This window comes from Citrobacter sp. wls706 (genome assembly GCF_005281305.1).
In the GTDB taxonomy this organism is placed as follows: domain Bacteria; phylum Pseudomonadota; class Gammaproteobacteria; order Enterobacterales; family Enterobacteriaceae; genus Citrobacter; species Citrobacter werkmanii.
The window spans coordinates 115343-172127 of sequence record NZ_SZXG01000034.1; the positions used below are offsets into that span (position 1 = coordinate 115343).

Annotated in this window: 58 protein-coding genes, 4 tRNA genes and 1 riboswitch (2 of these 63 cut by a window edge); of the genes, 22 read left to right on the forward strand and 40 right to left on the reverse strand. The window is 54.0% G+C overall.

Annotation, left to right across the window (positions count from 1 at the left end; all coding sequences use genetic code 11):
- The 5 genes in view from cecR to FDW92_RS15935 are tightly spaced (at most 10 nt apart) and all read left to right on the forward strand, a layout consistent with a single transcriptional unit that may run on beyond the window.
- A protein-coding gene (gene cecR / locus FDW92_RS15915; RefSeq protein ID WP_042309607.1) for a transcriptional regulator CecR crosses the window boundary here: on the forward strand, window positions 1-451 show its 3' portion. The gene continues 227 nt to the left of window position 1, outside the view; only the last 451 of its 678 coding nucleotides appear in the window; the start codon falls outside the window, past its left edge; its stop codon occupies window positions 449-451.
- Complete coding sequence (hlyD, locus tag FDW92_RS15920; protein WP_042309608.1) at window positions 448-1443, forward strand: secretion protein HlyD; 996 nt, start codon at window positions 448-450, stop codon at window positions 1441-1443. The genes cecR and hlyD overlap by 4 nt, the downstream gene beginning before the upstream one ends.
- Entirely contained in the window at window positions 1436-3172 is a 1737-nt protein-coding gene (locus tag FDW92_RS15925) for an ATP-binding cassette domain-containing protein (protein ID WP_042309609.1), read from the forward strand. Before hlyD ends, FDW92_RS15925 begins: the two co-directional genes overlap by 8 nt.
- Window positions 3165-4298, forward strand: coding sequence for an ABC transporter permease (locus FDW92_RS15930; protein WP_042309610.1), 1134 nt, complete (start codon window positions 3165-3167; stop codon window positions 4296-4298). The genes FDW92_RS15925 and FDW92_RS15930 overlap by 8 nt, the downstream gene beginning before the upstream one ends.
- A gap of 10 nt (window positions 4299-4308) precedes the next feature.
- On the forward strand, window positions 4309-5415 hold the full coding sequence (locus tag FDW92_RS15935) for an ABC transporter permease (RefSeq protein WP_042309612.1): 1107 nt from the start codon (window positions 4309-4311) through the stop codon (window positions 5413-5415).
- Here the strand turns inward: FDW92_RS15935 and FDW92_RS15940 are convergent.
- A complete protein-coding gene (locus FDW92_RS15940) occupies window positions 5377-5787 on the reverse strand; it encodes a YbhQ family protein (RefSeq protein WP_042309614.1) in 411 nt (136 codons plus the stop codon). The genes FDW92_RS15935 and FDW92_RS15940 overlap by 39 nt on opposite strands.
- A gap of 132 nt (window positions 5788-5919) precedes the next feature.
- Between FDW92_RS15940 and FDW92_RS15945 the strand changes: the two genes are divergently transcribed.
- From FDW92_RS15945 to FDW92_RS15955, 3 genes are read left to right on the forward strand one after another with little or no spacing between them, the layout of a single operon-like run.
- Window positions 5920-6681: an endonuclease/exonuclease/phosphatase family protein gene (locus FDW92_RS15945; protein ID WP_042309615.1), complete on the forward strand. Its 762-nt coding sequence runs from the start codon at window positions 5920-5922 to the stop codon at window positions 6679-6681.
- On the forward strand, window positions 6678-7919 hold the full coding sequence (gene clsB, locus FDW92_RS15950) for a cardiolipin synthase ClsB (RefSeq protein ID WP_042309617.1): 1242 nt from the start codon (window positions 6678-6680) through the stop codon (window positions 7917-7919). The genes FDW92_RS15945 and clsB overlap by 4 nt, the downstream gene beginning before the upstream one ends.
- Window positions 7919-8881, forward strand: a complete 963-nt coding sequence (locus tag FDW92_RS15955; protein ID WP_042309619.1) for a YbhN family protein — start codon at window positions 7919-7921, stop codon at window positions 8879-8881. Before clsB ends, FDW92_RS15955 begins: the two co-directional genes overlap by 1 nt.
- Window positions 8882-8932: 51 nt before the next feature.
- Here the strand turns inward: FDW92_RS15955 and FDW92_RS15960 are convergent, their stop codons facing one another.
- The 6 genes from FDW92_RS15960 to moaA all read right to left on the reverse strand — a co-directional run bounded on the left by FDW92_RS15960 (window position 8933) and on the right by moaA (window position 12379).
- Window positions 8933-9637 carry a Bax inhibitor-1/YccA family protein gene (locus FDW92_RS15960; RefSeq protein WP_038639068.1) on the reverse strand — a complete coding sequence of 235 codons (705 nt, stop codon included), beginning with the start codon at window positions 9635-9637 and terminating at the stop codon, window positions 8933-8935.
- Window positions 9638-9678: 41 nt separating this feature from the next.
- Entirely contained in the window at window positions 9679-10131 is a 453-nt protein-coding gene (moaE, locus tag FDW92_RS15965; RefSeq protein ID WP_038639065.1) for a molybdopterin synthase catalytic subunit MoaE, read from the reverse strand.
- A 1-nt stretch (window position 10132) separates the two neighbouring features.
- The gene (moaD, locus tag FDW92_RS15970) at window positions 10133-10378 is read right to left on the reverse strand and encodes a molybdopterin synthase sulfur carrier subunit (protein WP_042309621.1); all 246 of its coding nucleotides are present in this window, start codon (window positions 10376-10378) and stop codon (window positions 10133-10135) included.
- On the reverse strand, window positions 10371-10856 hold the full coding sequence (gene moaC, locus FDW92_RS15975; protein WP_006685391.1) for a cyclic pyranopterin monophosphate synthase MoaC: 486 nt from the start codon (window positions 10854-10856) through the stop codon (window positions 10371-10373). The genes moaD and moaC overlap by 8 nt, the downstream gene beginning before the upstream one ends.
- A gap of 2 nt (window positions 10857-10858) precedes the next feature.
- Window positions 10859-11371: a molybdenum cofactor biosynthesis protein B gene (gene moaB / locus FDW92_RS15980; protein ID WP_042309623.1), complete on the reverse strand. Its 513-nt coding sequence runs from the start codon at window positions 11369-11371 to the stop codon at window positions 10859-10861.
- Between the two features lie 18 nt (window positions 11372-11389).
- The gene (gene moaA / locus FDW92_RS15985; protein ID WP_047025511.1) at window positions 11390-12379 is read right to left on the reverse strand and encodes a GTP 3',8-cyclase MoaA; all 990 of its coding nucleotides are present in this window, start codon (window positions 12377-12379) and stop codon (window positions 11390-11392) included.
- Window positions 12367-12512, reverse strand: a riboswitch (molybdenum cofactor riboswitch). (Overlaps the previous gene by 13 nt.)
- Before the next feature lie 289 nt (window positions 12513-12801).
- Here moaA and yvcK point away from each other — a divergent pair.
- Window positions 12802-13710 carry a uridine diphosphate-N-acetylglucosamine-binding protein YvcK gene (gene yvcK, locus FDW92_RS15990; protein WP_042309625.1) on the forward strand — a complete coding sequence of 303 codons (909 nt, stop codon included), beginning with the start codon at window positions 12802-12804 and terminating at the stop codon, window positions 13708-13710.
- A gap of 91 nt (window positions 13711-13801) precedes the next feature.
- Here the strand turns inward: yvcK and uvrB are convergent, their stop codons facing one another.
- From uvrB to bioB, 5 genes are all read right to left on the reverse strand, one after another.
- On the reverse strand, window positions 13802-15823 hold the full coding sequence (uvrB, locus tag FDW92_RS15995) for an excinuclease ABC subunit UvrB (protein WP_042309626.1): 2022 nt from the start codon (window positions 15821-15823) through the stop codon (window positions 13802-13804).
- 617 nt (window positions 15824-16440) lie between these two features.
- The gene (gene bioD / locus FDW92_RS16005; RefSeq protein ID WP_042309629.1) at window positions 16441-17139 is read right to left on the reverse strand and encodes a dethiobiotin synthase; all 699 of its coding nucleotides are present in this window, start codon (window positions 17137-17139) and stop codon (window positions 16441-16443) included.
- Entirely contained in the window at window positions 17132-17887 is a 756-nt protein-coding gene (gene bioC, locus FDW92_RS16010) for a malonyl-ACP O-methyltransferase BioC (protein WP_042309631.1), read from the reverse strand. Before bioC ends, bioD begins: the two co-directional genes overlap by 8 nt.
- Window positions 17871-19028, reverse strand: a complete 1158-nt coding sequence (bioF, locus tag FDW92_RS16015) for an 8-amino-7-oxononanoate synthase (protein ID WP_042309632.1) — start codon at window positions 19026-19028, stop codon at window positions 17871-17873. The genes bioC and bioF overlap by 17 nt, the downstream gene beginning before the upstream one ends.
- The gene (gene bioB / locus FDW92_RS16020) at window positions 19025-20065 is read right to left on the reverse strand and encodes a biotin synthase BioB (protein ID WP_042309634.1); all 1041 of its coding nucleotides are present in this window, start codon (window positions 20063-20065) and stop codon (window positions 19025-19027) included. Before bioB ends, bioF begins: the two co-directional genes overlap by 4 nt.
- Window positions 20066-20141: 76 nt before the next feature.
- Here bioB and bioA point away from each other — a divergent pair, with 76 nt between their 5' ends.
- Entirely contained in the window at window positions 20142-21431 is a 1290-nt protein-coding gene (gene bioA / locus FDW92_RS16025; RefSeq protein WP_137400661.1) for an adenosylmethionine--8-amino-7-oxononanoate transaminase, read from the forward strand.
- Window positions 21432-21488: 57 nt separating this feature from the next.
- Window positions 21489-21965, forward strand: a complete 477-nt coding sequence (locus FDW92_RS16030) for a kinase inhibitor (RefSeq protein WP_038639028.1) — start codon at window positions 21489-21491, stop codon at window positions 21963-21965.
- Window positions 21966-22044: 79 nt separating this feature from the next.
- Here FDW92_RS16030 and hutH read toward each other — a convergent pair whose 3' ends face one another.
- The 5 genes from hutH to hutI form a co-directional block, all read right to left on the reverse strand.
- Window positions 22045-23565, reverse strand: a complete 1521-nt coding sequence (gene hutH, locus FDW92_RS16035; protein ID WP_042309639.1) for a histidine ammonia-lyase — start codon at window positions 23563-23565, stop codon at window positions 22045-22047.
- 1 nt (window position 23566) lies between these two features.
- The gene (gene hutU / locus FDW92_RS16040) at window positions 23567-25252 is read right to left on the reverse strand and encodes a urocanate hydratase (protein WP_042309642.1); all 1686 of its coding nucleotides are present in this window, start codon (window positions 25250-25252) and stop codon (window positions 23567-23569) included.
- Between the two features lie 137 nt (window positions 25253-25389).
- Window positions 25390-26109 carry a histidine utilization repressor gene (locus FDW92_RS16045; RefSeq protein ID WP_042309644.1) on the reverse strand — a complete coding sequence of 240 codons (720 nt, stop codon included), beginning with the start codon at window positions 26107-26109 and terminating at the stop codon, window positions 25390-25392.
- Between the two features lie 86 nt (window positions 26110-26195).
- Entirely contained in the window at window positions 26196-27137 is a 942-nt protein-coding gene (gene hutG / locus FDW92_RS16050) for a formimidoylglutamase (RefSeq protein WP_042309646.1), read from the reverse strand.
- Window positions 27134-28357, reverse strand: a complete 1224-nt coding sequence (gene hutI, locus FDW92_RS16055) for an imidazolonepropionase (protein WP_042309649.1) — start codon at window positions 28355-28357, stop codon at window positions 27134-27136. Before hutI ends, hutG begins: the two co-directional genes overlap by 4 nt.
- A gap of 224 nt (window positions 28358-28581) precedes the next feature.
- Here hutI and FDW92_RS16060 point away from each other — a divergent pair, with 224 nt between their 5' ends.
- Window positions 28582-29865: a putative acyl-CoA thioester hydrolase gene (locus FDW92_RS16060; protein WP_042310154.1), complete on the forward strand. Its 1284-nt coding sequence runs from the start codon at window positions 28582-28584 to the stop codon at window positions 29863-29865.
- An 82-nt stretch (window positions 29866-29947) separates the two neighbouring features.
- Here FDW92_RS16060 and pgl read toward each other — a convergent pair whose 3' ends face one another.
- On the reverse strand, window positions 29948-30943 hold the full coding sequence (gene pgl, locus FDW92_RS16065; protein ID WP_042309651.1) for a 6-phosphogluconolactonase: 996 nt from the start codon (window positions 30941-30943) through the stop codon (window positions 29948-29950).
- Window positions 30944-31108: 165 nt separating this feature from the next.
- Between pgl and FDW92_RS16070 the strand changes: the two genes are divergently transcribed.
- The gene (locus tag FDW92_RS16070) at window positions 31109-31927 is read left to right on the forward strand and encodes a pyridoxal phosphatase (protein WP_042309653.1); all 819 of its coding nucleotides are present in this window, start codon (window positions 31109-31111) and stop codon (window positions 31925-31927) included.
- On the opposite strand, the gene modC is transcribed toward FDW92_RS16070, so the two are convergent.
- The 4 genes from modC to FDW92_RS16090 all read right to left on the reverse strand — a co-directional run bounded on the left by modC (window position 31928) and on the right by FDW92_RS16090 (window position 34799).
- The gene (modC, locus tag FDW92_RS16075; RefSeq protein ID WP_038638999.1) at window positions 31928-32986 is read right to left on the reverse strand and encodes a molybdenum ABC transporter ATP-binding protein ModC; all 1059 of its coding nucleotides are present in this window, start codon (window positions 32984-32986) and stop codon (window positions 31928-31930) included.
- Window positions 32987-32988: 2 nt separating this feature from the next.
- Window positions 32989-33678, reverse strand: coding sequence for a molybdate ABC transporter permease subunit (modB, locus tag FDW92_RS16080; protein ID WP_042309655.1), 690 nt, complete (start codon window positions 33676-33678; stop codon window positions 32989-32991).
- The gene (modA, locus tag FDW92_RS16085; RefSeq protein ID WP_042309657.1) at window positions 33678-34451 is read right to left on the reverse strand and encodes a molybdate ABC transporter substrate-binding protein; all 774 of its coding nucleotides are present in this window, start codon (window positions 34449-34451) and stop codon (window positions 33678-33680) included. Before modA ends, modB begins: the two co-directional genes overlap by 1 nt.
- 198 nt (window positions 34452-34649) lie before the next feature.
- Complete coding sequence (locus FDW92_RS16090; RefSeq protein ID WP_003023026.1) at window positions 34650-34799, reverse strand: AcrZ family multidrug efflux pump-associated protein; 150 nt, start codon at window positions 34797-34799, stop codon at window positions 34650-34652.
- A gap of 130 nt (window positions 34800-34929) precedes the next feature.
- On the opposite strand from FDW92_RS16090, the gene modE reads away from it, so the two are divergent.
- The 7 genes from modE (at window position 34930) to gpmA (ending at window position 42720) form a co-directional block, all read left to right on the forward strand.
- On the forward strand, window positions 34930-35718 hold the full coding sequence (gene modE, locus FDW92_RS16095) for a molybdenum-dependent transcriptional regulator (protein WP_042309659.1): 789 nt from the start codon (window positions 34930-34932) through the stop codon (window positions 35716-35718).
- Between the two features lie 67 nt (window positions 35719-35785).
- On the forward strand, window positions 35786-37258 hold the full coding sequence (gene modF / locus FDW92_RS16100) for a molybdate ABC transporter ATP-binding protein ModF (RefSeq protein ID WP_042309661.1): 1473 nt from the start codon (window positions 35786-35788) through the stop codon (window positions 37256-37258).
- A 217-nt stretch (window positions 37259-37475) separates the two neighbouring features.
- The gene (gene galE / locus FDW92_RS16105; protein ID WP_038638984.1) at window positions 37476-38492 is read left to right on the forward strand and encodes a UDP-glucose 4-epimerase GalE; all 1017 of its coding nucleotides are present in this window, start codon (window positions 37476-37478) and stop codon (window positions 38490-38492) included.
- Between the two features lie 9 nt (window positions 38493-38501).
- Window positions 38502-39548, forward strand: a complete 1047-nt coding sequence (galT, locus tag FDW92_RS16110) for a galactose-1-phosphate uridylyltransferase (RefSeq protein ID WP_042309663.1) — start codon at window positions 38502-38504, stop codon at window positions 39546-39548.
- 3 nt (window positions 39549-39551) lie between these two features.
- Window positions 39552-40700 carry a galactokinase gene (gene galK, locus FDW92_RS16115; protein WP_042309665.1) on the forward strand — a complete coding sequence of 383 codons (1149 nt, stop codon included), beginning with the start codon at window positions 39552-39554 and terminating at the stop codon, window positions 40698-40700.
- Window positions 40694-41734 (forward strand): galactose-1-epimerase, encoded by a 1041-nt coding sequence (galM, locus tag FDW92_RS16120; RefSeq protein ID WP_042309668.1) that lies wholly within the window; start codon window positions 40694-40696, stop codon window positions 41732-41734. The genes galK and galM overlap by 7 nt, the downstream gene beginning before the upstream one ends.
- A 233-nt stretch (window positions 41735-41967) precedes the next feature.
- Window positions 41968-42720 (forward strand): 2,3-diphosphoglycerate-dependent phosphoglycerate mutase, encoded by a 753-nt coding sequence (gene gpmA / locus FDW92_RS16125; protein ID WP_042309669.1) that lies wholly within the window; start codon window positions 41968-41970, stop codon window positions 42718-42720.
- Between the two features lie 109 nt (window positions 42721-42829).
- Here gpmA and aroG read toward each other — a convergent pair whose 3' ends face one another.
- A complete protein-coding gene (gene aroG, locus FDW92_RS16130) occupies window positions 42830-43882 on the reverse strand; it encodes a 3-deoxy-7-phosphoheptulonate synthase AroG (RefSeq protein ID WP_038638968.1) in 1053 nt (350 codons plus the stop codon).
- A 316-nt stretch (window positions 43883-44198) separates the two neighbouring features.
- Between aroG and FDW92_RS16135 the strand changes: the two genes are divergently transcribed.
- Both FDW92_RS16135 and zitB read left to right on the forward strand, forming a co-directional pair.
- Window positions 44199-44573: a YbgS-like family protein gene (locus FDW92_RS16135; protein WP_042309671.1), complete on the forward strand. Its 375-nt coding sequence runs from the start codon at window positions 44199-44201 to the stop codon at window positions 44571-44573.
- Between the two features lie 113 nt (window positions 44574-44686).
- Window positions 44687-45628, forward strand: coding sequence for a CDF family zinc transporter ZitB (zitB, locus tag FDW92_RS16140; protein ID WP_042309673.1), 942 nt, complete (start codon window positions 44687-44689; stop codon window positions 45626-45628).
- Here zitB and pnuC read toward each other — a convergent pair.
- The 17 genes from pnuC to cydA all read right to left on the reverse strand — a co-directional run.
- Window positions 45625-46344: a nicotinamide riboside transporter PnuC gene (gene pnuC / locus FDW92_RS16145; RefSeq protein ID WP_042309675.1), complete on the reverse strand. Its 720-nt coding sequence runs from the start codon at window positions 46342-46344 to the stop codon at window positions 45625-45627. The genes zitB and pnuC overlap by 4 nt on opposite strands.
- A gap of 26 nt (window positions 46345-46370) precedes the next feature.
- A complete protein-coding gene (gene nadA, locus FDW92_RS16150; protein WP_042309677.1) occupies window positions 46371-47414 on the reverse strand; it encodes a quinolinate synthase NadA in 1044 nt (347 codons plus the stop codon).
- A 266-nt stretch (window positions 47415-47680) separates the two neighbouring features.
- Window positions 47681-47756, reverse strand: a tRNA-Lys gene (locus tag FDW92_RS16155).
- A 30-nt stretch (window positions 47757-47786) separates the two neighbouring features.
- Window positions 47787-47862 (reverse strand) — tRNA-Lys (locus FDW92_RS16160).
- A 44-nt stretch (window positions 47863-47906) separates the two neighbouring features.
- A tRNA-Lys gene (locus FDW92_RS16165) sits at window positions 47907-47982 on the reverse strand.
- Between the two features lie 44 nt (window positions 47983-48026).
- Window positions 48027-48102: transfer RNA gene (locus FDW92_RS16170), tRNA-Lys, on the reverse strand.
- A 165-nt stretch (window positions 48103-48267) separates the two neighbouring features.
- Window positions 48268-49056, reverse strand: a complete 789-nt coding sequence (cpoB, locus tag FDW92_RS16175; protein WP_042309678.1) for a cell division protein CpoB — start codon at window positions 49054-49056, stop codon at window positions 48268-48270.
- A gap of 9 nt (window positions 49057-49065) precedes the next feature.
- A complete protein-coding gene (gene pal, locus FDW92_RS16180) occupies window positions 49066-49584 on the reverse strand; it encodes a peptidoglycan-associated lipoprotein Pal (protein WP_006685431.1) in 519 nt (172 codons plus the stop codon).
- Window positions 49585-49618: 34 nt separating this feature from the next.
- A complete protein-coding gene (gene tolB / locus FDW92_RS16185; RefSeq protein ID WP_038638949.1) occupies window positions 49619-50911 on the reverse strand; it encodes a Tol-Pal system beta propeller repeat protein TolB in 1293 nt (430 codons plus the stop codon).
- A gap of 128 nt (window positions 50912-51039) precedes the next feature.
- Entirely contained in the window at window positions 51040-52296 is a 1257-nt protein-coding gene (gene tolA / locus FDW92_RS16190) for a cell envelope integrity protein TolA (RefSeq protein ID WP_042309680.1), read from the reverse strand.
- A 64-nt stretch (window positions 52297-52360) separates the two neighbouring features.
- Window positions 52361-52789 carry a colicin uptake protein TolR gene (tolR, locus tag FDW92_RS16195; protein WP_042309682.1) on the reverse strand — a complete coding sequence of 143 codons (429 nt, stop codon included), beginning with the start codon at window positions 52787-52789 and terminating at the stop codon, window positions 52361-52363.
- A gap of 3 nt (window positions 52790-52792) precedes the next feature.
- Window positions 52793-53485: a Tol-Pal system protein TolQ gene (gene tolQ, locus FDW92_RS16200; RefSeq protein ID WP_003022976.1), complete on the reverse strand. Its 693-nt coding sequence runs from the start codon at window positions 53483-53485 to the stop codon at window positions 52793-52795.
- The gene (gene ybgC, locus FDW92_RS16205) at window positions 53482-53886 is read right to left on the reverse strand and encodes a tol-pal system-associated acyl-CoA thioesterase (RefSeq protein ID WP_003831439.1); all 405 of its coding nucleotides are present in this window, start codon (window positions 53884-53886) and stop codon (window positions 53482-53484) included. Before ybgC ends, tolQ begins: the two co-directional genes overlap by 4 nt.
- A gap of 275 nt (window positions 53887-54161) precedes the next feature.
- Window positions 54162-54452: a cyd operon protein YbgE gene (gene ybgE / locus FDW92_RS16210; RefSeq protein WP_167371268.1), complete on the reverse strand. Its 291-nt coding sequence runs from the start codon at window positions 54450-54452 to the stop codon at window positions 54162-54164.
- A 2-nt stretch (window positions 54453-54454) separates the two neighbouring features.
- Entirely contained in the window at window positions 54455-54568 is a 114-nt protein-coding gene (cydX, locus tag FDW92_RS16215) for a cytochrome bd-I oxidase subunit CydX (protein WP_061381940.1), read from the reverse strand.
- A gap of 14 nt (window positions 54569-54582) precedes the next feature.
- Entirely contained in the window at window positions 54583-55722 is a 1140-nt protein-coding gene (gene cydB / locus FDW92_RS16220) for a cytochrome d ubiquinol oxidase subunit II (RefSeq protein ID WP_042309685.1), read from the reverse strand.
- Window positions 55723-55737: 15 nt separating this feature from the next.
- Window positions 55738-56785: the 3' portion of a cytochrome ubiquinol oxidase subunit I gene (gene cydA / locus FDW92_RS16225; RefSeq protein WP_038638936.1), read on the reverse strand. Its footprint extends 521 nt past the window's final position; 1048 of the gene's 1569 nt are visible here — the last part of the coding sequence; the start codon falls outside the window, past its right edge; it ends in the stop codon at window positions 55738-55740.

Here is a 56785-nt window from a genome sequence, read left to right on the forward strand (position 1 = left end):
GCATGCAGAAGAAGCCGAACGTCTGTTTGCTCAGCCGGAGCCGGATCGTGGCGCGATGCGCGAACTTATCCTGCGCGCCTGTAAAAATATGATCATGCTGTTAACCCAGGACGACACCGTTAACCTGAGCAAATTTATCTCGCGCGAACAGCTTTCACCCACCGCGGCTTATCAACTGGTGCACGACCAGGTTATCAATCCGCTGCATACCCACCTGACGCGCCTGATTGCTGCCTATACTGGTCGCGATGCCAACGATACCCAAATGATTCTGCACACCCACGCCATACTCGGCGAAGTGCTGGCCTTTCGTCTGGGGAAAGAAACTATTCTGTTGCGGACGGGCTGGTCACAATTTGATGAGGATAAAACTGCGCTGATTGAGCAAACCGTTACCTGTCACATCGATCTTATTCTGCAAGGTTTAACGCAAAGGAGTCTGGAGTCATGAAAAAACCTGTCGTTCTCGGGCTGGTTATCGCGGCCCTCGTTGCCGTGATTGCCGGTGGAACGTGGTGGTATCAAAGTCGGCAAGATAACGGTCTGACGCTCTACGGCAACGTCGATATCCGTAGCGTCAATCTGAGTTTTCGCGTCGGCGGCAGGCTGGCCTCGCTGGCGGTTGACGAAGGCGACGCCATTACCGCTGGTCAGGTGCTGGGCGAACTGGACCACGCGCCGTATGAAAACGCATTAATGCAGGCAAAAGCGAATGTTGCCGCTGCCCAGGCGCAATACGATCTGATGCTGGCTGGTTATCGTGAAGAAGAGATTGCGCAAACCGCAGCGGCGGTCAAACAGGCGCAGGCCGCCTATGATTATGCGCAAAACTTTTACAATCGCCAGGTAGGACTGTGGAAAAGCCGCACCATCTCAGCTAACGATCTGGAAAACGCCCGTTCATCACGTGACCAGGCGCTGGCCTCACTGAAATCAGCCCAGGATAAACTCGCCCAGTATCGCAGCGGTAATCGTGTGCAGGATATTGAGCAGGCGAAAGCCACGCTCGAACAAGCACAAGCTGAGCTGGCGCAGGCTGAGCTGAATTTGCATGACACCACGTTAACCTCTCCGTCTGACGGCACGATTCTCACCCGGGCGGTTGAACCGGGTAGCATGCTGAACGAAGGAGGCACGGTACTGACGCTATCACTCACGCGTCCGGTCTGGGTTCGCGCCTACGTTGACGAACGAAATCTGAGCCAGGCGCAGCCAGGACGCGAAATTCTGCTCTACACCGATGGCCGCCCGGATAAGCCTTATCACGGTAAAATTGGCTTCGTGTCGCCCACAGCCGAGTTTACCCCGAAAACGGTCGAGACCCCTGACCTGCGTACCGACCTGGTTTATCGTCTGCGCATTGTGGTGACCGACGCAGACGATGCGCTGCGCCAGGGAATGCCGGTAACAATAAAGTTTGGCGATGAGGCGCGGCATGACTGACGCCGTCATTACGCTGAATGGGCTGACGAAAAACTTTGCCGGAATGGAAAAACCGGCCGTCGCCCCGCTCGACTGTACCGTTCATGCCGGCTACGTGACCGGGCTTGTCGGGCCGGACGGCGCGGGCAAAACCACGCTGATGCGCATGCTGGCGGGTTTGTTAAAACCCGACGCCGGAAGTGCTGCGGTAATTGGTTTTGATCCCATCAAAGACGACAGCGCCCTGCATGCCGTGCTGGGTTATATGCCACAGAAATTTGGCCTGTACGAAGATTTAACGGTTATGGAGAACCTCAATCTCTATGCCGATTTGCGCAGCGTCACCGGTGAAACGCGAGAAAAAACCTTTGCCCGGCTACTGGAATTCACCTCGCTGGGGCCATTTACCGGACGACTGGCTGGCAAGCTTTCCGGTGGCATGAAACAGAAGCTCGGGCTTGCCTGTACGCTGGTCGGCGAACCCAAAGTGTTGCTGCTGGATGAGCCAGGTGTCGGCGTCGACCCTATTTCCCGTCGCGAGTTGTGGCAAATGGTCCATGAACTGGCGGGCGACGGGATGCTGATCCTCTGGAGTACCTCCTATCTGGATGAAGCTGAGCAATGTCGTGATGTGTTGCTGATGAATGAAGGCGAATTGCTGTATCAGGGCGATCCGACCCAGCTTACGCAGACGATGGCCGGACGCAGCTTTTTAATGAGCAGCCCGCAGGAAAATAACCGCCGACTGCTGCAACGCGTGTTAAAACTGCCGCAGGTCAGCGATGGGATGATTCAGGGGAAATCCGTCCGTTTGATCCTGAAAAAAGAGGCCACGGCCCAGCAGATTCAGGACGCGAACGGTATGCCGGAGATAACCATCAACGAAACCGTTCCCCGTTTCGAGGATGCTTTTATCGATTTACTCGGCGGGGCCGGAACATCAGAGTCGCCGCTGGGTGCTATCCTGCATACCGTGGAAGGCACGCCTGGCGAAACGGTGATCGAAGCCAAAGCGTTGACCAAAAAGTTCGGCGATTTTGCCGCTACCGACCATGTAGACTTTGCCGTGCAGCGCGGCGAGATTTTTGGCCTGTTAGGCCCCAACGGCGCCGGAAAATCCACCACCTTTAAAATGATGTGCGGTCTGCTGGTTCCCACCTCCGGCAAAGCGCTGGTGCTGGATATGGACCTCAAAGTCAGCTCCGGCAAAGCGCGTCAGCATCTGGGCTATATGGCGCAGAAATTCTCCCTGTACGGCAACCTGACGGTTGAACAGAATCTGCGTTTTTTCTCCGGCGTCTACGGCCTGCGCGGTCGAGCGCAGAAAGAGAAGATCGATCGCATGAGTGAGGCATTTGGCCTGAAAAGCATCGCCTCCCACGCTACCGACGAGCTACCGCTGGGCTTTAAACAACGTCTGGCGCTGGCCTGCTCGCTGATGCATGAGCCAGATATCCTGTTTCTCGATGAACCCACTTCCGGGGTTGATCCCCTTACCCGTCGAGAATTCTGGTTGCATATCAACAGTATGGTGGAAAAAGGCGTCACGGTGATGGTGACTACCCACTTTATGGATGAGGCGGAATATTGCGATCGCATCGGGCTGGTGTATCGCGGCAAACTGATCGCCAGCGGCACGCCGGACGACCTGAAAGCAAAGGCTGCCGATAGCGACACACCGGACCCAACCATGGAGCAGGCGTTTATTACGCTCATCAATGACTGGGATAAGGAGCATACGCATGAGTAACTCCGCGCTCTCATGGCGACGCGTACGCGCGCTGTGCGTAAAAGAGACGCGCCAGATCGTCCGCGATCCCAGCAGTTGGCTGATTGCGGTGGTGATCCCGTTGTTGCTGCTGTTTATCTTCGGCTACGGGATCAACCTCGACTCCAGCAAGCTGCGAGTGGGAATTTTGCTCGAACAGCAGAGCGAAGAGGCGCTGGATTTTACGCACACCATGACCGGTTCGCCGTACATTGACGCCACCATCAGCGATAACCGTCAGGAATTGATTGAGAAAATGCAGGCCGGGCGCATTCGCGGGCTGGTGGTGATCCCGGTAGATTTTGCCCAACAAATGGCGCGACCCGGCGACACAGCCCCTATTCAGGTGATTACTGACGGCAGCGAACCGAATACCGCCAACTTTGTGCAGGGTTATGTCGAAGGTATCTGGCAGATTTGGCAGCAACAGCGGGCAGAGGATCGCGGGGAATCGTTCAAGCCGTTAATCGATGTGCAGACCCGCTACTGGTTTAACCCGGCGGCTATCAGCCAGCACTTTATTATTCCCGGGGCGGTAACCATCATCATGACGGTGATTGGCGCGATCCTCACCTCGTTAGTGGTGGCGCGTGAATGGGAGCGCGGCACCATGGAAGCTCTGTTGTCTACCGAAGTTACCCGCGTTGAGCTGCTGCTGTGCAAACTGATCCCCTATTACTTTTTAGGCATGCTGGCGATGCTGCTGTGTATGCTGGTGTCGGTGTTTATTCTTGGCGTGCCCTATCGCGGCTCGTTGTTAATCCTGTTTTTTATTACCAGCCTGTTCCTGCTCAGTACGCTCGGTATGGGCCTGCTTATCTCCACCATCACCCGTAATCAGTTTAACGCCGCGCAGGTTGCGCTGAACGCCGCTTTCCTGCCCTCGATTATGTTGTCGGGGTTTATCTTCCAGATAGACAGCATGCCGGCGATTATCCGCGCGGTGACTTACATTATTCCGGCGCGCTATTTCGTCAGCACCCTGCAAAGCCTTTTTTTGGCGGGCAACATTCCAGTGGTGCTGGTTATCAACGTGCTGTTTTTAATCGCTTCGGCGGTAATGTTTATTGGCCTGACGTGGCTGAAAACCAAACGTCGGCTGGATTAAGGGGACGGGCATGTTTCATCGTTTATGGACATTGATTCGCAAAGAGCTGCAATCGCTATTACGCGAACCACAGACGCGAGCCATTCTGATTCTACCGGTGCTGATTCAGGTCATTCTGTTCCCGTTCGCCGCGACGCTGGAAGTGACCAACGCTACTATCGCTATCTATAACGAAGACAATGGCAAACACTCGGTGGAGCTTACCCAGCGCTTCGCCCGCGCCAGCGCCTTTACGCATGTCCTGTTACTGAAAAGCCCACAGGAGATCCAGCCCACCATCGACACGCAAAAAGCGCTGCTGCTGGTGCGCTTCCCGGCCAACTTTTCGCGGAATCTGGATACCTTCCAGCAAGCGCCCATGCAAATTATCCTCGATGGACGTAACTCAAACAGCGCGCAAATTGCCGCCAATTACCTGCAGCAGATCGTGAAGGAGTACCAGCAGCAGCTGATGGACGGCAAGCCAAAACCGAACAACAGCGAACTGGTGGTACGTAACTGGTATAACCCGAATCTGGACTACAAATGGTTCGTGGTTCCGTCGCTGATCGCCATGATCACCACCATCGGCGTGATGATCGTCACCTCGCTGTCGGTGGCCCGCGAGCGCGAACAGGGCACGCTCGATCAACTGCTGGTCTCCCCGCTAACCACCTGGCAGATATTCATCGGCAAGGCAGTGCCCGCGCTGATTGTGGCCACTTTTCAGGCCACCATTGTGCTGGCGATCGGCATCTGGGCTTATCACATTCCGTTTGCCGGTTCACTGGGGCTGTTCTATTTCACGATGGTGATTTATGGGCTGTCGCTGGTCGGTTTTGGTCTGCTGATTTCATCGCTGTGCGCCACCCAGCAGCAGGCGTTTATCGGCGTATTTGTCTTTATGATGCCGGCGATATTGCTCTCAGGCTACGTCTCGCCGGTCGAAAATATGCCGGTATGGTTACAGAATCTGACGTGGATAAACCCGATCCGCCATTTTACGGACATCACGAAACAGATTTACCTGAAGGATGCGAGTCTGAAGATTGTCTGGGGAAGTTTGTGGCCGCTGTTGGTGATAGCGGCCACAACCGGCTCAGCGGCGTATGCGATGTTTCGCCGCAAGGTGATGTAGCTTTTTGTCTTTCGCCAACAGCGACACCACGGCGGGTCCGGCAAGGATCACCAGCCCCGCCAGGGCCAGCAAGACGTTGTTTTGCAGCACGCGCGACAGCAGCCACAGTACGATCATCGCGGCACCGAAATACCACGTCGTAGTGAGTTCTTCCAGCACATCCGCCACGTCGCGCCAGCGCTGTTCATGGTGACGTTGCAAGGCCAGCATTAATAAAACCGTTACGCCGTAAACGACGCATAATCCCAGGCCGACGTGCACCAGCGTGCCGCTCATCCAGCCCATTACCAGCAATGCCACTACCAGTAAATGCAACACAATCTGCCAGCAACTTAGACCCGTTGCGACACGAACACGTTGTTGCCACCTCATGGCTTTTCTCCTGAAGGATTTTCGACTAATTGTTCAGAGTACCGGACTTTACGGAAAATTCCGCAACACCGCATCTTTTTGTGACGACGACTACACTATTTTAATCAGGAAAGTGACGCCAACGGGAGAATCATGGCCAGACAAACAGAACGGTTTTCATTCAATGTGCTCACCATTAATACTCATAAAGGGTTTACCGCCTTCAATCGGCGTTTTATTTTGCCTGAGTTGCGGGAAGCCGTCAGAACGGTCGGGGCGGATATTGTGTGCCTGCAAGAGGTAATGGGCGCACACGAGGTGCATCCTCTGCATGTGGAAAACTGGCCGGACACCACGCACTACGAATTTCTGGCGGATACCATGTGGAGCGACTTCGCTTATGGACGTAACGCCGTGTATCCGCAAGGGCATCACGGTAACGCCGTGCTGTCGCGCTATCCTATTGAACATTATGAAAATCGCGATGTGTCGGTCGGCGCGAGTGAAAAACGCGGGGTCCTGTACTGCCGCATCGTGCCGCCGATGCTCTCCCACCCGGTTCACGTGATGTGTGTCCATCTCGGTTTGCGTGAAGCTCACCGTCAGGCCCAGCTCGCTATGCTGGCAGATTGGGTGAATGCCTTACCTGAGGGTGAGCCCGTTGTGGTCGCCGGAGATTTCAACGACTGGCGACAAAAAGCCAATCATCCGTTGAAAGCCAATGCCGACCTTGACGAGATTTTTACCCGCGCCCACGGTCGCCCGGCGCGGACGTTTCCGGTGCAGTTTCCCCTGCTACGTCTCGACAGGATCTATGTGAAAAATGCGAATGCCAGCACCCCAACGGCGCTGGCGCTGCGTCACTGGCGACATTTGTCCGATCATGCCCCTCTGAGTGCGGAGATTCATTTATGAAATTTGGCTGGCGTGAAGGCAATCAAATTCAACTACTGGAAAACGGCGATCAGTTCTACCCCGCCGTGTTTGACGCCATTGAACAGGCGCAACAAAAGATTATCCTCGAAACCTTCATCTGGTTTGAGGATGCGGTCGGAAAACAGCTGCATGCCGCGCTGCTGAGTGCAGCACGTCGCGGCGTCAAAGCCGAAGTACTGCTGGATGGCTATGGCTCGCCGGACCTCAGCGACAGCTTCGTTAATGAGCTAACCGCAGCTGGCATTGTTTTCCGCTACTACGATCCGCGCCCGCGTCTGTTCGGCATGCGCACTAATCTCTTTCGCCGTATGCATCGTAAAATTGTGGTCATTGATGACCGCGTTGCTTTCGTCGGCGGCATCAATTATTCCGCTGAACATATGTCTGATTACGGCCCTGAGGCCAAGCAGGATTACGCCGTACGCGTTGAAGGTCCCATCGTGGCCGACATCCTGACATTCGTACTGGAAAACCTGCCGGGCCAGAGCGCCGTACGCCGCTGGTGGCGACGTCATCATCGGGCAATCGAAAATCATCGGCCTGGCGAAGCGCAGGTGCTGTTTGTCTGGCGCGACAACGAAGAACATCGCGATGATATTGAACGCCATTATTTGAAAATGCTTACCCAGGCCAGACGGGAAGTGATCATTGCCAATGCCTACTTCTTTCCCGGTTATCGCTTTCTGCATGCCCTGCGTAAAGCGGCCCGACGCGGCGTTCGGGTAAAACTCATCGTGCAGGGTGAACCGGATATGCCGATTGTGAAAGTGGGCGCCCGCCTGCTGTACAACTATCTGGTAAAAGGCGGCGTCCATGTCTATGAATATCGCCGTAAACCTCTGCATGGCAAAGTCGCGCTAATGGACGATCATTGGGCGACGGTAGGCTCCAGCAATCTTGACCCGCTCAGCCTGTCGCTGAATCTGGAAGCGAATCTCATTATTCATGACCGTGCGTTTAACCAGACTCTGCGCGATAACCTGAACCCTATTATTGCGCAGGACTGCAAGCGGGTTGATGAATCCATGCTGCCCAAACGCACCTGGTGGAACCTGACTAAAAGCGTGCTGGCGTTCCACTTTTTACGCCATTTCCCGGCGCTGGTCGGCTGGCTACCCGCACATACACCACATCTGACCGAGGTAGAACCGCCCGCACAGCCTGCCATGGAAACGCAGGATCGCATTCAAACTGAGGATGTCGGAGGAAAATCCTGATGGCCAAAGCACATCCGCGCTGGCGGTTAGCGAAAAAAATACTCACGTGGCTATTTTTCATTGCCGTCATCGTGTTGCTGGTCATTTATGCCAGCAAGGTCAACTGGGAAGAGGTCTGGACGGTAATCCGGGATTACAATCGGACTGCCCTGCTCAGCGCCGTGGGGCTGGTGATCGTCAGTTATTTACTCTACGGCTGCTATGACCTGCTCGGCCGACATTACTGTGGGCACAAGCTGGCAAAACGCCAGGTCATGCTGGTGTCGTTTATCTGTTACGCCTTCAACCTGACGTTAAGCACCTGGGTGGGCGGTATTGGGATGCGTTACCGGCTCTACTCGCGCCTCGGGTTGCCGGGGAGCACTATTACGCGGATTTTTTCGCTGAGTATTACCACCAACTGGTTGGGCTATATTCTGCTGGGCGGTTTTATTTTTACCTTTGGCGTGGTCGAGCTGCCCGCGCATTGGTATATCGATGAAGGTACGCTGCGCATTTTAGGCATTGCGCTGCTACTGATTATTGTCGTTTATCTTTGGTTTTGCGCCTTCGCTAAACATCGCCACATCACCATCAGGGGCCAAAAGCTGGTGCTGCCCTCCTGGAAATTCGCCATCGCGCAAATGGCGATATCCAGTACCAACTGGATGGTGATGGGAGCCATTATCTGGCTGTTGCTGGGTCAGGATATCAACTATTTCTTCGTGCTGGGCGTGCTGCTGGTGAGCAGTATTGCCGGGGTTATCGTACATATTCCGGCGGGGATCGGTGTGCTGGAGGCGGTCTTTATGGCGTTGCTGGCGGGAGAAGATACTTCTCAAGGCAAGATTATCGCCGCCCTGCTTGCGTATCGCGTCCTCTATTATTTTATTCCGCTGCTGCTGGCGCTTATTTGCTACCTGTTGCTGGAAAGTCGGGCGAAGAAGCTGCGGGCGAAAAACGAGAGGGCAATGGCGAAATGATGGTGTATATAGTGCCGGATGCGGCGTAATGCCTTATCCGGCAACAGATAATTAACGACGATTGCCGAAGATGCGCAGCAGCATCAGGAACAGGTTGATAAAGTCCAGATACAGCGTTAGTGCGCCAAGAATCGCGTATTTGCGCAGATTAGAACTGTCACGCAGATCGATCTGCTCACCGATGTTTTTCAGCTTCTGCGTGTCATAGGCGGTCAGACCGACAAACACAATCACCCCAATGTAGGTTACCGCCCACATCAACGCTTCGCTCTTCAGCCAGAAGTTAACCAGTGAAGCCAGCACAATACCGATTAGCGCCATAAACAGCATATTGCCGAAACCGCTGAGATCGCGCTTAGTGGTATAACCGTACAGGCTCATGATGCCAAACATCCCGCCGGTGACCACAAAGGTACTGGCGATAGACGAGTAGGTATAGACGATGAAGATGCTCGACAGCGTTAACCCGGTTAACGCCGAATAGAGCATAAACAGCGTGGTTGCCACACCGGCGCTCAGCTTTTGCACCATGCCGGACAAAACGAACACCAGCGCAAGCTGGGCGATAATCAGGCCAAAGAAGGTGATTTTACTGGAGAAGACAAACATCATCACCGCGGGCGTATTTGCCGCATACCAGGCGATAAACGCCGTCAGCAACAATCCGCAGGTCATCCAGCCATAAACCTGCGCCATATACGTTTGCAGGCCGGAACGCGCCTGCACAATAGAATCGGATCGTGGGAATCGGTCCATGACAATCTCCTGAATCAGTATGAGCCTACAACAATTGTACTCTACCAGCGTTTTGCTGCTAGCTTATCGCTGTCACGGGCATCCACCCAACGTTCACCTTCCGGCGTGGCCTCGCGCTTCCAGAACGGTGCGCGAGTTTTCAGATAATCCATAATGAACTGCCCGGCATCAAACGCGCTACTACGATGCGCGCTGGTCACGCCAACAAAAACAATTTCATCACCGGGCCACAGCGCGCCAATGCGATGGATCACCGTCACGCGACCTAATGGCCAGCGCGTACGCGCCTCGTCGACAATCTCCGCCAGCGCTTTTTCGGTCATGCCGGGATAGTGTTCCAGCGTTAACGCCTGCACACTGTCGCCGAGATTGTGGTTACGCACTTTACCGGTGAAGGTCACCACCGCGCCGTCTTCATCGCGCTCGGCAAGCCAGGGATACTCTTCCCCAACGCTGAACGGCGCATGCCCGACAACAATTCGCGTCTCAGCCATCTTAACCTCCGGTTACCGGTGGGAAGAAAGCCACTTCATCACCCGCGTTAAGAGGGTGGTCAAAACTGACCAGCGTCTGGTTCACCGCCGCCAGCAGCTTGCCGTCTTCCAGCGCCAGCGCCCAACGATCGCCTTTCGTCGCCAGATGCTGGCGCAGCGCTTCGACCGTTGCAAATTCAGCGGTGACCTCTAACGCATCCGTGTTGACCAGCTCACGGACCTGGGCAAAGAAAAGAACCTTAATCATGCGCATCCACCTTAAAATCGCCCGACTTACCACCACTTTTTGCCAGCAGGCGCACCGGACCAATCACCATGTCCTTTTGTACCGCTTTGCACATGTCGTAGATGGTCAACGCCGCCACGGAGGCCGCCGTTAGCGCTTCCATTTCCACACCGGTTTTCCCGGTCAGCCGACACAGCGTCTCAATGCGTACACGGTCGTGTTCCGGTTCGGCGTGCAGGTTGACTTCGACCTTGCTCAGCATCAGCGGGTGACACAGCGGGATAAGATCCCAGGTCCGTTTGGCGGCCTGAATACCGGCAATGCGCGCCGTGGCGAAAACGTCGCCTTTATGGTGGCTACCATCAATAATCATCGCCAGCGTTTCGCTACGCATTGTCACGAATGCTTCAGCACGCGCCTCGCGTACCGTTTCTGCTTTGCCAGAGACATCCACCATATGGGCTTCGCCAGCGGCGTTAATATGAGTCAGTTGCGACATACTTATTTCTTCAAATGTGGGTGGAAATTACACGGACGCGTACGGGCATCAAGCTGCGGCGCAATGATATTTTCCCAGGCGGTACGACACGCTTTGGTCGAACCCGGCATGGCGAAAATCAGCGTTTTATTCGCGACCCCAGCAATTGCCCGGGATTGCAGCGTCGCGGTGCCGATCTCTTCAAACGAGAGCATACGGAATACTTCGCCAAAACCCTCAACTTCTCTGTCGAACAGCGGTTGCAGCGCTTCCGGCGCCTGGTCGCCTTCGGTCAGTCCGGTGCCGCCGGTAATGAGCACGACCTGCACATCGTCACTGGCAATCCAGGCGGAAACCTGGGCGCGGATGGCATAGCGGTTCTCTTTGACAATCGCCTTGTCAACAATCTGATGGCCCGCTTCCAGCGCCGAGTCACGCAGGTAGTGACCAGAGGTGTCATCCTCTTCGCCGCGACGGTTGGAAACAGTAAGAATAGCAATGCGTGTCGGGATAAATTCAGCGCTTACCTGACTCATGAAAACTCCTTTTAGCGATCAGCCGCCAATGTAAGATAAGTTTTGCGTAATACCGGTATTGTTCTGATGCAGGAAATGGGTCTGCTTTTTCTCCAGCAGCGCGGTTGAAATGCGTTCTTCCAGCGCGGATTGCTGAGCGTCATCTTCCAGCAAGTCACGCAGGCTTACGCCGCCTTCACCAAATAAACACAGATGAAGCTTGCCGACAGAGGAAACGCGCAGACGATTACAGGTGGCGCAAAAGTCTTTCTCATAAGGCATGATCAGACCAATTTCGCCAGCATAATCTGGATGACAGAAAACTTGAGCCGGACCGTCGCTGCGCTGGCGAAGCTGGTGGATCCAGCCGCGACGCAGAAGCTCATCGCGCAGTACTTGCCCTGAGATATGATGCTTACGGAAGAGAGAACTGCCCTCGCCCGTTTCCATCAGTTCAATAAAACGCAGTTGAATAGGACGGGGTTGGATCCACGCCAGGAAGGTGTCCAGTTGATGATGGTTTACATCGCGCATCAGCACAGTGTTGACCTTCACTTTTTCGAAACCGGCATCAAAGGCGGCGTCAATGCCCGCCATCACCTGCTGAAATTTGTCCTGCCCGGTAATGGCGTGAAACTGACGGGCATCGAGACTGTCGACGCTGACGTTGAGTGCCGTCAACCCGGCATCGCGCCAGGCCGCAGCATCGCGCGCCAGACGATAACCATTGGTCGTTACCGCAATCTGACGGATGGCGTCGTTTTCACGCACAGCGGCAATAATGTCAGTAAAATCGCGACGTAATGAGGGTTCGCCCCCTGTCAGGCGCACTTTTTCCGTCCCCAGGCTGGCGAACGCTCGGGTGACGCGGCGAATTTCATCAACGGTCAAAAAGCCGTTATTGGTGACTCCACCGGGCTTATAGCCATCCGGCAGGCAGTAGGTGCAACGAAAGTTACACACATCGGTAATCGACAAACGTAAGTAGTAAAACTTACGCGCGAAAGCATCGGTAAGTTGAGAGCCCATGTACACCTTTCCAAATACGGGAGACGCAGTCATTTCTTCCTGCGCCCTGGTGACAATCTCGTTCGAGCATTGCCACGGCCAAAGCACCGTATCATTTGACCCAGGTGCAGAGGCTAGAGTGTTTATACTCATCATACTTTGAGTACGTAGTGGTTATGCCGATACTAGCGTGTAAATGGCGATAATGCCAAGCACACTTACGCTGTATAAATGTGTATATAGCGTCATGATCGTGCAATTTCGCTACAGAATAAGCAAAAACCACAGTTTTGCATTGATATACATCATCTTGCTGTCAGGTGCATGTCATCAGAAAGGGGTAGATCGCCGAAAATTAATTTCGGCAAATGCCAACTGGATAATTGCTGAAAACACGCTATTTACGGTACTGTAGCGCCGATCAATTGATATCAGGAAACTCTATGCGCACTCGCACGCTGGCAGATTTAGATCGCGTTGTCGCTCTCGGCGGAGGGCATGGATTAGGACGCGTTCTCTCCTCACTTTCCCCTTTAGGTTCACGACTGACGGGTATCGTAACCACCACCGATAATGGCGGCTCCACGGGGCGTATTCGTCGTTCTGAAGGCGGCATCGCCTGGGGTGACATGCGTAACTGCCTGAACCAGTTAATTACCCAACCCAGCGTTGCATCCGCTATGTTTGAATACCGTTTTGGCGGTAATGGCGAGCTTTCCGGACATAACCTCGGAAATTTAATGTTAAAGGCGCTCGATCACCTCAGCGTGCGGCCTCTGGAGGCCATTAATTTAATTCGCAACCTGCTGAAGGTGGATGCGCATTTAATTCCGATGTCAGAGCTGCCGGTGGACCTGATGGCTATTGATGATCAGGGGCATGAAGTCTATGGCGAAGTGAATATCGATCAGCTCACTATCCCTCCTCAGGAACTGATGCTGTCGCCAAAAGTCCCCACCACGCGAGAAGCGGTTGAGGCAATCGCCGAAGCGGATTTGATTCTGATAGGACCAGGCAGTTTTTATACCAGCCTGATGCCGATCCTGCTGCTCGACGAACTGGCGCAGGCATTACGGCGTACCCCCGCCAGGATGGTCTACATTGGCAACCTGGGTCGCGAATTAAGCCTGCCAGCAGCCAGCCTGACGCTTAACGATAAGCTGGCAATCATCGAACAGTACGTTGGCAAGAAAGTGATAGACGCGGTGGTTGTCGGCCCGAAAGTAGATGTTTCCGCCGTTACCGACCGCATTGTGATTCAGGAAGTGCTGGAAGCCAGCGATATTCCGTACCGTCATGACCGTCAGCTGCTGCACCGCGCGCTGGAGAAAGCGGTACAGGCATTAGGCTGAACGGACCTGCCTGATGCGCTGCGCTTATCAGGCCGACAAACGCAAACACCCCGTAGGCCGGATAAGGGGATACCCCGCATCCGGCACAAGTTTACGATGCCGCAATAAATAACTCGCGCAGTTGATGCAGTTGATCGCGGATCGTCGCTGCCTCTTCAAATTCGAGATTCTGCGCATGCTGCATCATTTGCCCTTCCAGCTCGTGAATCTTTTGCTGCAAGGCTTTTGGCGTCATATCCAGTTCGACAACGTCAGACTTCGTACCCGCACGTGACTTCCCTTTGCCCTTCGCCTTGGTCTTCGCAATATTCTGACCCAGCGCCAGAATATCGACCACTTTCTTGTTCAGCCCCTGCGGCGTAATACCGTGCTCTTCGTTGTAACGCTGCTGCTTCTCGCGGCGACGTTCAGTTTCACCAATCGCCCTGGCCATCGAGGCGGTAATTTTATCGCCGTAGAGAATCGCCTTGCCGTTGATGTTACGCGCCGCGCGACCAATGGTCTGGATAAGTGAGCGTTCAGAGCGCAGGAACCCTTCTTTGTCTGCGTCCAGAATCGCCACCAGCGAGACCTCAGGCATGTCCAGGCCCTCGCGTAACAGGTTGATACCCACCAGCACGTCAAACTCGCCCAGGCGCAGGTCACGAATGATTTCCATACGTTCCACGGTATCGATGTCGGAGTGCAGATAGCGCACCCGCTCGCCGTGCTCTTCGAGGTATTCGGTGAGGTCTTCCGCCATGCGTTTGGTGAGCGTGGTGACCAGCACACGTTCGTTAATCGCCGCACGCGTGCGGATCTCCGACAGCAGATCGTCAACCTGCGTCGCCACCGGACGCACTTCTATCACCGGATCCAGCAGGCCGGTCGGTCGTACCACCTGATCAACCACGTCATCACCGGATTTCTCCAGCTCATAGTTCCCCGGCGTTGCCGAGACGTAGATGGTCTGCGGGGCCAGCGCCTCAAACTCTTCAAATTTAAGCGGACGGTTATCCAGCGCCGAGGGCAGACGGAATCCGTATTCGACCAGGGTCTCTTTACGCGCCCGGTCGCCACGGTACATGCCACCAATTTGCGGAATAGTGACGTGGGATTCATCTACCACCAGCAGACCATCGGCCGGCAGGTAATCAAACAGCGTCGGCGGCGGCTCGCCTGGACCGCGTCCGGACAGATAGCGGGAATAGTTTTCAATCCCCGAGCAATAACCCAGCTCGTTCATCATTTCCAGATCGAACTGTGTACGCTGGCTTAAGCGCTGCTCTTCCAGCAACTTGTTATTCGCCAGCAAATTTTTACGGCGGTCTGCCAGCTCGACTTTAATTTCTTCCATCGCCTGCACGATACGTTCGCGCGGCGTGACGTAGTGCGTTTTCGGATAGATGGTGTAGCGGGAAATGGTCGATTCAACCTGCCCGGTAAGCGGGTCAAACAGCGACAAACGCTCGACTTCCTCATCGAACAGTTCCACGCGCAGCGCAATGTCGTCGGATTCAGCCGGGAAAATGTCGATAACTTCACCGCGCACGCGGAAGGTCCCGCGCTGGAATGCCTGATCGTTACGGGTATATTGCAGCTCCGCCAGACGACGCAGGATCGCGCGCTGGTCGATAATCATCCCCACCGTAAGGTGCAGCATCATTTTCAGGTACAGGTCCGGGTCGCCCAAACCATAAATGGCGGAAACCGACGCCACCACAACGACGTCACGACGTTCCAGCAGCGCTTTGGTCGCCGACAGACGCATCTGCTCAATGTGTTCGTTGACCGATGCATCCTTCTCAATGAAGGTATCAGAACTCGGTACGTAAGCTTCCGGCTGATAATAGTCGTAGTAGGAGACAAAATATTCCACCGCGTTTTCCGGAAAGAACTCTTTCATCTCACCGTACAGCTGCGCAGCAAGCGTCTTGTTAGGCGCCAGCACCATGGTAGGACGCTGTAGGTCCGCAATTACATTCGCGATGGTGAATGTTTTCCCCGAGCCCGTCACCCCCAGCAGCGTCTGATGCGCCAGACCGTCCTCTAGACCTTCTTCCAGGCGACGTATCGCCTCAGGCTGATCGCCAGAGGGTTTAAAAGCGGAATTTAGTTTGAACGGTTTACTCATGAGCAGCTACCTGAAGCAATGGGCGGGCAGGTGTGTAATTTTACTCGCAGTAGTATATTTTGCCAGTAAAATATACTGGATGAAAAAACAGTAACGCGCCAGAATATTTCTGTTACACCCGTCAAATGGCCGTGGCTGCAGGCCAAAATTTGCCCCCAGACAAAATAAAACACCAGCAAAAATGTGTTATCCCCAAACCAATGCCTTTTTTAACATTTGTCAAGCCAGCCGATGAAAGTTTTATGGCAACACATGACACTTCTGCGACAGCCATTGATTTTATCTAACCACCTGTAATTTAATGATTATTATCTCAAGCCGTCTTTCGCATCAATTTAGTCGCAGGCCGCGTCTTCTCTCGCTTACATTGTGTTTTCTAACCCTAATACACAAGGTTATCCACAGGAATAGTGGATAACTGCCTCCAGCCCGTGTGGACTGTAGCCTGGCAAAAACGCACTGACTCTCTTTTCCGAGGGGATAAAAAAAAATTATCGCTATTTTTTGATATTTATCAGCTAACGAGGCGGTCAGTGAGAGCCGAGATCTTGCTCGCATTTTCACCATATTCTTGTCCGCGTACTGCAATAGCGACCAGCGTTATTTCCCGCCTCGATTCAACCGGCTGATGCCGTCAAAGACAAAATGCTGAGATCGAGATAACGTCCGGTCGATGCCTGCTCAGGATCTTCTGCCAGCCAGGGAATTTCCCCCAGCCCAGGTGCCGGAATCACGCGCTTCAGCGTCGCCATGTATTCCGCATGACGTTTGCCGGGCGGCGTCACATCATTGGCTACCCATCCGGCAAGCGTCAGTCCGGCCTGCTGCACCGCCTGGGCGGTCAGAATAGCGTGATTGATGCAGCCGAGCTTAACGCCAACCACCAGAATCACCGGCAACTGCTCCGTTTTGACCCAGTCGGAAAAACTCAGCGTTGGCGAAAGCGGCGTAAACCATCCCCCTGCCCCCTCCACCAGTACCCAGTCAGCCTGCGCTTCAAGCGTGCGTAACCCTGCAGACATCACGGAAGCCTGAATGGGACGACCTTCATCGGCGCTGATGATATGCGGCGAGGTGGGTTCAGCGAAGGTATAGGGATTAATCGCCGCGTAATCGACCGCCACAACGCTATGGCGCTGTAGGGCCAACGCATCGCTGTTTCGCAGACCTTCAGCGGTCATTTCGCTGCCAGACGCCACCGGCTTGTAGCCGACGGTTCGCAACCCCAGCTGTCCCGCAGCCTGAAGCAACGCACAGCTGGCGATAGTTTTACCGACTTCGGTGTCCGTCCCGGTGACAAAATACGTTTTAGTCACGTTGAATTACTCCTAAAAAAAGATGGTAGGTCAGCGGGTATTTCCCCTGCTGACAGGGCCAGGCTAACTGTAGCTGGCGCAGCTGAGCGCGCGTTAGCACACGCTGCTCGCGCCCATCATGCAAATGCGTCGCGCCAATGCCTTTTAGCGAGCGCATGGCGCTCAGCGCATCATCAAACCACAGCGTGACGGCATGAGACTGGTATTCAACATCCCAGTCATACAGGGCGTTTTCCAGTTGTTCCACGGGCAAAAAACGGTTGGCATGCTCCCGATCGTCAACCGCCTGCCAGGCCTGACGAAGTTCCGGCATCGACCCCTGCGCCAGGGTACTAAACGCCACCGTCCCGCCAGGACGCACCACCCGGTAAAGCTCGCTTAACGCGCCGCGCAGGTCGCTACACCACTGTACGGCCAGATTACTCCAGGCCAGGTCAAAGCTCGCGGTTGCCTGCGGGATGGCTTCGATATCCGCCAGCAGATAGTGATGGGCGACATCGTGACGCTGCGCTTCAGCCAGCATTTGCGATGACAGATCCAGCGCGCAAACCTCGCTCCCCTGCTCGCGCCAATAGCGACTCATACGCCCCGGCCCACAGCCCGCATCCAATACCTGCGAGAACGTACTGCCATCCAGTAGCGCCAGTAACGCATCGGCACTCTGACGCTGTAACTCTGCGTGTTGCTCATAGTGAGTGGCAGCGCGGCCAAACGCGGCGGCAATCGCCTGTTTATTGACCTGCGCCATGCAACACCTCCAGTAGACGATCGATATCCTGCACCTCATGTGCCTGCGTCAGCGTCAGCCGTAATCTGGCCGTACCGGTGGGCACCGTCGGCGGGCGAATTGCCGTCACCCAGCATCCCTGTTGTCGAAGCGCATCCGCCAGTTGCAAGGCTTTATGGTTATCGCCAACAATCAGCGGCTGAATAGCACTGGTAGAATTCGCCAGCGTTAAGCCCGCCGTATTCACCCCAGCGCGAAAACGCTGGATCAGCATCGCTAACTTTTCCCGGCGTTCATCGCCTTCACGGCTGCGGATCACCGCCAGCGCGGCGCGCAGGGCCTGAGCCTGCGCCGGAGGCATACTGGTGCTGTAGATCAAATGGCGGGCAAACTGCAACAGATAGTCGGCCACGCTGTCAGAACACAGGATTGCCGCGCCGCTGACGCCAAATCCTTTACCAAACGTCACCACTAACAGTTCGGGTTTGACCTGCTGTCGCCAGCAGGAGCCGCGCCCTTCTTCACCGGTTACGCCAACGCCGTGCGCATCGTCCACCAGCAGCCACGCACCGTGACGTTCCGCCACCGCGTGGATTTCAGCGAGCGGCGCGCTGTCGCCGTCCATGCTGAACACGCCTTCAGTCACCACAAGCTGCTGCCCCGGACAGGGGACAGTCAGCAGACGATCCAGATGTTGCGGATCGTTATGGGTAAAGCGACGTAAAACAGCAGGGCTAAGGCTGGCGGCCTCCAACAGCGAGGCATGGCTAAGCCTGTCGGCGACAATGCGATCGTCTTTTTCCATCAATGCGGCTATCACCGCCTGATTAGCGGCAAAACCGGAGATAAATAACAACGCCCGCGAATAGCCCAGCCACTGCGCCAGCTCTTCTTCCAGCGCCTGGTGAGCCACGGAATAACCGCTGACATGACCCGATCCGCCGCTGCCGACGCCAAAACGTTCAGCTCCCTGCTGCCACGCGCAGATAATCTGCGGATGGTGGCTTAAGCCAAGGTAGTCGTTGCTGGAGAAATTCAGATACTGGCGGCCGTCGGTCTGCAACCAACGACCTGCGCCCTGGGTCACCGCATAGCGCCGACGCCACGCATCAGCGCAACGACGCGCCGTGAGCGCATCGTCAATTTTTTGCTGCCAGGTCATACGGTTGCCGCGTTGTAGTAATCGTCGGTATCCGGGGTACGCAGCGCCTGCTCCAGACGTTGTTGCTGTTCGTTATCCCCTGCCAGCACCGCCGTTTGCTGCGGGTTGAGACCCAGCTTGCGGAACAACAGCAAATCTTTATCTTCATTCGGGTTCGGCGTGGTCAGCAATTTGCAGCCGTAGAAAATCGAGTTAGCCCCGGCCATAAAGCACATCGCCTGGGTTTGCTCGTTCATCTGCTCGCGCCCGGCAGAAAGACGCACGTAAGAGGTTGGCATCATGATGCGCGCCACGGCGATGGTACGGATGAAATCAAACGCGTCGACGTCGTCGTTATCCGCCAACGGCGTGCCCTTCACTTTCACCAGCATGTTGATCGGCACACTTTCCGGCGGCGTCGGCAGATTGGCTAATTGCAAAAGCAGACCGGCGCGATCGGTGACCGTTTCGCCTAATCCGACAATACCGCCTGAACAAACTTTAATCCCGGCTTCGCGCACTTTATCCAGCGTATCCAGACGTTCCTGATAAGACCGGGTGGTGATGATATTGCCGTAAAATTCCGGCGAGGTGTCGAGGTTGTGGTTGTAGTAATCCAGACCCGCATCGGCCAGGCGCTGGGCCTGGGTTTCGTTGAGCGTGCCCAGCGTCATGCAAGCTTCCAGCCCCAATTCTTTCACGCCCTGAACCATCTGTTCCAGGTAAGGCATATCGCGCTCGTGCGGGTTCTTCCACGCCGCCCCCATGCAAAACCGCGTTGAACCAGCCTGCTTCGCCTTACGCGCCGAGTCCAGCACCTGTTCCACTTCCATCAGGCGTTCCGTTTCCAGACCCGTTTTATAGCGGGAACTTTGCGGACAATATTTGCAGTCTTCCGGGCAGGCGCCGGTCTTAATCGACAACAGCGTACTGACCTGTACCTGCTGCGGATCGAAGTGCTGACGATGAACCTGTTGCGCTTCAAACAGCAGATCCAACAGTGGTTTTTCAAATAATTCGGTGACTTGCGACATTGTCCAGCGAGAAGAATGAGCCATATTGGTATACGTTTCGTTGTCAGTTTGGTGTAGACTCGTAAACCTAAATCTTTTTAATTTGGTTTACAAGTCGATTATGACAACGGACGATCTTGCGTTTGACCAACGCCATATCTGGCACCCTTACACCTCCATGACCTCCCCGTTGCCGGTGTATCCGGTGGCGCGGGCCGAAGGTTGCAAACTGATTTTAGCCAGCGGCGAGCGGCTGATTGACGGGATGTCATCCTGGTGGGCGGCGATCCACGGTTACAATCACCCGCAGTTGAACGCCGCAATGAAAACGCAGATTGACGCCATGTCGCATGTGATGTTTGGCGGCATTACCCATGCCCCGGCCATCACGCTGTGTCGCCAACTGGTGGACATGACTCCCGAAGCGCTGGAGTGCGTTTTTCTCGCGGATTCAGGTTCGGTCGCCGTGGAAGTGGCGATGAAAATGGCGCTGCAATACTGGCAGGCTAAAGGGGAATCTCGCCAGCGTTTCCTGACATTTCGTAACGGTTATCACGGCGATACCTTCGGCGCGATGTCGGTCTGCGATCCCGACAACTCAATGCACAGTCTGTGGACAGGGTATCTGCCGGAAAACCTGTTTGCACCTGCGCCGCAAAGCCGCATGGGCGGCGAGTGGGACGAACTGGACATGGTGCCTTTTGCCCGCCTGATGGCCGCGCATCGTCACGAGATTGCGGCGGTGATCCTCGAGCCAATTGTGCAGGGCGCTGGCGGCATGCGCATGTACCATCCTGAGTGGTTAAAGCGTATCCGTAAGATGTGCGACCGGGAAGGCATCCTGCTGATTGCCGATGAGATTGCCACCGGATTTGGCCGCACCGGCAAGCTGTTTGCCTGCGAGCACGCCGATATTACGCCGGATATTTTGTGCCTCGGCAAAGCGTTAACCGGCGGAACGATGACCCTTTCCGCGACCCTGACCACCCGCCTGGTCGCAGAAACCATCAGCAATGGCGAAGCGGGCTGCTTCATGCACGGCCCGACCTTTATGGGCAATCCGCTGGCTTGTGCCGTCGCCTCCGCCAGCCTGTCGCTTCTCAACACCGGCGAGTGGCGCTCGCAGGTCGCGGCCATTGAAGTACAGTTGCGTGCAGAACTCGCTCCGGCGGCGGACTCCTGTTGGGTCGCCGACGTACGCGTGCTCGGCGCAATCGGCGTGATAGAAACCCCCCAGCCGGTAAATATGGCGGCATTACAGAAGTTCTTTGTTGAACAGGGCGTGTGGGTCCGACCGTTTGGCAAGCTGATCTATCTGATGCCACCGTACATTATTCAGCCCGAGCAGTTGCGCCGCCTGACTCAGGCCGTCAATGAAGCTGTGCGCCATGCAACATTTTTTAGCGATTAATCAGCGGTAAGCTCTACGGTTTCTGGCTACACTTTTTGGCTAACGAGAGGAGTCAGTATGAAACTAATCAGTAACGATCTGCGTGATGGGGAGAAGCTTGGGCATCGTCACGTCTTTAACGGCATGGGATATGACGGGGATAATATTTCCCCGCATCTGGCATGGGATGATGTGCCCGCCGGGACTAAAAGCTTTGTCGTGACCTGTTACGATCCTGATGCGCCCACCGGCTCCGGCTGGTGGCACTGGGTAGTCGTAAATCTGCCTGCGGATACCCGCGTTCTCACGCAAGGCTTCGGCTCCGGGCTGGTTGCACTGCCGGACGGGGTGATTCAGACCCGTACGGATTTTGGTAAAGCCGGTTATGGCGGCGCAGCGCCGCCGAAGGGGGAAACTCATCGCTATATCTTTACGGTTCACGCACTGGATGTAGAGCGTATTGATGTCGATGAGGACGCCAGCGGCGCGATGGTTGGATTTAATGTTCACTTCCACTCGCTCGCCAGCGCCTCGATTACGGCGATGTTTAGTTAAGTGCTGTTGTGCCGGATGTCGGCTTCGCCTTCATCCGGCCTACAAAGCAGACCGTAGGCCTGCTCCATCAGGCAATTTTCTACAGAAATTCAGGCAGCAATTTCAGCAACGTTCCCTGCGCTAACAGTTCGGTCGCGGACGCAATATCCGGGGCGAAAAAGCGATCCTGCGTATAGTGGGCAACCCGCTCGCGTAGCGCCCGGCGCGCTTGCTCGAGCAATGGACTTGAGGTTAACCCTTCACGTAGATCGATTCCCTGACACGCCGCCAGCCACTCGACGGCAATCACGCCGCGCGTATTCGCCGCCATCTCCCACAGCCTGCGACCCGCCGCGGGAGCCATAGAGACATGATCCTCCTGGTTGGCGGATGTCGGTAAGCTGTCTACGCTATGCGGATGCGCCAGCGCTTTGTTCTCGCTCGCCAGCGCGGCAGCCGTCACCTGAGCAATCATAAAGCCGGAGTTAACTCCGCCATTTTTCACCAGGAAAGGCGGCAGTTGCGACATGTGTTTATCCATCATCAGCGCAATGCGTCGCTCCGATAACGATCCGATTTCCGCAATCGCCAGCGCCAGGTTATCCGCCGCCATCGCCACGGGTTCAGCATGGAAGTTGCCGCCGGAAATCACATCGCCCTCTTCGGCAAACACCAGCGGGTTGTCGGAAACCGCGTTAGCTTCCACCAGCAGAACATCCATCACCTGCCGCATTTGCGTCAGACATGCCCCCATCACCTGCGGCTGACAGCGCAGAGAATACGGGTCCTGCACTTTTTCACAGTTATGATGCGACTGCGAAAGCGCACTGGAATCCGTCAACACATGACGGTACAGCGCCGCGGCGTCAATCTGTCCGCGTTGTCCTCGCGCGGCATGAATCCGCGCGTCAAACGGACGACGGGAGCCCAAAACGGCTTCGGTGGTCAGCGCCCCGCACACCGTTGCGGACGCAAACAGCTCCTGAGCTTCAATTAGCCCACGCAGCGCAAAGGCCGTCGAAGCCTGGGTGCCGTTGAGCAGCGCCAGCCCTTCTTTCGCTTCCAGCGTTATCGGCTCCAGCCCGGCCTTTTTCAGCGCTTCGGTCGCCGGGAGCCATTCCCCCTGCCAGCGCGCCTTCCCTTCGCCCAGCAGCGTCAAAGACATATGCGCCAGCGGGGCCAGGTCACCCGATGCTCCTACGGAGCCTTTCGCCGGGATCAGCGGATACACCTCGGCATTCACCAGCGCAATCAGCGCTTCAATCACGCTCAGGCGAATACCGGAAAAACCGCGCGCCAGGCTGTTGATTTTCAGCACCATAATCAGACGCACCATCGCGTCGTCCAGCGCCTCGCCGACGCCAGCCGCATGGGAAAGCACCAACGAGCGCTGCAGATTCTGCAAATCTTCTGTGGCGATACGGGTCTGGGCCAGCAGTCCAAAACCGGTATTAATACCGTATGCTGTACGGCCTTCAGCGACAATGTTATTGACGCAGGCGACGCTTGCGTTAATGGCGTCAATCGCGCTGGCATCAAGGCTTAGTTGGACCGGTTGCTGCCAGATGTCGCGGAGCTGTGCAAAAGTCAGTTGGCCCGGCGTTAATGTCATGGTATTCATCTCAGCGTTTCCCCTGCGTCGCAGCAACCATCGGCAAATTCAATCCTTCTTCGACAGCACATTCCACCGCAATATCATACCCGGCGTCAGCGTGGCGCATCACCCCAGTGGCCGGATCGTTATGCAATACCCGGGCAATACGCGCAGCGGCTTCATCAGTGCCATCACAAACAATGACCATCCCGGCATGCTGGGAGAACCCCATTCCCACTCCGCCACCGTGGTGCAATGACACCCACGTCGCACCGCTGGCGGTGTTCAGCAGCGCATTCAGCAGCGGCCAGTCGGATACGGCGTCAGACCCATCGCGCATGGCTTCGGTTTCGCGGTTCGGACTGGCAACGGAGCCGGAGTCCAGATGGTCACGGCCAATAACAATTGGCGCGGACACTTCCCCCCTGCGCACCATTTCATTAAACGCCAGCCCCAGCTTTTGGCGCCATTCCAGGCCGACCCAGCAGATACGCGCCGGTAAGCCCTGGAAGTTAATCCGCTCACGCGCCATATCCAGCCAGTGATGTAGATGCTTATCGTCAGCCACGATCTCTTTCACTTTGGCATCGGTTTTATAAATATCCTGCGGATCGCCGGAAAGCGCCACCCAGCGGAACGGGCCAATACCACGACAGAACAGCGGTCGAATATACGCTGGCACAAAGCCGGGGAAATCAAAGGCATTTTCCACGCCCATCTCTTTGGCCATCTGGCGAATGTTATTGCCGTAATCAAACGTCGGTACGCCCATTTTGCTAAATGCCAGCATCGCTTCGACATGCGTTGCCATTGAGCGTTTCGCCGCCTGCACCGTGCCCTGCGGATCGGACACCGCTTTCACCTGGTACTCTTCCCAGCTCCAGCCGGACGGCAGATAACCATGCAGCGGATCGTGGGCGCTGGTCTGGTCGGTCACCATATCCGGGCGCACACCACGTTTCACCAGCTCCGGCACAACGTCGGCGGCATTCGCGCACAGCGCAATGGAAACCGCTTTACCCTCACGGGTGTACTTATCGATACGCGCCAGCGCATCGTCCAGCGATGTCGCCTGCTCGTCCACGTATCGGGTACGCAGACGAAAATCAATGCGGCTTTGCTGACATTCAATGTTCAGCGAGCATGCGCCCGCCAGCGTCGCGGCTAACGGCTGCGCCCCGCCCATCCCGCCCAGCCCGGCGGTTAGCACCCAGCGTCCGCTCAGGTTACCCTGATAATGCTGACGCCCGGCCTCAACAAAGGTTTCATACGTCCCCTGCACGATGCCCTGACTACCAATGTAGATCCAGCTCCCGGCGGTCATCTGACCGTACATCGCCAGTCCTTTAGCATCCAGCTCGTTGAAGTGCTCCCAGGTTGCCCAGTGCGGAACCAGGTTAGAGTTAGCAATCAGTACACGCGGGGCGTTGTCATGGGTTTTGAACACACCGACCGGTTTACCCGACTGGACCAGCAGGGTCTCATCGCTCTCCAGTTGCGTCAGCGCATTAACGATGGCGTCGTAACATTCCCAGTCACGCGCGGCGCGGCCAATCCCGCCGTATACCACCAGCTCATGCGGATTTTCCGCCACGTCGGGATCCAGGTTGTTCATTAACATGCGCAGCGGGGCTTCGGTCAGCCAGCTTTTGGCCGTTAAGGTGGTGCCACGCGGGGCACGAATATCCTGCTGACGATATTTGCTATGGGACATGACAGAAAACTCCTCACGAACGTCGGATAGATAAGTAACATATACTTGTCTATACAAGCTGCCGCAAGAATGATTTTAACAATTAAGATACATTTTTATTATATTGCGTCAGCAATCACGGTTTTGGTATCCCGACATCAGGACATAAACCGTCCTTGCAGGCGATAGCGGGAACCCGGAAACAGCAAACGGGCATGAGAGACAATGGATGACGCGGACCAGGTTTTGCGGCGGATCAGCAAGCAGGGATCGTGTTCTTTGATATTCAGCAACGCGCACTCTTCAGCACTGGCGCGTACCGCTTCGACAATGTGCTCACCTTCCGTTAAAGGGGCGATCAGCGACAGGTAAGCGTGCGGCGTGGTCTGGCTGTAATCCTGCGCCAGATACTCCGGCACAATCTCCGCATTCACACAGCGATCTTCAATTTGTACCGGCAAATCGTTCTCGTAGTGCACCATGATGGAGTGAAAAATGGGGGTGCCTTCTTTAACGTTTAACACCAAAGCCTGCTGCGCGTTGGCCAGGGTTCTTTCCAGCGTCAGAACTTCACAACGGTGCTGATGCTGACGCGCGTTGATTTCATCCGCAATGCTGCGAATTTCAAACAGCGCAGACTGACCTTTTGGCTCGGCGACAAACGTCCCCACCCCCTGCAAACGTACCAGCAACCCCTCATCCGTTAACTCACGCAGTGCCCGATTGATGGTCATTCGGCTAAAACCATACTGTGCCACCAGCTCTGCCTCAGACGGGATACGATCGTGAGCTTGCCAGATGCCGCTGGCAATTTTTTCGCTGATCTCCTGTTTTACCTTTTCGTAAAAAGGGGCCGGAGCAGAACGGGATGGGAGCATGCGTGTGCCTTCCTTAAGCTGAAATGTGAATGGGTATAGTTTACAGACATTACCCGAACCTGATAAGCGTAACGCCCTCAGGCATGTCAGTGCCACCAGTGCGCAATTTGCCAGCCTAATCGCGCCGCAACGCGTGCCGCTCTGCCATCATCGTCAAAGCGTGGATTAAATTCAACCATATCCACCGCCTGCAGTTTACCGCTACGACAAAGGGGTTCAATCAGCCCCAACAGCGTCGCCAACGGTACGCCCAGCGCAGCGGGCGCTGACACCGCGGGCATTTCCCAAACCGGCAGCACGTCAAGGTCGATAGTCAGATAGATGACATCCACGCCAGAGGCAAACTGCGCCAGCTGGGCTTGTGCCGACTCACAGTGCAAATCTTCCACCACGGTGACACCGAGCCGCTGCGCTTCATCCCACAGCGCCTGGGTATTTGCCGCCCGACTGACGCCGATACAGGCATAGTGAAATCCGCGCTGCTGTTCATCGCAAAGGTGCGCTAACTGACGAAACGGCGTACCGGATGTGGCCTGTTCGGCATGACGCAAATCGAGATGCGCGTCGAAATTGATGATGCCCACTTTTGCCTGCGGGAACGCATCCAGCACGCCAGCGCCATGCGCAAACGCGGTTTCGTGCCCTCCCCCCAGTACCAGGGTACGCATATTCTCCTGCTGACAGCGCTGTACCGCCTTGCGTAGCGCCTGCTGCGCACCCTCAAGGTCGGGGGCCTGCGCCACAATATTACCCAGATCCACCAGCCGCTGATGCCCGTCGTGACTGGCTAAATTCGCCAGCGCTTTACGTAGCGCGTCTGGCGCTCCGGCTGCTCCCGTGCGCCCCTGATTACGTTTAACGCCTTCATCACAGGCAAAACCAAGCAGTGCTATCTGCTCAGAGTACATTTCCGGGGAGAACGCCGGACTCAGCGTAATGGTCTGAAACAGGCGCAGCGCAGTCGGTGACTCGGCGCGGTCATCTCGCCCCTGCCAGAGCGCAGGAGAAGCAGGTTGCCAGTTAGTCATGCAGGTTGTCCTTTGAATACACGTTGGTAGAGCGGGTTACGCCCAGGCTCATAGAGGATCTCGACCGGGAGTTCGGCATCCCACACCACAAAATCGGCCACAAACCCGGCCTTCAATTGACCGTGAGTGGCATGACGGCCCAGCGCCCGGGCCGCATGACGGGTGACGCCAGCCCACGCTTCTTCCGGCGTTAAGCCAAACTGGACGCAAGCCATGTTCATCGCCCAGTGCAGACTGATAAACGGACTGGTGCCAGGGTTGAAGTCGGTCGCCACCGCCATCGGCACCTGATATTGCCGTAACAGCTCTACCGGCGGACGCTGTTGCTCTTTGAGGAAATAGAAAGCGCCGGGCAACAACACCCCAACCGTACCGCTTTGGCTCATCGCCGCCACGCCCGCTTCATCAAGATATTCAATATGGTCGGCTGATAAACCGTGGTAGCGGCTCACCAGTTGGGCGCCACCGAGCAATGACAGTTGTTCAACATGCGCTTTGACCGGGATGCCCAGCGCCTGTGCGGCCTGAAACACCCGCTCACTCTGCGCCAGCGTAAAACCGACGCTTTCACAGAACAGATCGACGGTCTCGAACAGCCCTTGTTCCCACAACCGCGGCAAAATAGTCTCGCATACCAGCGTAATATAGCCGTCAGGATCGCCCTGGTATTCCGCCGGGGTAGCATGCGCGGCCAACAGCGTGGGGCTTATTTCAATCACATCTTCCGCCGCCAGCGCTGCCACCACACGTAATATTTTCTCTTCTGTCTGCAAATCCAGACCATAACCAGACTTTATTTCCAGTAGCGTAACGCCTTCTTTGATCAACCGCTCCATACGCTGATGCGCTATATGAAGAAGTTGTTCATCAGTGGCGCTGCGGGTCGCCGACACGGTGGCATTAATACCGCCCCCCTGGGCGCTTATCTGCTGGTAGGAAACACCGTTAAGCCGCTGCTCCCATTCACCTGCGCGATTCCCGCCAAAGACCAGGTGCGTATGGCAGTCGATCAGGCCAGGGGTAACCAGCCGGCCCTGCATATCAAAGGTATTGTCATGTGTGAGGTATAACGAAGACTCCGGCACAATAGCGCGAATCTTACCCTGGCGGACGATCAACGCATGTCCATCCACCAGCCCATACGGGTTATCACGTTCAGGATCCATGGTCGCCAGGCGAACATTGCGCCAGATAACATCATCAGGGAAGAATTGCTGCATTTGACTCACCACTTGTCATAGGTTGTATAGACATTTATTTTTGATTCTGCGGATGTTGTCAACCTGAAGGACCATAATTGTTATCTATTTGTGATATAAGGTCTCTCCGCGCCGGGCATTACGGCGATAAAAAAGAACTTTTTACCTTTTAACCTTCCCGTTTCGCTCAACTTAGTATAAAAAAGCAGGCTTCAATGGATAACTTTCAAAGCCCGGAGCAACCTGTGAACATATCATCAGTTTCCCGTCTGGCGCTGGCAATGGCTTTTGGCGTGACGCTGACCGCCTGTAGCTCTACACCGCCCGATCAAATTCCTTCCGATCAGACCGCGCCAGGCACCGCTTCGCGCCCGATTCTGTCGGTCAATGAAGCGAAAAACTTCGTCGCCGCGCACTATTTTTCCGCGCTGACGCCAAATACCGCGCCATGGGGCCCCTCTGCTATTACTTTGCCCGCGCAGCCTGACTTTGTCGTTGGCCCGGCAGGCACCCAGGGCGTGACGCATACCAGCATTCAGGCCGCGGTTGATGCGGCAATCATCAAACGTACCAACAAACGTCAGTACATCGCGATCATGCCGGGCGAATATCAGGGCACGGTCTATATCCCGGCAGCGACAGGAAGCCTGACGCTTTATGGTACTGGTGAAAAACCGCTGGATGTGAAAATTGGCCAGGCCATTGACGGTGATATGAGCACCGCTGACTGGCGTCGTACGGTGAACCCGGGCGGTAAATATATGCCGGGCAAACCTGCGTGGTATATGTTTGATAATTGCCAGAACAAGCGCGGCACGAATATAGGCGTGATGTGTTCGGCGGTCGTTTGGTCGCAAAATAACGGTCTGCAATTGCAGAACCTGACCATCGAAAACAACCTCGGTGATAGCGTTGATGCAGGTAACCATCCGGCCGTCGCCCTGCGTACCGATGGCGATAAAGTGCAGATCAACAAGGTCAACATCCTGGGCCGTCAGAATACCTTCTTCGTGACCAACAGCGGCGTACAAAACCGTCTGGAAAACGATCGTCAGCCGCGTACGCTGGTGACGAACAGCTACATTGAAGGCGATGTGGATATCGTGTCTGGTCGTGGCGCGGTGGTATTCGATAACACCGATTTCCGCGTTGTGAACTCCCGTACCCAGCAGGAAGCGTACGTGTTTGCACCGGCTACCCTGTCAAACATCTACTACGGTTTCCTGGCTATCAATAGCCGCTTCACGGCAAGTGGTGATGGCGTGGCGCAGCTGGGCCGCTCGCTGGATGTTGATTCTAACACCAATGGACAGGTGGTTATTCGCGACAGCGTGATTAACGAAGGCTTTAACATGGCGAAGCCGTGGGCTGACAGCGTTATCTCAAAACATCCATTTACCGGTAATACCGGTGCGGAAGATGATAAAGGCGAAATCCAGCGCAACCTGAACGACACCAACTTCAACCGCATGTGGGAATACAACAACCGCGGTATTGGTAGCAAAGTGATTGCTGAACCTAAGCAGTAATCGCCATTCTCTGATGTAAACCCGGCAGACTCATGCTCTGCCGGGCAATGTGCCGGATACTCATCCGGCATTAGACGCAATATTAGTACGCGTTAACCACCACCCACATCGGGCCCTGGCCTACCGCGTAACGACCTTTCTCCGTCAGCAACCCTTGTTCGCCAGCGATCTCGTACACCGCGATGTGATGAGATTTTTGCCCGGCGGCGATCAGGTATTTACCGCTGTGGTCGATATTAAAACCGCGCGGTTGCGTTTCGGTCGGCTGGAAGCCTTCTTTCGTCAGCACACTTCCGTCTTCTGAGACGCTAAACACCGTAATCAGGCTGGCGGTACGATCGCAGGCATACAGATGACGACCATCCGGTGTAATATGAATATCTGCCGCCCATCGGGTATCGGAGAAATCAGTTGGCATCATATCCAGCGTCTGCACACACTCAATTTTGCCGTGCGGATCTTTCAGCTCCCAGACGTCAACAGAGCTGTTCAGCTCATTCACGCAATAGGCGTATTGCTTATTCGGATGGAACACCATATGACGCGGACCCGCACCTTCCACGGTGGTCACTTCTGCTGGCTCCTGCGCGACCAGATGGCCATCATCGCTGACGTCAAACAGACAGATACGATCCTGCTTCAACGCCGGGACCCACAGAATGCGGTTATCCGGAGAGATGTTGGCCGAGTGGCAGCCGTCAAGACCTTCAATCACATCCACCAGCCCCACCGGTAGACCATCTTCCAGACGCGTGACGCTCACGCTGCCCGCATTATAGGAGCCGACAAACACAAAACGCCCCTGATGATCGGTAGAAATATGCGTCGGGCTACCCGGCAGTGCAGACTCCGCAACGAAGGTCAGCGCACCGTCATCAGGCGCAATACGATATGCCAGAACACGAAACTCCGGGCGCACACCGACATAGAGATAGCGCTTATCCGGGCTGACGACCATCGGCTGTACCTGACCCGGCACATCAACCACCTGGGTCAGCGTCAAAGAACCATCGTGATTCAGGCTCCAGACATGAATTTGCTGACTCTCAGGACTGGCGGTATAAACGGTTTGTTTCATGAATACTCCTTTGCTTGTTGGCAGGTGGCTGCAATTGCCTGACACACGCCTAAGGTAGACGCTTTTAACGGTGAATGCTTAATTAAGACTCAGAATTTTGTCCGGCTCCCGTCTCGGTGTACCATTCCAGCAGACACAATTCTCAACCTTAATCTGGAAAAACCTATGACCGCACGCGTGATTGCCCTGGATTTAGACGGTACCTTGCTGACTCCGAAAAAAACCTTGTTGCCATCCTCTCTTGAAGCGCTCTCACGCGCCAGAGAAGCAGGCTACCAACTTATCATTGTCACAGGTCGCCATCACGTTGCTATTCATCCTTTTTATCAGGCGCTGGCGCTGGATACACCTGCAATTTGCTGCAACGGCACTTACTTGTATGATTATCATGCAAAAAAGGTACTGGAATCCGATCCTCTTCCGGTTGACCAGGCATTGCAGCTGATCGAAATGCTGGATGAACATCAGATTCATGGGCTGATGTATGTTGACGAGGCCATGCTGTATGAGCGTCCGACCGGGCATGTGGTGCGTACCGCTAACTGGGCGCAAACGCTGCCGCCGGAACAGCGCCCAACCTTCACCCAGGTTCCTTCGCTGGCGCAGGCCGCGCATGATGTCAACGCTGTGTGGAAATTTGCCCTGACCGACGAAGATATTCCAAAACTGCAGCAGTTTGGTAAAGACGTTGAACAACAACTGGGGCTGGAGTGTGAATGGTCCTGGCACGATCAGGTCGACATTGCCCGTAAAGGTAACAGCAAAGGGCGACGTCTTACTCAGTGGATCGAAGCGCAGGGTGGGTCAATGGAAAATGTGATCGCCTTTGGCGACAACTTTAACGATATCAGCATGCTGGAAGCCGCAGGCACCGGCGTGGCGATGGGTAACGCTGATGACGCGGTCAAAGCCCGCGCCAACATCGTGATTGGTGACAATACCACCGACAGCATCGCGAAGTTTATCTACACCCACCTGCTGTAATCAGGCGGTGATCGACACGCTCTTAATTTGCGCGTACAGCCACAGGCCAGGTTTGATGCCAAGCTCATCCCTGGCCCACGGGCTGATCCTCGCCCACAGCGTTTTCCCGCCTACCTCAAGCTGCACTTCCACCTGGCCGTTATCGTCATAGCACTGGGCGACCTTCGCACGCAGTATGTTACGAATACTGGTCTGCTGGGGCGGCTGGAGTACCAGCGAAACATCAGACGCCTGAATGCGAATGCGCAGCACGGATTGCAGCGGCTGCTCAAGCTTGTTGACCCACAGATGCTGATCGCCCAGCGCCAGCGCGGTCATCGCGTAGTGAGGATGATGCTCCAGCACGCTGACTTTCAGAATGCTACTCTGCTGTTCTTTCGGCAGCCAGGGGTGCATTACGCTACTCCCCCAGACGTCCTCCAGCGAACCAAATGCTTTGACCTGCCCATTTTCCAGCACCATCACTTTGTCTGCCAGGTGCAAAATCTCATCAAGCGAGTGGCTGACATACAGCATCGGAATATTAATTTCACGCGCCAGACGTTGCAGATAAGGCAGCAGCTCGCGTTTGCGCGGAATATCCAGCGAGGCTAACGGTTCATCAAGCAGTAATAACTCTGGCGCGGTAAGCAGCGCCCGACCAATAGCGACGCGCTGTTTTTCGCCGCCGGAAAGACTTCCCGGTAGGCGATCAAGCAGCGGTTCAATGCCCAGCAACGCCACCAGCTTATCAAACTGCCCGGCCATGCTTTTCGCCATACCGTAGCGCAGGTTACCGCGCACCTTATAATGGGGAAACAGACGCGCATCCTGGAATACATAGCCCACCCGACGCTTTTCAGGCGTTAAGCAGATTCCGTTTTCGACATCGTTTAACACCCGACCGTTAAGCACAATACGCCCGGACTGCGGCTGCGTCAGGCCGCTGATAGCGTTGATCAGCGACGTTTTCCCAGCGCCGGAGACGCCAAAAATAGCGGTAATCCCACTGGCAGGCAGCGTTTCATTGAGCGTCAGGCAATGGGTTCCCAGCGTCTGGGAGAAGTTAAGTTCCAGCATGATTATCGCCCCGTCCGCTCACGGCTAATACGCGCCAACCATTCAGAAATCAGCAGTGAAATCAGCGCCAACACAATAGAAATGATACATAACCTTGCCGCTGCGCTTTCACCGCCTGGCGTTTGGATCAGGGTATACATCGCCGAGGGGATGGTGCGGGTTTCGCCAGGAATATTGGAGACAAAGGTAATCGTTGCGCCGAATTCCCCGAGGGAACGCGCGAACGCCAGCACCGTCCCGACAATAATGCCGGGCAACATCAGCGGTAAGGTAATCGTCATGAATACGCGCCAACGCCCGGCTCCCAGCGTTCGGGCCGCCTGCTCCAGCTTGACGTCGACACCTTCCAGCGCCAGACGAATTGCCCGTACCATAAGAGGGAAAGACATCACCGCCGCAGCCAGCACCGCACCGCGCCAGCTAAAGGCAAAGGTGATGCCAAACCAGTCATACAGCCGCTCGCCGATAAATCCGCGCCGCCCCATGGCGATCAACAGCAGATACCCCACCACAACCGGCGGCAGCACCAACGGCAAATGCAAAACGCTGTCGAGCAGCGCTTTGCCCGGGAACTTGCATCGCACAAGCAGCCAGGCAAAGAAGATCCCAAACGGCAGACTAAACAACACGGCCAGGGAAGAAACTTTCAGGCTCAGTATGACGGCCTGCCATTCAGGATCGGTCAGTATCATTACTTGGTCGTAAATCCATAACGTTTAAAGATTTCAGCAGCCTGCGGTCCTTTCAGGTAATCATAGAACGCGCTGACCGTTGCGTTTTTGTGCCCATCAACAATCGCGATAGGGTATTCCACTTTTTTGTGTGAATCTTCCGGGAAGGTCGCGACAACCTTGACGCCTTTGCTGGCGACAGCATCGGAACCATAGACGATCCCCAGCGGCGCTTCGTTACGTTCTACCAGCGCCAGCGCACCGCGAACGTCTTCCGCAGGTGCCAGTTTCGGCGCCAGAGTATCCCATGCGCCCAATTTTTGCAGTGCTTCCTTGGCATAAATGCCCGCCGGAACATGTTCCGGATCGCCGACAGCCAGGCGTCCACCATTCAGCAAACGGGTCCAGTTGGTTTTACTGTCGATAGTAAAGTCTTTCTGAGCGCTGGCTTTCGGCGCTACCACCACCAGACTGTTGCCTAACAGCGTTGCTCGCGTGGCGGTATCAATCGATTTTTTGTCGACCGCATAATCCATCCATTTCTGATCGGCAGAAATAAACAGGTCAGCAGGCGCGCCTGCTTCAATCTGACGCGCCAGCGTAGAAGAAGAGGCAAAAGAGGAGACGACGTCAACGTTCTTCTCTTTTTTATATTGCGTAGCAATATCCTGCATCGCGTTGGTGAGCGAAGCCGCTGCGAATACCGTGATTTTCCCTTCATCCGCCAATGCTTGTCCTGCGACAGAAAGAGAAAGCGTCGCCCCTGCAAACAAGCGTAACCATGTGCGTGCCATCTGTAGCTCCTTTGAGTTTCGTTATGTACGCGCAAATATAACGGTTAAGTCAGGATTTTCCCAGCGGTTATTAATACCAATTAGAGGTTACACCATGAAAATATCGGCAGGAGAAGCAGGATCTTGAGAAACTGTTGTCAGAGAAAACGAGCTGAAAGGCAAAAATATAAACGCCCGACTAAGCGGGCGTTTGGGGAATCAATGATTCTGTCTGGACTGGTCTTTCTGACCGATACCGGAAAAAATGTTGAACACTTCACCCAATCCGTAAATCAGCCCCAGAATGATGGCCATCACCACAGGTACCATGATTACGGCGAATACCAGACTTTTCAATAACTCTAACATGGTCAACTCCAGATATAGTCCTTAGACGTATTCTAACCGCATAACGCAGAAAAGCACTCCCCTTTTGTGCGGTCGGCTTTGCGCGCACGCGGTTTTCCGTCACAATACCCTTTTTTGCCAGGAGCTTGTGATGCAGGCCGAAATCCTTCTTACGCTGAAACTTCAGCAAAAACTGTTTGCCGATCCCCGTCGCATTTCTCTGCTTAAGCACATTGCGCTTTCCGGCTCCATCAGTCAGGGCGCGAAGGATGCGGGTATCAGTTATAAAAGCGCCTGGGATGCGATTAACGAAATGAACCAGCTCAGTGAGCAGACGCTGGTTGAGCGCGCCACCGGCGGTAAAGGCGGCGGCGGCGCGGTGTTGACGCGTTATGGCCAGCGTCTGATCCAACTGTATGATTTGCTCGCGCAAATTCAACAAAAAGCGTTTGATGTGTTGAGCGATGACGATGCGCTGCCGCTCAATAGTCTGCTGGCAGCCATTTCCCGCTTTTCACTGCAAACCAGCGCCCGTAACCAATGGTTTGGCACAATAACCGCCCGCGACCACGATCAGGTTCAGCAGCATGTCGACGTCCTGTTGGCTGATGGCGAAACGCGCCTGAAGGTGGCGATTACTGCGCAAAGCGGTGAGCGTTTGGGTCTTGAGGAAGGTAAAGAAGTATTAATTCTGTTGAAAGCGCCGTGGGTGGGAATCACTCAGGACGACGCCATTGCACAGGCAGCCGATAATCAGTTGCATGGAATGATTAGTCATATCGAACGTGGCGCAGAACAATGTGAGGTGTTAATGACGTTGCCAGACGGCCAGACGCTGTGTGCGACGTTGCCAGTAGAACAGACTCACGCTTTAGCTGAAGGTGCTAACGCAACAGCATATTTTAATGCTGACAAAGTGATTATTGCGACGCTGTGCTGAGTTGATTGACATCAGCCTGAAGAACACGTATCCCTGTTATTCATTGCTGCAAATAATGGGATACAAAATGTCATCATTGCAAATTTCGCAAGGCACGTTTCGTCTTAGCGACACAAAAACGCTCCAGTTAGATGCCTTAACGTTAAACGCAGGTGATAGCTGGGCGTTTGTTGGCTCTAACGGTAGTGGGAAATCCGCCCTGGCCCGCTCGCTGGCAGGAGAATTGCCGCTACTGAAAGGCGAGCGGCACTGTCAGTTCACGCGTATTACCCGACTTTCCTTTGAGCAGCTACAAAAGCTGGTCAGTGACGAGTGGCAGCGAAACAACACCGATCTTCTCAGCCCCGGTGAAGATGACACCGGGCGCACCACCGCTGAAATCATTCAGGATGAGGTCAACGATCCCACCTGCTGCGCTGCGCTGGCGCAGCAATTTGGTATTTCTGCCCTGCTCAACAGGCGTTTCAAATACCTTTCCACTGGTGAAACACGTAAGACCCTGCTCTGCCAGGCGTTAATGTCTGCCCCGGATTTACTGATCCTTGATGAGCCTTTTGACGGGCTGGACGTGGCGTCCCGTCGCCAGTTAGCAGAACTGCTCGCTGAACTGCATCAGGCTGGTTTTACGCTGGTACTGGTGCTTAACCGCTTTGATGAGATCCCCGAGTTCGTGCAGTTTGCCGGCGTTCTTGCCGATTGCACGTTGACTGAAACCGGTGCAAAAGCAGACCTTCTGCAACAGGCATTAATCGCCCAACTCGCCCATAGTGAACGCCTGGAAGGTATTCAGTTACCCGAGCCGGATGAGCCTTCGGTCCGTCGCACGCTGTCCGATAACGCGCCGCGGATTGTGCTCAACGATGGCACCGTCTCGTATAACGATCGCCCTATCCTGCATCATCTGAGCTGGCAGGTAAATCCAGGAGAACACTGGCAAATCGTCGGCCCCAACGGTGCGGGAAAATCAACCCTACTGAGTTTAATCACCGGCGATCACCCCCAGGGCTACAGCAACGATTTAACACTGTTTGGCCGCCGCCGGGGTAGCGGTGAAACTATCTGGGATATTAAAAAACACATCGGCTACGTCAGCAGTAGTCTGCATCTGGATTACCGGGTCAGTACGACGGTACGCAATGTTATTCTCTCCGGCTACTTTGACTCAATCGGCATCTATCAGGCCGTCTCTGACAGACAGCATAAACTGGTCCAACAGTGGTTGGATATTCTGGGCATGGATAAACGGACCGCGGATGCGCCGTTCCACAGTCTTTCCTGGGGGCAGCAACGGCTGGCGTTGATTGTGCGTGCGCTGGTTAAACACCCGACTCTGTTAATCCTCGACGAGCCTTTGCAAGGCCTGGACCCGCTCAATCGCCAACTGATTCGTCGGTTTGTGGATGTACTGATCGGTGAAGGCGAAACCCAACTGCTGTTTGTCTCCCACCACGCTGAAGACGCCCCAGCCTGCATTACCCATCGACTGGAGTTTGTGCCCGAGGGTGATGTCTACGCCTATCAACAAACCGCTCTGCGTTAATTTTCATTTGAGGGCGTTTAACACGCCCTTTTTTCTGCATTTTTTTCAGATAAACTCCGAGATAACAACTTAACCTGATGATTTAAAATAAAATAACCAATGAAAACGAGTGAAAAGATCACCGTGTAAACGATTCCACTAATTTATTCCATGTCACACTTTTCGCATCTTTGGTATGCTATGGTTATTGCATACCATAGGCTTAACGGAGCGAATTATGAGAGTATTGGTTACAGGTGGTAGCGGTTACATAGGAAGCCACACTTGCGTGCAGTTGCTGAAAAACGGTCACGAGGTAGTGATCCTGGATAACCTCTGCAACAGCAAGCGCAGCGTTCTGCCCGTCATTGAACGTTTAGGCGGCAAGCATCCGACCTTTGTGGAAGGAGACATCCGTAACGAAGCGCTGATAACCGAAATTCTGCACGATCATGCCATTGACACCGTCATCCATTTTGCCGGGTTAAAAGCCGTTGGCGAGTCCGTTGCCAAGCCGCTGGAATACTATGACAACAACGTCAACGGGACGCTGCGTCTGGTAAATGCCATGCGCGCCGCTAACGTGAAAAACTTCATTTTCAGCTCCTCCGCGACCGTCTATGGCGATCAGCCGCAAATTCCTTACGTTGAAAGCTTCCCCACCGGCACACCACAAAGCCCGTATGGCAAAAGTAAGCTGATGGTTGAACAGATCCTGACCGATCTGCAAAAAGCACAGCCTGACTGGAGTATCGCCTTACTGCGCTACTTCAACCCGGTTGGCGCGCATCCGTCAGGTGATATGGGTGAAGACCCGCAAGGTATTCCTAACAACCTGATGCCTTACATCGCACAGGTTGCCGTTGGTCGCCGCGAGTCCCTTGCCATATTTGGCAACGACTACCCTACCGAAGATGGCACCGGCGTTCGCGACTATATCCACGTCATGGATCTCGCAGATGGCCACGTCGCCGCGATGGAAAAACTGGCGGGCAAACAGGGCGTGCATATTTACAACCTCGGGGCGGGCATCGGCAGCAGCGTGCTGGATGTGGTCAACGCCTTCAGTAAAGCCTGCGGTAAACCGGTGAATTACCATTTTGCTCCGCGTCGTGATGGCGATCTGCCGGCCTACTGGGCAGATGCCAGCAAAGCCGATCGCGAACTCAACTGGCGCGTAACTCGCACCCTGGATGAAATGGCACAAGACACCTGGCACTGGCAGTCACGCCATCCGCAGGGATATACGGATTAAGGATCAATCATGACGCAATTCAATCCTGTCGATCATCCACACCGCCGTTTTAACCCGCTCACCGGGCAGTGGATCCTCGTCTCACCGCATCGTGCAAAACGCCCCTGGCAAGGGGCGCAGGAAACACCATCTAAGCAGGTTCTACCCGCACATGACCCGGACTGCTTCCTGTGTGCAGGCAATACACGCGTTACCGGCGATAAAAACCCGGATTACACCGGGACCTATGTTTTTACCAACGACTTTGCCGCGCTGATGTCCGATACCCCGGACGCGCCGGACAGCCACGATCCGTTAATGCGCTGTCAGAGCGCGCGCGGTACCAGCCGCGTGATTTGCTTTTCGCCCGATCACAGCAAAACGCTGCCGGAACTCAGCGTGCCTGCGCTAACAGAAATCGTGAAAACGTGGCAGGAACAGACGGCAGATTTAGGCAAAACCTATCCCTGGGTGCAGGTCTTTGAGAATAAAGGCGCGGCAATGGGGTGTTCGAACCCCCATCCCCACGGACAGATTTGGGCCAATAGCTTTCTGCCCAACGAAGCCGAACGTGAAGATCGCCTGCAAAAAGCGTACTTCGCCGAACAGGGCGCGCCGATGCTCCTTGATTACGTCCAGCGTGAACTGGCTGATGGTAGCCGTACGGTCGTTGAAACAGAATACTGGCTGGCAGTCGTGCCCTACTGGGCGGCATGGCCGTTCGAAACGCTGCTGCTGCCAAAAGCGCATGTCCTGCGTATCACCGATTTGACCGACGAACAGCGCGCTGATCTGGCGCTGGCGTTGAAAAAACTGACCAGTCGTTACGACAATCTGTTCCAGTGCTCATTCCCCTACTCCATGGGCTGGCACGGCGCGCCGTTTAACGGTGAAGAAAACCAACACTGGCAGTTGCACGCGCACTTTTATCCGCCGCTGCTGCGTTCGGCAACCGTGCGCAAATTTATGGTCGGTTACGAAATGCTGGCGGAGACCCAGCGCGACCTGACGGCAGAACAAGCGGCTGAACGACTGCGTGCGGTCAGCGACATCCATTTTCGCGAATCCGGAGTTTAAATAATGAGTCTGAAAGAAAAAACACAATCTCTGTTTGCTGAAACATTTGGCTACCCTGCCACCCATACTATTCAGGCACCGGGCCGTGTAAACCTGATTGGCGAACATACCGATTATAACGACGGATTCGTTCTGCCCTGCGCTATCGACTATCAAACCGTGATTAGCTGTGCGACACGCGATGACAGAAAAGTTCGCGTTATCGCGGCTGACTACGATAATCAAATGGACGAGTTCTCTCTGGACGCGCCAATAATCGCTCATGACAGCCAGCAGTGGTCAAACTACGTGCGTGGCGTGGTGAAGCATCTGCAAAAACGCAACGATGCGTTTGGCGGCGCGGATCTGGTGATCAGCGGTAATGTGCCTCAGGGCGCAGGCTTAAGCTCTTCGGCTTCGCTGGAAGTGGCAGTAGGCACCGTGTTCCAGCAGCTTTATCATCTGCCGCTCGACGGGGCGCAGATTGCCCTGAACGGCCAGGAAGCTGAAAACCAGTTTGTCGGCTGTAACTGCGGCATTATGGATCAGTTGATCTCCGCGCTTGGCAAGAAAGATCATGCGCTACTGATCGACTGCCGTACGCTGGGGACCAAAGCCGTTTCCATGCCTGAAGGCGTTGCGGTGGTAATCATCAACAGCAATTTTAAACGTACGTTGGTGGGTAGCGAGTACAACACCCGTCGCGAACAGTGTGAAACCGGGGCGCGTTTCTTCCAGCAACCTGCCCTGCGTGATGTCAGCTTTGAAACCTTTAGCGCAGTTGCTCACGAACTGGATCCGATTGTCGCCAAACGCGTTCGTCACGTGATCACGGAAAATGCGCGTACCGTTGAAGCCGCGCAGGCGCTGGAAAAAGGCGACCTGCTACGCATGGGTCAACTGATGGCAGAATCTCACGCTTCAATGCGCGATGACTTTGAAATTACCGTGCCGCAAATTGATACGCTGGTTGAGATTGTCAAAGCAACCATCGGCGATAAAGGTGGTGTGCGCATGACTGGCGGCGGCTTCGGGGGCTGTATTGTGGCGCTAATCCCGCAAGATCTGGTGCCTGCCGTGCAGCAGGCTGTCGCCGAACAGTACGAAGCCAAAACCGGTATTAAAGAAACATTTTACGTCTGTAAACCTTCACAAGGAGCCGGACAATGTTAAACGAAATTCCCGTAATGGCGCCCGACGGTCAGCCGTTCCGCCTGCTTACCCTGCGTAACGACGCAGGGATGGTGGTCACGCTCATGGACTGGGGCGCAACGCTGCTCTCTGCGCGTATTCCACTTAGCGATGGTAGCGTGCGCGAAGCCCTGCTCGGTTGCGCCAGTCCGGAGCAATACCCGGAACAGGCTGCGTTTCTGGGGGCTTCCATTGGCCGCTATGCTAACCGTATCGCCAACAGCCGCTATACCTTTGACGGCCAAACCGTTGAATTGCTGCCAAGCCAGGGTGATAACCAACTGCACGGCGGACCGAACGGTTTCGACAAACGTCGCTGGCAGATAGTAAATCAGAATGACCGTCAGGTGCTGTTTGCCTTAACGTCTGACGATGGCGACCAGGGTTTCCCTGGTAATCTTTGCGCCACCGCGCAGTATCGCCTGACTGACGATAATCGGATTTCGATAACCTACCGTGCCACGGTTGATAAGCCCTGCCCGGTAAATCTGACGAATCATGTCTATTTTAATCTCGACGGTGACAAAACGGATGTGCGCCAGCACAAGCTGCAAATTCTGGCGGGCGAGTATTTACCCGTAGACGAAATGGGTATCCCGCATGACGGGCTGAAATCCGTCGCCGGAAGCACTTTTGATTTCCGTTCCCCGAAAATCATCGCCAGCGAATTTCTGGCCGATGACGATCAGCGCAAAGTAAAAGGTTACGATCACGCCTTCCTGCTCCAGGCACAAGGCAATGCGCGTACTCCGGCGGCTCATGTTTGGTCTCAGGATGAAAAACTGCAGATGGTGGTTTACACCTCCGCTCCGGCATTGCAGTTTTACTCCGGGAACTTCCTTGGCGGTACGCCTTCACGTGGGCCGGAGGCCTACGAAGACTGGCAAGGTCTGGCGCTGGAAAGTGAGTTTCTGCCGGACAGCCCGAACCATCCGGAATGGCCACAGCCGGACTGTTTCCTGCGCCCGGGTGAAGAGTATGCCAGCGTGACAGAATATCAGTTTATTCCTGCCTGACAGTTCATCCTGACAGGCCCGATAGCGTAAATCTATCAGGCCTGTTGTTTGTTTCCCACAGCAAATCCGCTCAAAAGCCCACCATCCAAAGACAAAATCGCAACCTTGAGTTCACAAGAACCTTACACTATGGCGCTATTTTCGCTATGGTTATGCGTAAGCATTGCCGCTGACGCTTTACGGCAATATAATGAGAATTATTATCATTAAATATGATTGATAGGAGTGAGTGTATGGCTGTAACTAAGCTGGTACTGGTACGTCACGGTGAAAGTCAGTGGAACAAGGAAAACCGTTTTACCGGTTGGTATGACGTTGATCTGTCCGAGAAAGGCGTAGGCGAAGCAAAAGCGGCAGGCAAACTGCTGAAAGAGGAAGGCTATAGCTTCGATTTTGCCTATACTTCTGTGCTGAAACGTGCCATCCATACCCTATGGAATGTCCTGGATGAACTGGATCAGGCCTGGCTGCCGGTTGAGAAATCCTGGAAACTGAACGAGCGTCATTACGGCGCACTACAGGGTCTGAACAAAGCAGAAACCGCTGAAAAATACGGTGATGAGCAGGTTAAGCAATGGCGTCGCGGCTTTGCGGTTACCCCACCGGAACTGACCAAAGATGACGAGCGTTATCCGGGTCACGATCCGCGTTATGCCAAACTGACTGACAAAGAACTGCCGGTCACCGAAAGCCTGGCGCTGACCATTGATCGTGTGATTCCTTACTGGAATGAAACCATTCTGCCACGTATGAAAAGCGGTGAGCGCGTGATTATCGCCGCTCACGGCAACTCCCTGCGTGCGCTGGTGAAATACCTGGATAACATGGGCGAAGATGAAATCCTCGAACTGAACATCCCGACCGGTGTACCGCTGGTGTATGAGTTCGACGAAAACTTTAAGCCGATCAAACACTACTATCTGGGTAACGCTGACGAGATCGCGGCAAAAGCCGCAGCCGTTGCTAACCAGGGTAAAGCGAAGTAATTTTCATCCCGGGTCAAACGAAAAAAGCGTGGAATGCTCCACGCTTTTTTTATTGCCGGATGGCGGCGTTGCCTTATCCGGCTTACCGGGGATAACCCGGATGAGTTTTTTACCCGCGGCGCGCTTTTACCGCTTCCGCCAACTGGCGTAACACCGCATCGGTATCTTCCCAACCAATGCAGGCGTCGGTGATGCTCTTGCCGTAGGTCAGTGGTTCACCGCTATCCGGGTTCTGATTACCTTCAACCAGATGGCTTTCAATCATTACGCCAATAATTGCTTTTTCGCCACCGGCAACCTGTCCGCAAACGTCTTTCGCAACATCCATCTGCTTTTTGAACTGCTTGCTGGAGTTGGCATGGCTAAAGTCGATCATCACCTGCGGAGAAAGCCCCGCTTTGACCAGACCTTCTTTCACGTCGGCAACGTGCTGAGCGCTGTAGTTCGGCTCTTTGCCGCCGCGCAGAATGATATGGCAATCGCCATTACCGCTGGTATTCACAATCGCCGAATGACCCCATTTGGTGACAGACAGGAAGCAATGCGGCGCCCCGGCAGCATTGATTGCATCAATGGCGACTTTGATGGTGCCATCAGTACCGTTTTTAAAACCAACCGGGCAGGACAAACCTGACGCCAACTCACGGTGTACCTGAGATTCTGTGGTACGTGCGCCAATTGCGCCCCAGCTCATAAGATCGGCAAGATATTGCGGGGTGATCATATCCAGGAACTCGCCTGCTGCCGGCAAACCACTGTCGTTGATATCCAGCAGCAGTTTACGGGCAATGCGCAGACCGTCGTTGATCTGGAAGCTGTTATCCATGTGCGGATCGTTGATAAGTCCTTTCCAGCCTACGGTAGTACGCGGTTTTTCAAAATAGACGCGCATGACGATTTCAAGTTCGCCTTTTAACTCTTCACGTAGCGCCAGCAAGCGAGCGGCATACTCTTTAGCCGCTGCCGGATCATGAATAGAACACGGCCCAATCACCACCAGCAGACGATCGTCACTGCCTTTGAGAATTTTATGAATCGCCTTACGGGCATGCGCCACCGTATTGGCGGCATTTTCAGTAGCGGGGAATTTTTCCAGCAGTGCGACCGGGGGTAATAATTCGTTGATCTCTTTAATGCGTAAATCGTCGTTCTGATAATTCATGATTATTCCAGCGTTGCCATACTTATATAAATGAATGCAATCCCTCCAATCTATATCTTCAGTCATAAAGTGTAAACGGGGTTTTACACTTTGGACGGATTAATCCTGGAATAGGCCAAAAAAACGCAATAAAGTAGCGAAAAAAGAGATCAAGACTACAATTTATAACTGCAACAGCTTAAATTTTCATATATTTCAAGATTCTATGCTGGTTATAATTTCTATAGCAAAACTTTTAACCACGTCCTGCTGATGTATTGGCACATGCACTGTTGGAAGACGTTATCCGACATCTCTATCATAACAGGAGCATAATATGCATATGACAAAGCTGACTTCACTCTTTTTGACGGCCACACTCAGCCTCGCCAGCGGCGCGGCACTGGCAGCTGACACCAGCACGCAGTCGAATAACGGCCAGGCAAATTCCGCGGCAGATGCCGGTCAAGTCGCGCCAGACGCACGCGAAAACGTTGCGCCAAATAATGTCGATAACAACAATGTGAATTCGGGTGGCACAATGCTGCATCCGGACGGTTCATCAATGAACCATGAAGGAATGACCAAAGACGAGGTGCATAAAAACACCATGTGTAAGGACGGACACTGCCCGGATGTAAATAAGAAGGTTGAGACCGGAAACGGCATCAATAATGATGCCGACACCAAAACTGACGGTACTACCCAGTAGCGCTGAAAATAAAGCTAATAACGGGAGAGCAATAGCTCTCCTTTTTAATTTTATCATCCCAAAAACGGTATCATGACATACAGTAAAGGTGAGAATAACAAAGGGATGGCATAATGGCGCACTCACATACTCATACTTCTCCTGAGCAACCTAAGGACAATAATGCCCGCAGACTGCTTTTCGCATTCTGCATCACAGCCGGATTTATGCTGGTTGAAGTGGTGGGTGGGGTACTTTCAGGCTCGCTGGCATTACTGGCCGATGCCGGACATATGCTCACAGATGCCGCCGCGCTTCTATTTGCGCTGTTGGCGGTCCAGTTTTCCAGACGCCCGCCCACTATACGGCACACTTTCGGCTGGTTGAGACTCACAACATTAGCCGCGTTTGTTAACGCTATCGCATTGGTTGTGATCACCATTTTAATCGTCTGGGAGGCGATTGAGCGCTTTCATACGCCACGTCCCGTAGCGGGCGGCATGATGATGATCATTGCTGTCGCGGGCTTACTGGCGAACGTGCTCGCTTTTTGGGTTTTACATCGCGGAAGTGAAGAGAAAAACCTTAACGTCCGCGCCGCAGCACTACACGTAATGGGCGATTTGCTCGGCTCGGTTGGGGCAATCATCGCTGCGCTGATTATCATCTGGACAGGCTGGACGCCAGCGGACCCGATTCTCTCGATTCTGGTTTCCGTGTTGGTACTGCGTAGCGCCTGGCGGTTGTTAAAAGATAGCGTAAATGAATTACTGGAAGGCGCTCCGCTTACATTGGATATTGCCGCATTGCAGCGCCATCTCAGCCGGGATATCCCCGAAGTTCGCAATGTGCATCATGTACACGTCTGGATGGTAGGTGAAAAACCGGTCATGACGCTGCATGTGCAGGTAGTCCCGCCGCACGATCACGACGCCCTGCTGGAGCGTATTCAACATTTCCTGATTCATCACTACCAGATTGAACACGCCACGATCCAGATGGAATATCAGCCATGCAATGGGCCGGACTGCCACCTGTATCAGGGCGTGTCCGGCCATGCACATCATCACCATTAATGGGACAGCGCGTGGGAACCACGTTCACGCGCGCTGTTAATCCACATCCTGCTGCCGTTCAGGGCGATAACCGTCAGGATCATATATTCCAGTGACATGGCATATACGCCTTGCAGAGCAAAGATCACTACGCTAATGACGTTAATGATCACCCACAACAGCCAGTTTTCAACGTATTTGCGCGTCATCAGGATCATCGCCACAATCGACAACACCATCATGCAGGAATCCCAGAACGGGAATGCATCGGGTTGCAACTCAGGAGCCGCCACCTGTAATCCCAGCCCCTGCATAATATTCACGGCAACACGTGTCAAAAAAGCAAACACCGGATCGATATAGACCGACATCAGGCCAATCGCCACCACGCAAGCAGCCAGCCAACCGATCGCTTTCGGTAACGGCAACCAGCGTATTTTCAGCTCTGCCTCATGCTGGCTGGTTTGCCGGGACCAGGCATACCAGCCGTAGATATTCGCGGCAAAAAAGAAAACCTGCAGCAACAGGCTAGCATAGAGCTGGATCTGAAAGAAAATAATCGCAAACAGCGTGACGTTTATCAGTCCGAAGAAGTAATTACTGATTTTCTCAAGGCTCGCAAGGCCAATACACAATAACCCGGCGATCGTCCCCACGGCTTCGATCCACGACAGATCGTAACCGCCCGCACCGATCGGAATATGTACCAGAATGTTCTGCGTGCTAAAAAAGTCCATCTTTTCCCCCAGAGCAAATAAATTACTTAAGCCCGAAGTGTAGCCGCAAATTCCAACATGCGGTTTAACGGCAGCAATGCACCTTCTCGCAACGCTGCATCTACATGTATCTCGTGAGCAGTCCCCCCTTGCTCCAGACCCTCAGCAATCGCCTTGAGGCCGTTCATCGCCATCCACGGACAATGCGCGCAACTGCGACAGGTTGCCCCTTCGCCAGCCGTTGGCGCTTCAAGCAACTCTTTATCCGGAACCGCTTGCTGCATTTTGTAAAAAATACCCCGGTCTGTCGCCACTATCAGTTGCTGGTGCGGTAACGATTTAGCTGCGTTGATTAACTGACTGGTTGACCCGACCGCATCAGCCATATCAACGATGGACTGAGGTGACTCCGGGTGTACCAGCACGGCGGCATCGGGGTAAAGTCCCTTCATACGCGTTAATGCCTGGGTTTTGAATTCATCGTGGACAATACAGGCCCCCTGCCAACAGAGCACATCTGCGCCGGTCTGTTTTTGCACGTAGTTGCCCAGATGTCTGTCCGGGGCCCAGATGATTTTTTCACCTAAACTATCAAGATGCTCAATAAGTTCAACCGCAATACTGGAGGTCACAACCCAGTCGGCACGCGCTTTAACTGCCGCTGAGGTATTGGCGTAAACCACCACGGTGCGATCCGGATGCGCGTCGCAAAATGCGCTGAACGCATCAATTGGACAACCCAGATCTAATGAACATTCCGCCTGCAGGGTCGGCATCAGGATGGTCTTTTCCGGGCTGAGAATTTTGGCGGTCTCTCCCATAAACCTCACGCCCGCAACCAACAGCGTAGAAGCGGGATGTTTTGAGCCAAACCGCGCCATCTCCAGAGAATCAGAAATACAGCCGCCGGTCTCTTCGGCCAACTGTTGGATTTCAGGATCGGTGTAATAGTGCGCGACCATAACAGCATCTCGCTCTTTCAGCAGGCGCTTGATTTTTTTACGGTAAAATTGTTTTTCGTCCGCACTCAGCGGTGCTGGCTTCGGCGGGAACGGATAAATTGCTGCTTCAGGATCAAACATCACGCTCATCTTGCTTTCTCGTTTTACTAGCTTAACGAAATAACCGATTAAAAGCGTGACGCACGCCATATTCGGTTCGATTTGTTTTATATGCTAAACAAGATAGCGGATTAGCGTAGAAAAGTCACAATAATTGCGTGTGATGAGTGCCGGATGGCGACTGGCGTCTTATCCGGCCTACATTTGGCACCCGTAGGCCTGATAAGCGAAACGCATCAGGCAAATCTTCCATATCGCAGATAGCAAAAAGGCGCCTTTAGGGCGCCTTTTTACACTGGTGGGGCGTGCAGGATTCGAACCTGCGACCAATTGATTAAAAGTCAACTGCTCTACCAACTGAGCTAACGCCCCCATATGGGGTACTGCTTCAATGATTCAGGATGGTGGGTCGTGCAGGATTCGAACCTGCGACCAATTGATTAAAAGTCAACTGCTCTACCAACTGAGCTAACGACCCGCTCGGATGTCACTGACAAATTTTTACTCGGAACCACCAAGAATTGGTGGGGCGTGCAGGATTCGAACCTGCGACCAATTGATTAAAAGTCAACTGCTCTACCAACTGAGCTAACGACCCGCTCGGATGTCACTGACAAATTTTTACTCGGAACCACCAAGAATTGGTGGGGCGTGCAGGATTCGAACCTGCGACCAATTGATTAAAAGTCAACTGCTCTACCAACTGAGCTAACGACCCACTTTTTTCGCCGCTTTCAGGCTGTTTGATATCCCTTGGCAACGGCGGCATATATTACTGATTTCAGATTTTAGCGCAACAAAAATTTCGAGGTAAATAACTCAACTGCTTAGGAATCACACGACGCGACCAGAAATAACACGATTTCTGGTCGCATGGTGGTCATTACATCGCGTTAAGGCGTTTTTGCGCTTGTTTCGCGCCATCAGTGCCAGGATATTTAGTGATAACCTGCTGATAAACCGCTTTAGCTTTTGCTGTGTCGCCCTTGTCCTGCATGATGACGCCGACTTTATACATCGCGTCTGCAGCCTTAGGTGATTTTGGGAAGTTTTTAACTACCGAAGCGAAATAGAACGCGGCATCATCTTTTTTACCCTTGTTGTAATTCAACTGACCCAGCCAATAATTGGCATTTGGCAGGTAAGTAGAGTCCGGGTACTTTTTGATGAAGTTCTGAAATGCTTCAATCGCGTCATCCTGACGGGATTTATCCTGTACCAGGGCGATTGCTGCATTGTAATCGGTATTCGCATCGCCAGTTTGTGCCGGAGCCCCTGACGTTGCCGCAGCCCCCGCATCAGGCGCAGGGGCCACCGACCCGCTCTGATCCCCACCCGCAGACTGCGCCGCAGGCGCGCTACCGCTGCCAAGATTATTCATCTGCAGCAATATCTGTTTCTGACGTTCAACAACCTGATTCAGTTGATACTGATTTTCCTGAATTTGACCACGCAGAGAGTCAATATCGGACTGATTATCGGAGAGTTGTTGCTGGAGTTGGGTTAAAAGCTGACTGTGAGCGTTAGAAATACGCTCGAGTTGAGTGACACGGTCTTCGACCGAGCCTGAGCCGACACTACTGATTGGCGCCTGTGCAAAAGCGGCCCAGGGGGCCGCTATGCCAACCAGTAACGACAGACTCAACAGATGATGTCTGAAGTTACTGCTCATGCAATTCTCTTAGTAAACCAGTACGGCACGACGGTTTTTGGAGTAAGCCGCTTCGTCATGACCCAGTACTGCAGGTTTTTCTTTACCGTAAGAAACGATGGAGATCTGGTCAGCAGAAACGCCTTTACCCTGCAGGTACATCTTAACGGCGTTTGCACGACGCTCACCCAGGGAAATGTTGTACTCAGGAGTACCACGTTCGTCCGCATGACCTTCTACGGTGACTTTGTAAGACGGGTTGCTACGCAGGAAGTTAGCGTGCGCATCCAGCATTGCAGCGAAGTCAGAACGGATATCGTACTTGTCCAGATCGAAGTAAACGATGTTGTTCTGCTGCAGCTGCTGCATCTGAAGACGCGCTTGCTCTTCAGAAGACATGTTGCCGCTGCCGTTTGCATCCATACCAGTGCCGGCACCCAGCATGCCTTCGCTGCCGTCATTGCTGGCGTTCTTGTTAGAAGAACACGCCGCAATAGCCATAACAGGCAGAGCAATCATCAGCCCTTTCAGCACTTTGTTCAGTTGCATTTCAATGATTCCTTTATTAATCAATTATTTATTATCACAGATACGGCGACCAGGCAGGGAATTTAACCTGACCATCAGTTGCCGGAAGACGCGCTTTGAAACGCCCATCTGTAGAAACCAAATTCAGCACGGATCCCATCCCCTGAGAAGAGCTGTAGATTACCATAGTGCCGTTAGGTGCCAGACTTGGCGTTTCGTCCAGGAACGTTGACGACAGAACTTGTACGCCACCCGCTACCAGATCTTGTTTGGCAATGTGTTGCTGACCGTTAGCCGAGCTTACCATTACCATAAATTTACCGTCGCTGCTCACATCCGCATCCTGGTTTTGCGAACCTTCCCAGGTAATACGCTGCGGAGCACCGCCGTTGACGTTAACTTTGTATACCTGCGGACGACCGGCCTGGTCAGACGTAAAGGCCAGATTCTGGCTGTCCGGGAACCAGGTTGGTTCCGTGTTGTTGCTGCGACCATCCGTCACCTGACGGATTTGACCAGAACCAATGTCCATGACATACAGGTTCAGGCTACCGGTTTTAGACAGGGCAAACGCCAGTTTGCTGCCATCCGGAGAAAACGCCGGTGCGCCGTTGTGACGCGGGAAAGAAGCGACCTGACGAACAGCGCCGTTAGACAACGTCTGAATAACCAGCGCAGAACGACCGCTTTCGAAGGTTACGTAAGCCAGTTTTGAACCGTCCGGAGACCACGCCGGAGACATCAGCGGCTGCGGAGAACGGTGAACCACGAACTGGTTGTAACCATCGTAGTCGGACACGCGTAATTCGTACGGGAACTGACCACCGTTGGTCTGAACAACATACGCGATACGGGTACGGAATGCGCCCTTAATACCGGTCAGTTTTTCAAATACTTCGTCACTGGCAGTATGGCCCGCGTAACGCAGCCATTGCTTGTTCACTTTATAGGTGTTCTGCGCCAGTACGGTACCCGGCGCGCCGCCGGTATCAACCAGTTGATAAGCCACGCTGTAGGAGCCATCCGGATTCGGCGTTACCTGCCCGACCACGACGGCATCAATACCCAGCGCAGACCATGCAGCAGGTTGAACTTCCGCCGCGGTACCCGGCTGCTGCGGCAGACGAGAACGATCTAATGGGTTAAATTTACCGCTGTTACGCAGGTCAGCACCTACGATACCACCGATATCTTCAGGTGCAGCACCCGGCCCTGCCCACTGGAATGGGACAACGCCAATCGGGCGTGCCGAGTCCACCCCCTGGGTGATCTCGATACGTACTTCTGCATGCAGCACTGCTGCCCACAGCATCAGAAAACCAAATGCTACTCGTAATGCCTGCTTCATCATATCTCCCTTATCTGGACGGAACGCCCACGATAATTTAGCAGAATGTTAACAAACTCAAATACACAAAACTACCAGAACTCTGTCTCAACCTTAGACTGTTTCCCCCGATTTCTCAGGGGTTGTTATTACAGTTTAAAGTCCAGTTTGGCATCTTTTACTTTTTCATAAACAGCCTGGCTAGGCGGTTTAGGAATTCTGGCTGTTTTCGCAGCCGTCAACGCGGCCTGGCACAATGCCGGATCGCCGCCCTCTTCGGTCACATCCAGTAACAGACCATCGGGTGCTAACTTAATATGTAGTACGCAAGATTTACCCGCGTACAAATCAGCACCATACAGACGGCTCTGGATCGCATTACGAATTTGAGAGGCGTAAGCACTGATATCAGCGCCAGATGCGCCGCCATTTGCACCACTTGTACCACTATCTTTCGCCGGTTGACCGCTTCCTTTCGCTCCACCACCTGATTTCGGCGCATTCTTACCGGAGCTTAAGTCACCCAACAAGTCGTCAACGCCAGAGGCCGCAGCGGCCTTCTCAGCAGCCGCTTTTTTCGCAGCAGCGGCTTTATCTGCCGCAGCTTTCTTGTCAGCAGCAGCTTTATCAGCGGCAGCTTTCTTGTCTGCAGCGGCTTTTTCCGCAGCGGCTTTCTTTTCAGCCGCCGCTTTTTCAGCGGCAGCAGCTTTTGCGGCAGCGGCTTTTTCTGCTTTTTCGGCGGCAGCTTTTTCTGCTGCAGCTTGCTTAGCAGCTTCAGCCTGGGCTTTCTTCGCGGCGTCTGCGGCAGCCTTAGCGGCTTGTGCTTCGGCAACTTTCTTCGCATCAGCGGCGGCTTTAGCGGCTTCAGCCTCAGCTTTTTTCTGTGCGTCCGCAGCGGCTTTCTTCGCGGCATCTGCCGCTTGTTTCGCCTGTGCATCCGCCTTGGCCTTCGCGTCTGCAGCAGCCTTCGCCGCAGCTTCTTCAGCCTGTTTCTGTTGCTCTTGCGCTTTCGCGGCGGCAGCTTCAGCCTGTTTCTGCTGTTCCGCCTGTTCGCGCACTTTTTCCTGCGCGGCTAAACGTTCTTTTTCCAGCTGCTTCAGTCGCTCTTGCTCAGCCGCCTGCTTCTCGCGAAGTTCCTCAGCTTGCTGCTGCGCCTGTTTTTCACGCTGCTCTTCTGCACGTTTCGCACTTGCCTGCTGTTGCTGCTGCCTGTCGTACTGTTGCACAACGGCACCAGGATCAACCATAACGGCGTCGATGGACGAACCGCCACCGCCGCCGGCTGAAGCATCAATGTGCTCATCGAACGAACTCCAGATCAGCGCTGCAAATAAAATGACATGCAGCACCGCTGAAATAATTATCGCCCTTTTGAGCTTGTCGTTTTGTTCGGTTGCCTTTGACACTCTCGGTTCCCAAAAAACTGTTCGCCTGTTACGCGCTATCTTTCAAGCCAGCAATACGCAGACATCAGATTGGCTGCGTCATCAAGCCAACCGATTTTACGCCTGCACTGTGTAACAAGTTCAGCGCTTTAATTATTTCATCATAAGGCACGTCTTTCGCACCACCGATTAAAAAGACCGTTTTCGGATTGGTCTGCAGGCGGCTTTTCGCTTCCGCGATAACCTGCTCCGGCGGCAGTTGATCCATACGATCTTTTGCAACCACCACGCTGTATTGCCCAATGCCGGAAACTTCAATAATGACCGGAGGTTCGTCGTTACTGCTGACGGCTTGCGATTCGGTCGCATCCGGCAGATCGACTTCCACGCTCTGGGTAATGATCGGCGCGGTTGCCATAAAGATCAGCAGCAGCACCAGCAGTACGTCGAGCAGCGGTACAATATTGATTTCGGACTTAAGTTCGCGACGACCTCGTCCACGCGTTCTGGCCATGGCTTACCCCTTGTTGCTCTCGCTAACGGTAAACGCCTGGCGGTGCAGAATCGCGGTGAACTCTTCCATAAAGTTGTCGTAATTCAGTTCCAGCTTGTTCACGCGCTGATTCAGTCGGTTGTAAGCCATAACCGCAGGGATTGCCGCAAACAGACCGATAGCCGTTGCAATCAGCGCTTCCGCGATACCCGGTGCGACCATTTGCAGCGTTGCCTGTTTTACCGCGCCCAGCGCGATAAACGCGTGCATGATCCCCCAAACGGTTCCGAACAGACCGATATACGGACTGATGGAGCCGACGGTGCCGAGGAATGGAATATGCGTTTCCAGCGTTTCCAGTTCACGGTTCATCGAAATTCGCATCGCACGGGATGCCCCCTCAACGACCGCTTCCGGCGCATGGCTATTTGCCCTGTGCAAACGCGCAAACTCTTTGAATCCGCTATAGAAAATTTGTTCCGACCCTGCCAAATTATCACGACGCCCCTGGCTTTCCTGATACAGGCGTGACAACTCAATACCAGACCAGAACTTGTCTTCAAATGCTTCTGCTTCACGTGAAGCGGCATTCAGAATACGGGTCCGCTGGATAATAATGGCCCAGGATGCGATTGAGAAACCAATCAAAATCAACATGATAAGTTTAACCAGAAGGCTTGCCTTCAGGAACAAATCAAGGATATTCATGTCAGTCACTGCTTAAACTCCGCGACAATAGACTTGGGAAGCGCACGAGGCTTCATTTTGAGTGGATCAACGCAAACAATCAGAACTTCGGCTTCATTCAGCACGGTGTTCTCTGCGTTGACAATGCGTTGCGTGAAAACCAATGAGGTGCCACGCATTGACGTAATTTCGGTTTGGACTTCGAGCATATCGTCGAGCCGCGCAGGCGCAAAATACTCAAGAGTCATCTTGCGTACCACAAAGGCTACGCGTTCTGCCAGCAGCACCTGCTGACTGAAGTGATGATGACGCAGCATCTCTGTGCGTGCCCTTTCATAAAAAGCGACGTAGCTGGCGTGGTAAACCACCCCACCGGCATCGGTGTCTTCATAGTAGACACGAACCGGCCATCGAAACATATACTTATTCATTCTTACTGCCTCTTTGTTGGCTTCGTCCACTCACACCCGTTGCTTACCCTGGTAAGCGCCTGGTGACTCGCGTTTTTGCCGCCGCGATGCATCAAGAATGTCGTTGTATATCGCGCTGTCTTCACTGTACATCCCGGTAATGCAACAAAAGGTTAGTGCTTTCAAACTTCGCTACTATACGCGCGGGAATGGTGCTTTGGAATGGGGGAAAGTAAACGGAGAGTAAAAAATTATGGGCTTATGCAAGCCCATAAATATTTAAGGATGTTTCTTATTCAAAAGAAGAAGAAAATCAGACCAACAATGAGGACGATATCCGCGATCAGCGGGCAGAAGATGCCCTGCCAGTGCACCGCGCGAGGACGAAAGCCAACGCCGTGAATGATGCCAGTGCAGACAGCCCACATCAGCAGAAAACCATGCCAGATTTCAAGCTCACTGGTTTTGGCCGCGAAACGTGACGGGTCCCAGAATATGCAGCCAGCCAACACGATTGCCAGCACAAAGGAAAGCGCCCGCAAGGGGCGCTTGTCCATTACCGCATAAACCATCGCGATAAGGTTGATCATCAGCTTTCTTCTTGTCCGGCTTTGCCTGATTCAACGTGCTCAAGCGCCAGGGCTGTGATTATCCCAAATGCACAGGCAAGAAGCGTTCCCAGAATCCATGCGAAATACCACATATTTAGCTCCTTACTTAGTACAGAGAATGGGTGTTACGTTCAATATCTTCTTTGGTGATGCGACCAAACATTTTCCAGTAACACCAGGTGGTGTAGATGAGAATGATCGGTACAAACACCAGTGCCACATAGGTCATCACGTTCAGCGTCAGCTGACTGGAAGTCGCATCCCACATGGTCAGACTCGCGTTCATCATGGTGCTGGATGGCATCACAAACGGGAACATTGCGATACCGGCAGTCAGGATGATGCAGGCTAACGTCAGTGAGGAGAAGACGAACGCCCATGCCCCTTTCTCCATACGAGAAGTCAGGATGGTCAACAGTGGCAGAACCACGCCCAGTGCAGGAACCAGCCACAGGACAGGTGCATTATTAAAGTTCACCATCCATGCGCCAGCAACGCGCGCCACTTCTTTGGTCAGCGGGTTAGAGGCGGCATGATGATCCACTGCAGAGGTCACAACATAACCGTCAATACCGTAAATCACCCACACGCCGGCCAGCGCGAAGCAGACCAGAGTCACCAGCGCCGCTACCTGCGCGGTGGTACGCGTACGCAGGTGCAGTTCACCAACCGTACGCATCTGCAGGTAGGTTGCGCCCTGGGTGATGATCATCCCAACGCTCACGATACCTGCCAGCAGACCAAACGGATTCAGCAACTGGAAGAAGTTACCGGTGTAGTACAGACGCAGGTACTCATCGATATGGAACGGTACGCCCTGCAACAGGTTACCGAACGCCACGCCAATTACCAGCGGCGGAACAAAGCTACCAATGAAAATGCCCCAGTCCCACATGTTACGCCAACGAGTGTCTTCAATCTTGGAACGGTAATCAAAACCGACCGGACGGAAGAATAAAGACGCCAGTACCAGAACCATCGCCACATAGAAACCAGAGAACGCAGCGGCATACACCATCGGCCAGGCAGCGAACAGAGCGCCACCCGCGGTGATGAGCCAAACCTGGTTACCGTCCCAGTGCGGAGCGATGGAGTTAATCATAATTCGACGCTCGGTATCATTACGACCGAGGAAACGGGTGAGCATGCCCACCCCCATGTCGAAGCCATCAGTGACCGCAAAACCAATCAGCAGAATGCCGACCAACAGCCACCAGACAAAACGCAATACTTCATAATCGATCATTTGACGACTCCTGTCTTAGCGTGCCGGCTGAGAAGTCACATTGGACTGCTCAAAGTGATAGCGACCGGTTTTCAGGCTGCTCGGGCCGAGGCGCGCAAACTTGAACATTAAGAACAATTCTGCCACCAGGAACAGGGTATACAGGCCACAAATCAGGATCATGGAGAACAGCAGATCGCCTACTGTCAACGATGAGTTTGCCACCGCCGTTGGTAATACTTCGCCGATTGCCCATGGTTGTCGGCCATATTCGGCGACAAACCAACCTGCTTCTACAGCAATCCACGGCAGTGGAATACCGTACAGCGCGGCACGCAGCAGCCATTTTTTCTCACCGATGCGGTTACGAATGACGCTCCAGAAGGAAAGCGCAATAATGGCCAGCAGCAAGAAGCCACACGCCACCATGATACGGAAAGCGAAATACAGCGGCGCAACGCGAGGAATAGAATCTTTCGTTGCCTGTTGAATTTGCGCTTCGGTTGCGTCGGTGACGTTGTCCGTATAGCGTTTCAGCAGCAGACCATAACCCAGATCTTTCTTCATGCTGTTGAACTGGTCACGAACAGCCTGATCGGTTGACCCCGCACGCAATTCTTCCAGCAGCTGATACGCCTTCATCCCGTTACGGATACGCTCTTCATGCTGCGCCATCAGGTCTTTCAGCCCAATGACCGGTGTATCAACAGAGCGGGTGGCAATGATGCCCAGCGCATAAGGAATTTGAATCGCAAATTTGTTTTCTTGTTTATCCTGGTCGGGAATACCGAACAAGGTAAACGCAGCAGGAGCAGGTTGAGTTTCCCACTCAGCTTCAATAGCGGCGAGTTTAGTTTTCTGTACGTCGCCCATTTCGTAACCGGATTCATCACCCAGCACGATAACAGACAGCACAGCCGCCATACCAAAGCTGGCAGCAATCGCGAAGGAGCGTTTTGCGAACGCAAAGTCACGGCCTTTCAGCATGTAATAAGCACTGATGCCAAGAATGAACATCGCGCCAGTGACATACCCCGATGCCACCGTGTGAACAAATTTCACCTGGGCAACCGGGTTGAGCACC

Excerpts from the sequence above, each read along its gene's own strand:
- hlyD (WP_042309608.1), top strand. The coding sequence starts at position 448 with ATGAAAAAACCTGTCGTTCTCGGGCTGGTTATCGCGGCCCTCGTTGCC.
- FDW92_RS15925 (WP_042309609.1), top strand. The coding sequence starts at position 1,436 with ATGACTGACGCCGTCATTACGCTGAATGGGCTGACGAAAAACTTTGCC.
- FDW92_RS15930 (WP_042309610.1), top strand. The coding sequence starts at position 3,165 with ATGAGTAACTCCGCGCTCTCATGGCGACGCGTACGCGCGCTGTGCGTA.
- FDW92_RS15935 (WP_042309612.1), top strand. The coding sequence starts at position 4,309 with ATGTTTCATCGTTTATGGACATTGATTCGCAAAGAGCTGCAATCGCTA.
- FDW92_RS15940 (WP_042309614.1), bottom strand. The coding sequence starts at position 5,787 with ATGAGGTGGCAACAACGTGTTCGTGTCGCAACGGGTCTAAGTTGCTGG.
- FDW92_RS15945 (WP_042309615.1), top strand. The coding sequence starts at position 5,920 with ATGGCCAGACAAACAGAACGGTTTTCATTCAATGTGCTCACCATTAAT.
- clsB (WP_042309617.1), top strand. The coding sequence starts at position 6,678 with ATGAAATTTGGCTGGCGTGAAGGCAATCAAATTCAACTACTGGAAAAC.
- FDW92_RS15955 (WP_042309619.1), top strand. The coding sequence starts at position 7,919 with ATGGCCAAAGCACATCCGCGCTGGCGGTTAGCGAAAAAAATACTCACG.
- FDW92_RS15960 (WP_038639068.1), bottom strand. The coding sequence starts at position 9,637 with ATGGACCGATTCCCACGATCCGATTCTATTGTGCAGGCGCGTTCCGGC.
- moaE (WP_038639065.1), bottom strand. The coding sequence starts at position 10,131 with ATGGCTGAGACGCGAATTGTTGTCGGGCATGCGCCGTTCAGCGTTGGG.
- moaD (WP_042309621.1), bottom strand. The coding sequence starts at position 10,378 with ATGATTAAGGTTCTTTTCTTTGCCCAGGTCCGTGAGCTGGTCAACACG.
- moaC (WP_006685391.1), bottom strand. The coding sequence starts at position 10,856 with ATGTCGCAACTGACTCATATTAACGCCGCTGGCGAAGCCCATATGGTG.
- moaB (WP_042309623.1), bottom strand. The coding sequence starts at position 11,371 with ATGAGTCAGGTAAGCGCTGAATTTATCCCGACACGCATTGCTATTCTT.
- moaA (WP_047025511.1), bottom strand. The coding sequence starts at position 12,379 with ATGGGCTCTCAACTTACCGATGCTTTCGCGCGTAAGTTTTACTACTTA.
- yvcK (WP_042309625.1), top strand. The coding sequence starts at position 12,802 with ATGCGCACTCGCACGCTGGCAGATTTAGATCGCGTTGTCGCTCTCGGC.
- uvrB (WP_042309626.1), bottom strand. The coding sequence starts at position 15,823 with ATGAGTAAACCGTTCAAACTAAATTCCGCTTTTAAACCCTCTGGCGAT.
- bioC (WP_042309631.1), bottom strand. The coding sequence starts at position 17,887 with ATGGCGCAGGTCAATAAACAGGCGATTGCCGCCGCGTTTGGCCGCGCT.
- bioF (WP_042309632.1), bottom strand. The coding sequence starts at position 19,028 with ATGACCTGGCAGCAAAAAATTGACGATGCGCTCACGGCGCGTCGTTGC.
- bioB (WP_042309634.1), bottom strand. The coding sequence starts at position 20,065 with ATGGCTCATTCTTCTCGCTGGACAATGTCGCAAGTCACCGAATTATTT.
- bioA (WP_137400661.1), top strand. The coding sequence starts at position 20,142 with ATGACAACGGACGATCTTGCGTTTGACCAACGCCATATCTGGCACCCT.
- FDW92_RS16030 (WP_038639028.1), top strand. The coding sequence starts at position 21,489 with ATGAAACTAATCAGTAACGATCTGCGTGATGGGGAGAAGCTTGGGCAT.
- hutH (WP_042309639.1), bottom strand. The coding sequence starts at position 23,565 with ATGAATACCATGACATTAACGCCGGGCCAACTGACTTTTGCACAGCTC.
- hutU (WP_042309642.1), bottom strand. The coding sequence starts at position 25,252 with ATGTCCCATAGCAAATATCGTCAGCAGGATATTCGTGCCCCGCGTGGC.
- FDW92_RS16045 (WP_042309644.1), bottom strand. The coding sequence starts at position 26,109 with ATGCTCCCATCCCGTTCTGCTCCGGCCCCTTTTTACGAAAAGGTAAAA.
- hutG (WP_042309646.1), bottom strand. The coding sequence starts at position 27,137 with ATGACTAACTGGCAACCTGCTTCTCCTGCGCTCTGGCAGGGGCGAGAT.
- hutI (WP_042309649.1), bottom strand. The coding sequence starts at position 28,357 with ATGCAGCAATTCTTCCCTGATGATGTTATCTGGCGCAATGTTCGCCTG.
- pgl (WP_042309651.1), bottom strand. The coding sequence starts at position 30,943 with ATGAAACAAACCGTTTATACCGCCAGTCCTGAGAGTCAGCAAATTCAT.
- FDW92_RS16070 (WP_042309653.1), top strand. The coding sequence starts at position 31,109 with ATGACCGCACGCGTGATTGCCCTGGATTTAGACGGTACCTTGCTGACT.
- modC (WP_038638999.1), bottom strand. The coding sequence starts at position 32,986 with ATGCTGGAACTTAACTTCTCCCAGACGCTGGGAACCCATTGCCTGACG.
- modB (WP_042309655.1), bottom strand. The coding sequence starts at position 33,678 with ATGATACTGACCGATCCTGAATGGCAGGCCGTCATACTGAGCCTGAAA.
- modA (WP_042309657.1), bottom strand. The coding sequence starts at position 34,451 with ATGGCACGCACATGGTTACGCTTGTTTGCAGGGGCGACGCTTTCTCTT.
- FDW92_RS16090 (WP_003023026.1), bottom strand. The coding sequence starts at position 34,799 with ATGTTAGAGTTATTGAAAAGTCTGGTATTCGCCGTAATCATGGTACCT.
- modE (WP_042309659.1), top strand. The coding sequence starts at position 34,930 with ATGCAGGCCGAAATCCTTCTTACGCTGAAACTTCAGCAAAAACTGTTT.
- modF (WP_042309661.1), top strand. The coding sequence starts at position 35,786 with ATGTCATCATTGCAAATTTCGCAAGGCACGTTTCGTCTTAGCGACACA.
- galE (WP_038638984.1), top strand. The coding sequence starts at position 37,476 with ATGAGAGTATTGGTTACAGGTGGTAGCGGTTACATAGGAAGCCACACT.
- galT (WP_042309663.1), top strand. The coding sequence starts at position 38,502 with ATGACGCAATTCAATCCTGTCGATCATCCACACCGCCGTTTTAACCCG.
- galK (WP_042309665.1), top strand. The coding sequence starts at position 39,552 with ATGAGTCTGAAAGAAAAAACACAATCTCTGTTTGCTGAAACATTTGGC.
- galM (WP_042309668.1), top strand. The coding sequence starts at position 40,694 with ATGTTAAACGAAATTCCCGTAATGGCGCCCGACGGTCAGCCGTTCCGC.
- gpmA (WP_042309669.1), top strand. The coding sequence starts at position 41,968 with ATGGCTGTAACTAAGCTGGTACTGGTACGTCACGGTGAAAGTCAGTGG.
- aroG (WP_038638968.1), bottom strand. The coding sequence starts at position 43,882 with ATGAATTATCAGAACGACGATTTACGCATTAAAGAGATCAACGAATTA.
- FDW92_RS16135 (WP_042309671.1), top strand. The coding sequence starts at position 44,199 with ATGCATATGACAAAGCTGACTTCACTCTTTTTGACGGCCACACTCAGC.
- zitB (WP_042309673.1), top strand. The coding sequence starts at position 44,687 with ATGGCGCACTCACATACTCATACTTCTCCTGAGCAACCTAAGGACAAT.
- pnuC (WP_042309675.1), bottom strand. The coding sequence starts at position 46,344 with ATGGACTTTTTTAGCACGCAGAACATTCTGGTACATATTCCGATCGGT.
- nadA (WP_042309677.1), bottom strand. The coding sequence starts at position 47,414 with ATGAGCGTGATGTTTGATCCTGAAGCAGCAATTTATCCGTTCCCGCCG.
- cpoB (WP_042309678.1), bottom strand. The coding sequence starts at position 49,056 with ATGAGCAGTAACTTCAGACATCATCTGTTGAGTCTGTCGTTACTGGTT.
- pal (WP_006685431.1), bottom strand. The coding sequence starts at position 49,584 with ATGCAACTGAACAAAGTGCTGAAAGGGCTGATGATTGCTCTGCCTGTT.
- tolB (WP_038638949.1), bottom strand. The coding sequence starts at position 50,911 with ATGAAGCAGGCATTACGAGTAGCATTTGGTTTTCTGATGCTGTGGGCA.
- tolR (WP_042309682.1), bottom strand. The coding sequence starts at position 52,789 with ATGGCCAGAACGCGTGGACGAGGTCGTCGCGAACTTAAGTCCGAAATC.
- ybgC (WP_003831439.1), bottom strand. The coding sequence starts at position 53,886 with ATGAATAAGTATATGTTTCGATGGCCGGTTCGTGTCTACTATGAAGAC.
- cydX (WP_061381940.1), bottom strand. The coding sequence starts at position 54,568 with ATGTGGTATTTCGCATGGATTCTGGGAACGCTTCTTGCCTGTGCATTT.
- cydB (WP_042309685.1), bottom strand. The coding sequence starts at position 55,722 with ATGATCGATTATGAAGTATTGCGTTTTGTCTGGTGGCTGTTGGTCGGC.